Annotated in this window: 56 protein-coding genes and 6 pseudogenes (2 of these 62 running past the window's edge); 17 read left to right on the forward strand and 45 right to left on the reverse strand. The window is 50.0% G+C overall.

Translation table 11 applies throughout. The annotated features are described in order from the left end of the window. Positions 1-304, forward strand: partial view of a DUF7000 family protein gene (locus tag EH206_RS19430; RefSeq protein WP_009114249.1) — the 3' portion only. 266 nt of this gene lie to the left of the window's left edge; 304 of the gene's 570 nt are visible here — the last part of the coding sequence; the start codon falls outside the window, past its left edge; its stop codon occupies positions 302-304. Between the two features lie 207 nt (positions 305-511). Here EH206_RS19430 and EH206_RS19435 read toward each other — a convergent pair whose 3' ends face one another. The 24 genes from EH206_RS19435 to EH206_RS19550 all read right to left on the reverse strand — a co-directional run bounded on the left by EH206_RS19435 (position 512) and on the right by EH206_RS19550 (position 22,687). Further along, positions 512-1,270 carry a TIGR03747 family integrating conjugative element membrane protein gene (locus EH206_RS19435; protein WP_009114250.1) on the reverse strand — a complete coding sequence of 253 codons (759 nt, stop codon included), beginning with the start codon at positions 1,268-1,270 and terminating at the stop codon, positions 512-514. Further along, entirely contained in the window at positions 1,254-3,359 is a 2,106-nt protein-coding gene (gene traD / locus EH206_RS19440; RefSeq protein WP_009114251.1) for a type IV conjugative transfer system coupling protein TraD, read from the reverse strand. Before traD ends, EH206_RS19435 begins: the two co-directional genes overlap by 17 nt. Before the next feature lie 42 nt (positions 3,360-3,401). Continuing rightward, positions 3,402-4,028, reverse strand: a complete 627-nt coding sequence (locus EH206_RS19445) for a restriction endonuclease (RefSeq protein WP_009114252.1) — start codon at positions 4,026-4,028, stop codon at positions 3,402-3,404. Further along, positions 4,025-4,549, reverse strand: coding sequence for an integrating conjugative element protein (locus EH206_RS19450; protein ID WP_009114253.1), 525 nt, complete (start codon positions 4,547-4,549; stop codon positions 4,025-4,027). Before EH206_RS19450 ends, EH206_RS19445 begins: the two co-directional genes overlap by 4 nt. A 2-nt stretch (positions 4,550-4,551) precedes the next feature. Further along, entirely contained in the window at positions 4,552-5,220 is a 669-nt protein-coding gene (locus EH206_RS19455; protein ID WP_009114254.1) for a transglycosylase SLT domain-containing protein, read from the reverse strand. Continuing rightward, complete coding sequence (locus EH206_RS19460) at positions 5,199-5,921, reverse strand: TIGR03759 family integrating conjugative element protein (protein WP_009114255.1); 723 nt, start codon at positions 5,919-5,921, stop codon at positions 5,199-5,201. The genes EH206_RS19455 and EH206_RS19460 overlap by 22 nt, the downstream gene beginning before the upstream one ends. Positions 5,922-5,931: 10 nt before the next feature. Next, positions 5,932-6,717, reverse strand: a complete 786-nt coding sequence (locus EH206_RS19465) for a hypothetical protein (protein WP_232216529.1) — start codon at positions 6,715-6,717, stop codon at positions 5,932-5,934. Further along, positions 6,702-7,325 carry a PFGI-1 class ICE element type IV pilus protein PilL2 gene (gene pilL2, locus EH206_RS19470; protein WP_009114257.1) on the reverse strand — a complete coding sequence of 208 codons (624 nt, stop codon included), beginning with the start codon at positions 7,323-7,325 and terminating at the stop codon, positions 6,702-6,704. Before pilL2 ends, EH206_RS19465 begins: the two co-directional genes overlap by 16 nt. 151 nt (positions 7,326-7,476) lie before the next feature. Then, the gene (locus tag EH206_RS19475; protein WP_009114258.1) at positions 7,477-7,749 is read right to left on the reverse strand and encodes a DUF2442 domain-containing protein; all 273 of its coding nucleotides are present in this window, start codon (positions 7,747-7,749) and stop codon (positions 7,477-7,479) included. Next, a complete protein-coding gene (locus tag EH206_RS19480) occupies positions 7,730-7,966 on the reverse strand; it encodes a DUF4160 domain-containing protein (protein ID WP_009114259.1) in 237 nt (78 codons plus the stop codon). Before EH206_RS19480 ends, EH206_RS19475 begins: the two co-directional genes overlap by 20 nt. 16 nt (positions 7,967-7,982) lie before the next feature. Continuing rightward, positions 7,983-8,525, reverse strand: coding sequence for a single-stranded DNA-binding protein (locus EH206_RS19485; RefSeq protein WP_009114260.1), 543 nt, complete (start codon positions 8,523-8,525; stop codon positions 7,983-7,985). A 69-nt stretch (positions 8,526-8,594) separates the two neighbouring features. Next, on the reverse strand, positions 8,595-9,059 hold the full coding sequence (locus EH206_RS19490; protein ID WP_009114261.1) for an STY4534 family ICE replication protein: 465 nt from the start codon (positions 9,057-9,059) through the stop codon (positions 8,595-8,597). Between the two features lie 671 nt (positions 9,060-9,730). Continuing rightward, entirely contained in the window at positions 9,731-11,764 is a 2,034-nt protein-coding gene (locus EH206_RS19495; protein ID WP_009114262.1) for a DNA topoisomerase III, read from the reverse strand. Between the two features lie 14 nt (positions 11,765-11,778). Then, a complete protein-coding gene (locus tag EH206_RS19500) occupies positions 11,779-12,345 on the reverse strand; it encodes a hypothetical protein (protein WP_009114263.1) in 567 nt (188 codons plus the stop codon). Next, a complete protein-coding gene (locus EH206_RS19505; protein WP_009114264.1) occupies positions 12,342-13,085 on the reverse strand; it encodes a PFL_4669 family integrating conjugative element protein in 744 nt (247 codons plus the stop codon). Before EH206_RS19505 ends, EH206_RS19500 begins: the two co-directional genes overlap by 4 nt. Before the next feature lie 641 nt (positions 13,086-13,726). Continuing rightward, positions 13,727-14,725 (reverse strand): Abi family protein, encoded by a 999-nt coding sequence (locus EH206_RS19510; RefSeq protein WP_009114265.1) that lies wholly within the window; start codon positions 14,723-14,725, stop codon positions 13,727-13,729. Positions 14,726-15,103: 378 nt separating this feature from the next. Beyond that, complete coding sequence (locus EH206_RS19515) at positions 15,104-16,384, reverse strand: STY4528 family pathogenicity island replication protein (RefSeq protein WP_009114266.1); 1,281 nt, start codon at positions 16,382-16,384, stop codon at positions 15,104-15,106. Between the two features lie 139 nt (positions 16,385-16,523). Beyond that, a complete protein-coding gene (locus EH206_RS19520; RefSeq protein ID WP_009114267.1) occupies positions 16,524-16,787 on the reverse strand; it encodes a ParE family toxin-like protein in 264 nt (87 codons plus the stop codon). Further along, positions 16,784-17,407, reverse strand: coding sequence for a DUF2857 domain-containing protein (locus tag EH206_RS19525; protein WP_009114268.1), 624 nt, complete (start codon positions 17,405-17,407; stop codon positions 16,784-16,786). The genes EH206_RS19520 and EH206_RS19525 overlap by 4 nt, the downstream gene beginning before the upstream one ends. 133 nt (positions 17,408-17,540) lie before the next feature. After that, entirely contained in the window at positions 17,541-18,260 is a 720-nt protein-coding gene (locus EH206_RS19530; protein WP_009114269.1) for a DUF2786 domain-containing protein, read from the reverse strand. Further along, positions 18,260-20,026 carry a ParB family protein gene (locus EH206_RS19535; protein WP_009114270.1) on the reverse strand — a complete coding sequence of 589 codons (1,767 nt, stop codon included), beginning with the start codon at positions 20,024-20,026 and terminating at the stop codon, positions 18,260-18,262. The genes EH206_RS19530 and EH206_RS19535 overlap by 1 nt, the downstream gene beginning before the upstream one ends. A 2-nt stretch (positions 20,027-20,028) precedes the next feature. Next, complete coding sequence (gene dnaB-PI, locus EH206_RS19540; protein ID WP_009114271.1) at positions 20,029-21,393, reverse strand: SPI-7-type island replicative DNA helicase; 1,365 nt, start codon at positions 21,391-21,393, stop codon at positions 20,029-20,031. Beyond that, complete coding sequence (locus tag EH206_RS19545) at positions 21,390-21,770, reverse strand: hypothetical protein (protein WP_009114272.1); 381 nt, start codon at positions 21,768-21,770, stop codon at positions 21,390-21,392. Before EH206_RS19545 ends, dnaB-PI begins: the two co-directional genes overlap by 4 nt. Further along, complete coding sequence (locus EH206_RS19550; protein ID WP_009114273.1) at positions 21,767-22,687, reverse strand: ParA family protein; 921 nt, start codon at positions 22,685-22,687, stop codon at positions 21,767-21,769. The genes EH206_RS19545 and EH206_RS19550 overlap by 4 nt, the downstream gene beginning before the upstream one ends. Before the next feature lie 293 nt (positions 22,688-22,980). On the opposite strand from EH206_RS19550, the gene EH206_RS19555 reads away from it, so the two are divergent. Then, the gene (locus EH206_RS19555; RefSeq protein ID WP_009114529.1) at positions 22,981-24,252 is read left to right on the forward strand and encodes a tyrosine-type recombinase/integrase; all 1,272 of its coding nucleotides are present in this window, start codon (positions 22,981-22,983) and stop codon (positions 24,250-24,252) included. Positions 24,253-24,707: 455 nt separating this feature from the next. Here the strand turns inward: EH206_RS19555 and EH206_RS19560 are convergent, their stop codons facing one another. From EH206_RS19560 to EH206_RS19585, 5 genes are all read right to left on the reverse strand, one after another. Next, a complete protein-coding gene (locus EH206_RS19560) occupies positions 24,708-25,577 on the reverse strand; it encodes an integrase domain-containing protein (RefSeq protein WP_009114530.1) in 870 nt (289 codons plus the stop codon). Positions 25,578-26,069: 492 nt separating this feature from the next. Next, positions 26,070-26,372 (reverse strand): helix-turn-helix domain-containing protein, encoded by a 303-nt coding sequence (locus EH206_RS19570; protein ID WP_009114531.1) that lies wholly within the window; start codon positions 26,370-26,372, stop codon positions 26,070-26,072. 4 nt (positions 26,373-26,376) lie between these two features. Next, the gene (locus EH206_RS19575) at positions 26,377-26,730 is read right to left on the reverse strand and encodes a type II toxin-antitoxin system RelE/ParE family toxin (protein ID WP_009114532.1); all 354 of its coding nucleotides are present in this window, start codon (positions 26,728-26,730) and stop codon (positions 26,377-26,379) included. Positions 26,731-27,178: 448 nt separating this feature from the next. Next, on the reverse strand, positions 27,179-27,385 hold the full coding sequence (locus tag EH206_RS19580) for a helix-turn-helix domain-containing protein (protein WP_009114533.1): 207 nt from the start codon (positions 27,383-27,385) through the stop codon (positions 27,179-27,181). Further along, the gene (locus EH206_RS19585; RefSeq protein ID WP_009114534.1) at positions 27,382-27,843 is read right to left on the reverse strand and encodes a hypothetical protein; all 462 of its coding nucleotides are present in this window, start codon (positions 27,841-27,843) and stop codon (positions 27,382-27,384) included. Before EH206_RS19585 ends, EH206_RS19580 begins: the two co-directional genes overlap by 4 nt. A 174-nt stretch (positions 27,844-28,017) precedes the next feature. On the opposite strand from EH206_RS19585, the gene EH206_RS19590 reads away from it, so the two are divergent. The 4 genes and pseudogenes from EH206_RS19590 to EH206_RS23675 all read left to right on the forward strand — a co-directional run. Further along, complete coding sequence (locus EH206_RS19590; protein ID WP_198008304.1) at positions 28,018-28,905, forward strand: XRE family transcriptional regulator; 888 nt, start codon at positions 28,018-28,020, stop codon at positions 28,903-28,905. Further along, positions 28,884-29,162 carry a hypothetical protein gene (locus EH206_RS23225; RefSeq protein ID WP_198008305.1) on the forward strand — a complete coding sequence of 93 codons (279 nt, stop codon included), beginning with the start codon at positions 28,884-28,886 and terminating at the stop codon, positions 29,160-29,162. Before EH206_RS19590 ends, EH206_RS23225 begins: the two co-directional genes overlap by 22 nt. A 53-nt stretch (positions 29,163-29,215) precedes the next feature. Next, positions 29,216-29,623: pseudogene (locus EH206_RS19595) on the forward strand (DUF4411 family protein). A gap of 772 nt (positions 29,624-30,395) precedes the next feature. Beyond that, positions 30,396-30,566 (forward strand): annotated as a pseudogene (locus EH206_RS23675) (hypothetical protein); the annotation flags it as partial. Positions 30,567-30,886: 320 nt separating this feature from the next. On the opposite strand, the gene EH206_RS19605 reads toward EH206_RS23675, so the two are convergent. The 5 genes from EH206_RS19605 to EH206_RS19620 are packed head-to-tail and all read right to left on the reverse strand — an operon-like array spanning position 30,887 to position 35,610. Then, positions 30,887-32,224, reverse strand: a complete 1,338-nt coding sequence (locus EH206_RS19605) for an efflux RND transporter periplasmic adaptor subunit (protein ID WP_009114536.1) — start codon at positions 32,222-32,224, stop codon at positions 30,887-30,889. After that, complete coding sequence (locus tag EH206_RS19610) at positions 32,217-33,668, reverse strand: TolC family protein (protein ID WP_232216614.1); 1,452 nt, start codon at positions 33,666-33,668, stop codon at positions 32,217-32,219. Before EH206_RS19610 ends, EH206_RS19605 begins: the two co-directional genes overlap by 8 nt. Positions 33,669-33,693: 25 nt before the next feature. Continuing rightward, on the reverse strand, positions 33,694-34,386 hold the full coding sequence (locus EH206_RS23680) for an ABC transporter permease (protein ID WP_369750600.1): 693 nt from the start codon (positions 34,384-34,386) through the stop codon (positions 33,694-33,696). Between the two features lie 35 nt (positions 34,387-34,421). After that, on the reverse strand, positions 34,422-34,916 hold the full coding sequence (locus EH206_RS23685) for an ABC transporter permease (protein ID WP_369750601.1): 495 nt from the start codon (positions 34,914-34,916) through the stop codon (positions 34,422-34,424). After that, positions 34,909-35,610: an ABC transporter ATP-binding protein gene (locus EH206_RS19620; RefSeq protein WP_040344124.1), complete on the reverse strand. Its 702-nt coding sequence runs from the start codon at positions 35,608-35,610 to the stop codon at positions 34,909-34,911. Before EH206_RS19620 ends, EH206_RS23685 begins: the two co-directional genes overlap by 8 nt. A gap of 475 nt (positions 35,611-36,085) precedes the next feature. On the opposite strand from EH206_RS19620, the gene EH206_RS19625 reads away from it, so the two are divergent. Then, the gene (locus tag EH206_RS19625) at positions 36,086-36,652 is read left to right on the forward strand and encodes a hypothetical protein (RefSeq protein WP_009114539.1); all 567 of its coding nucleotides are present in this window, start codon (positions 36,086-36,088) and stop codon (positions 36,650-36,652) included. A gap of 62 nt (positions 36,653-36,714) precedes the next feature. Here the strand turns inward: EH206_RS19625 and EH206_RS23690 are convergent, their stop codons facing one another. Further along, positions 36,715-36,978, reverse strand: coding sequence for a flagellar protein FlhE (locus EH206_RS23690; RefSeq protein ID WP_071778492.1), 264 nt, complete (start codon positions 36,976-36,978; stop codon positions 36,715-36,717). Continuing rightward, complete coding sequence (locus EH206_RS23130; RefSeq protein WP_009114540.1) at positions 36,884-37,147, reverse strand: hypothetical protein; 264 nt, start codon at positions 37,145-37,147, stop codon at positions 36,884-36,886. Before EH206_RS23130 ends, EH206_RS23690 begins: the two co-directional genes overlap by 95 nt. A gap of 176 nt (positions 37,148-37,323) precedes the next feature. Between EH206_RS23130 and EH206_RS19635 the strand changes: the two are divergent. Beyond that, a pseudogene (locus EH206_RS19635) lies at positions 37,324-37,440 on the forward strand (IS1 family transposase); the annotation flags it as partial. A 102-nt stretch (positions 37,441-37,542) separates the two neighbouring features. On the opposite strand, the gene EH206_RS19640 reads toward EH206_RS19635, so the two are convergent. From EH206_RS19640 to EH206_RS19655, 4 genes and pseudogenes are all read right to left on the reverse strand, one after another. After that, positions 37,543-40,527, reverse strand: a complete 2,985-nt coding sequence (locus tag EH206_RS19640; RefSeq protein WP_009114541.1) for a restriction endonuclease — start codon at positions 40,525-40,527, stop codon at positions 37,543-37,545. Continuing rightward, a pseudogene (locus EH206_RS23695) lies at positions 40,527-42,664 on the reverse strand (site-specific DNA-methyltransferase). Before EH206_RS23695 ends, EH206_RS19640 begins: the two are co-directional and overlap by 1 nt. 355 nt (positions 42,665-43,019) lie before the next feature. Beyond that, the gene (locus EH206_RS19650) at positions 43,020-44,147 is read right to left on the reverse strand and encodes a site-specific integrase (protein WP_009114542.1); all 1,128 of its coding nucleotides are present in this window, start codon (positions 44,145-44,147) and stop codon (positions 43,020-43,022) included. Between the two features lie 117 nt (positions 44,148-44,264). Further along, positions 44,265-44,489, reverse strand: coding sequence for a type II toxin-antitoxin system TacA family antitoxin (locus EH206_RS19655; protein WP_009114543.1), 225 nt, complete (start codon positions 44,487-44,489; stop codon positions 44,265-44,267). Between the two features lie 421 nt (positions 44,490-44,910). Between EH206_RS19655 and EH206_RS19660 the strand changes: the two are divergent. Continuing rightward, positions 44,911-46,168, forward strand: a pseudogene (locus EH206_RS19660) (tyrosine-type recombinase/integrase). A 79-nt stretch (positions 46,169-46,247) separates the two neighbouring features. Here the strand turns inward: EH206_RS19660 and EH206_RS19665 are convergent. Beyond that, complete coding sequence (locus tag EH206_RS19665) at positions 46,248-46,436, reverse strand: hypothetical protein (protein WP_009114544.1); 189 nt, start codon at positions 46,434-46,436, stop codon at positions 46,248-46,250. A gap of 870 nt (positions 46,437-47,306) precedes the next feature. Beyond that, positions 47,307-47,529, reverse strand: a pseudogene (locus EH206_RS19680) (helix-turn-helix domain-containing protein). Positions 47,530-47,646: 117 nt separating this feature from the next. On the opposite strand from EH206_RS19680, the gene EH206_RS19685 reads away from it, so the two are divergent. After that, positions 47,647-47,907, forward strand: coding sequence for a helix-turn-helix domain-containing protein (locus EH206_RS19685; RefSeq protein WP_009114545.1), 261 nt, complete (start codon positions 47,647-47,649; stop codon positions 47,905-47,907). A 317-nt stretch (positions 47,908-48,224) separates the two neighbouring features. Here the strand turns inward: EH206_RS19685 and EH206_RS19695 are convergent. The 3 genes from EH206_RS19695 to EH206_RS23535 all read right to left on the reverse strand — a co-directional run bounded on the left by EH206_RS19695 (position 48,225) and on the right by EH206_RS23535 (position 50,938). Next, a protein-coding gene (locus tag EH206_RS19695; protein ID WP_136163929.1) for an IS3 family transposase occupies positions 48,225-49,428 on the reverse strand; the annotation gives its coding sequence in 2 pieces (ribosomal slippage) (positions 48,225-49,107 and positions 49,106-49,428; 1,206 coding nt in all). A 294-nt stretch (positions 49,429-49,722) separates the two neighbouring features. Next, positions 49,723-50,700: a LysR family transcriptional regulator gene (locus tag EH206_RS19700; RefSeq protein WP_009114549.1), complete on the reverse strand. Its 978-nt coding sequence runs from the start codon at positions 50,698-50,700 to the stop codon at positions 49,723-49,725. 106 nt (positions 50,701-50,806) lie between these two features. Beyond that, positions 50,807-50,938, reverse strand: a complete 132-nt coding sequence (locus EH206_RS23535; RefSeq protein WP_255342502.1) for a hypothetical protein — start codon at positions 50,936-50,938, stop codon at positions 50,807-50,809. 388 nt (positions 50,939-51,326) lie between these two features. On the opposite strand from EH206_RS23535, the gene EH206_RS19705 reads away from it, so the two are divergent. The 7 genes in view from EH206_RS19705 to EH206_RS19735 are tightly spaced (at most 54 nt apart) and all read left to right on the forward strand, a layout consistent with a single transcriptional unit that may run on beyond the window. Continuing rightward, complete coding sequence (locus EH206_RS19705; protein WP_009114550.1) at positions 51,327-52,910, forward strand: class I adenylate-forming enzyme family protein; 1,584 nt, start codon at positions 51,327-51,329, stop codon at positions 52,908-52,910. A 54-nt stretch (positions 52,911-52,964) separates the two neighbouring features. Then, complete coding sequence (locus EH206_RS19710; RefSeq protein WP_009114551.1) at positions 52,965-53,240, forward strand: acyl carrier protein; 276 nt, start codon at positions 52,965-52,967, stop codon at positions 53,238-53,240. Then, the gene (locus EH206_RS19715; protein WP_009114552.1) at positions 53,237-53,734 is read left to right on the forward strand and encodes a 3-hydroxyacyl-ACP dehydratase FabZ family protein; all 498 of its coding nucleotides are present in this window, start codon (positions 53,237-53,239) and stop codon (positions 53,732-53,734) included. The genes EH206_RS19710 and EH206_RS19715 overlap by 4 nt, the downstream gene beginning before the upstream one ends. A 29-nt stretch (positions 53,735-53,763) precedes the next feature. Further along, complete coding sequence (locus EH206_RS19720; RefSeq protein WP_232216546.1) at positions 53,764-54,873, forward strand: beta-ketoacyl-[acyl-carrier-protein] synthase family protein; 1,110 nt, start codon at positions 53,764-53,766, stop codon at positions 54,871-54,873. After that, positions 54,870-55,403, forward strand: coding sequence for a hypothetical protein (locus tag EH206_RS19725; protein WP_009114554.1), 534 nt, complete (start codon positions 54,870-54,872; stop codon positions 55,401-55,403). Before EH206_RS19720 ends, EH206_RS19725 begins: the two co-directional genes overlap by 4 nt. Then, positions 55,400-56,842, forward strand: coding sequence for a class I adenylate-forming enzyme family protein (locus EH206_RS19730; protein WP_009114555.1), 1,443 nt, complete (start codon positions 55,400-55,402; stop codon positions 56,840-56,842). Before EH206_RS19725 ends, EH206_RS19730 begins: the two co-directional genes overlap by 4 nt. Positions 56,843-56,854: 12 nt before the next feature. Further along, positions 56,855-57,671: the beginning of a type I polyketide synthase gene (locus tag EH206_RS19735; RefSeq protein ID WP_009114556.1), read on the forward strand. The gene runs 7,319 nt beyond the window's last position; the window shows 817 of its 8,136 coding nt (coding positions 1-817); the start codon lies at positions 56,855-56,857; its stop codon lies beyond the right edge, outside the window.

The following is a 57,671-nucleotide window of genomic DNA, read 5'->3' on the forward strand; positions in this document are numbered from 1 at the left end:
GCGAGAACGGAAGCTACGCTTTGGCATTGTCCTGAACCATAAGGCCCTACGCTTCGAGTTGTGGTTGATGGGGCAAAATGCAACTGTCCAAAAAGCGTATTGGAGCAAGCTAAAGAACAGTCAGTGGAATGCCGAACGTACCGAAATGCCTCAATACAGTGTTTTGGAGACGATACTTGTCGAATCACCAGATTTTACAGATGCTGATCTACTCACAGAAATGATAAAAAAAGAAGCGTTGCGTGTCTCAGAGACTGTGCTTGACAGCCTCAAAGTTTTTGACACGGAGAACAAATCATATTGATTAGCTATACACGAGTCTCGCTTTGGGATCAAAATCTGGAAGTTGCTCTACGCTTTATTTTCCGATTACTGAGGGCTGGTCGACACCTATTATGGAGTAATGCGATTACACAACCACTGACGCGCCGCTTTTCGCGCTTGTCTGCTGACGGCGGCGCACAAAAACAAGTTTTGCACGTCGCCGTCCAGCCCGAATAACAGCCTGAGATCAGAGGTATTTTTTGAAAGATGCGGTGGTCACAGTCACCGCGATCCCCAACAGAATCGCTGCCGGCAACAACAGCAGGTTGGGATACACCGCCGCTGGCCAGGACAGATACAGCATGCAGGGGATGTAAACAGCGGGTTTCACCATCCGTTTCGCATGGTGATACACAAAGCTCGATTCATACCCGGCGCCGTAACGCCGAATATCACGCCGCCCCATCCCTTCGGTCAATGCAACCAGCACCACCAACACAAACAGCGGAATAGAGAGCACCAGTATCGTGACCCGGACCAGGGCGATCACCGTGACATACATGCCCGCCAGCAGGAAATCCTGCAAAGAATTAGCCAGTTGACCACTCCAGTTGTTCAGTTCTCTGGCTATCGCGTTCTGGCTGTGCGCTTGTGTCTCATAAGCGCGATGGATCCACGCCAGAAAGCCGCTGTCGACAAATGCCCACTGATAGGCCGCGCTGATCCAGCGAACCAGGGTGATCGACGGTTCCGACAACAGCAGGCTGCGGGTAAATTCCGATGACAAATACCCTATTTCCGTATGCATCACCGCCTCACTGTGCGACGCACCCAGCTCTGACCAGAAGAACACCATGCCGACATATTCGATCACCAGACTCACAAAGAGCGAAGCCAGGAACATCCCAATCAATGTCCAGGGCCAGCCCCACAACACGTTGTAAATCAATCCGTGTTTTCGCGGCGGCACAGGTTGCTGTGGCTGAGTATTATCCGTTTGCGACATGCGTTCTCCCTACCGTATCCGGCATGATCTGACTTGCCGACCACCAGGACTCACTGGTCCGGTAGTTACGCCTCATCTCCTCGGCAATTTTCTGCAGGTTAGCGGGCATCAGCACATCATCACCGTCGCCGCTGGGCAAAGGCATGCGGATTTTCCATAACTGCCCGCCTTCCAGCAGAGCAAACGCCTGGCCTTTGGGCAGATTAATCACATCAGCCGGCGCCAGTAACGGCGTCTTCACTGTGCTGACACGATCCTGGGTGCTGGAAGTAAAATCCTGCCCTTTCTCAACATCAGCGGTGTCTGCATGACCGGATACCAGGGTTTTGGTATACACCTCCACCTCCGGCAATTGTGATGTCAGTAACTGAGCCGTCCGCTGCTCACGCACGCGCAACATAATCAAAGTATTGAAGTTACCGGTGACCTGGGCCGCTTTGGCCGCACTGCCGATACGAGCCTCGATGTCTGACTCGGTTTGCGTATAGGCTGTCACCTGAATACCGGCGCCGCCGCCCTTATTGATTAGCGGGATAAACTCTTCCCCCATCAATTCATTGAACTCGTCACAATGCAGGTTTATCGGCAGCTTGCCGTCGGCTCGGGTTGGCAGTCCGCCATGCATACCGTGTTTATAGATATGGCCGGCCACGGATACCAGATCAGCGAACATGCTGTTACCGACAGCGGAGGCCACCACGCCATCGGACAACGCATCCAATCCGACATAAACAATGCCGCGCTTGCGGATGACCTGCTCCCAGTCAAAAATAGGTCGCGGATCGGCCATGTTCGTATAATCGGGCGCCAACAATTCAGCGGTTTTGCCGGTCGTCAACTTCTCCAGCAACGGCAGCAATGAAGCGACGATTTTGTCAAAGTATGTGCGGTCATAACGTACGGCCGAGCGCAAACCATCCAGGATGGGATCATACAATTGCTTGCCAATGTCAGAGCTCAACGCCATTTCCACCGCCATGATTTTTATCGCGTTCGGCTGGCCCTGCATGTTGCGCGGCACATCATCTTCCGTCAGCACCTGCAGGCTGTTATCAATCTGCTGCAGTAGCGCCGGCATCCGTTCCTCGATAACCTTATGCGCATAGGTCTCGTAAAGTTCATTAATGTTATTCACATAACGGGTGATCAGGGTGTAGTCAGGGCGTTGGCCCAGAGCGACCAGGGCGCGGGCAACGATATTGACGAACCGCCAGGCAAACTCGCGGAACGCGGCGCTGTTCCCCTCCCCACTTAACTGCCCGGAAATTCGGCCCGCCACTTCCGAAACACGCTCAAACCTGCCGACCGCGTTATAACGTGCAGAGATATCCGGCCACCCAAGATGAAATATATACAACTCATCCCCTCGACCGGCGCGGTGGGCCTCAGCCCAAACTCGGCGTAACAGGTCCGCATCGCCTTTTGGGTCGAACACGATGGTGATATCGCCGCGGCGGATGTCCTGGGAGATCAGCAGTTCAGCCAGGCGGGTTTTACCGACTCGCGTCGTGCCCAGTACCAGGGAGTGGCCGACACGTTCACCAAGCGGCATCGAGACGTCGAGCTCATCCGGCTCAATGCCATGGATTGCCGGATTGCCCCCCACCGGCGGTAAAGGCCGGACCGGATTCAGCGGCGAATCGGTTCGTAGCAACCGGGACAACCACGGCATGTTGTATTCGGTTTGCAGTTCCAGACGCCGCGCCATCTGATAAAGTTTTGGCGGCAGGACATACTTCTCTACTTCCGGTCGGCGCGTATCCATCAAGCGCTGGGTATGTTTCTGTTGCCAGCGAAAACCTTTGCCAAGGAAAAGCCGTTGCCGGCTGACGGGGATCTGCGCGCTGGTCATGACATAACGGGGCAAGCGGCGCAGATTACGGCGGTAACGGATCACTTTCATGCCCTGACGAGCCCGAATAACCGACAGAACTGCGAAGCCACTGGCGGTGACATAACTGACCGACGGCGCCAATGCCACCGACCAGGGCGCCACAAAACAAATCCCGGCAGCGGCGCCGGCGACAATTGCCGTATTGAGTTCCACCGCAGGACGCAGCAGCGCTTCCATCACATGGCGATTACTCATCGTTTTTTTCTCCATCCATACCGGCACTGCACCGGCAACAGATTAAAGGGAAGACGCATCGGATTGACTCCGTTGGGATTTAAAAGGGGTGAAGGAAACCTCATCCCAGGACGCTTTACCATTCAGCAGATCCAGCAGGCGCTGCCCGCTTATCAGCTGAACTTGAGGATGGGCGCGCAATAATGACCGACTGAGTTCGCCGGTGCGTCCGGTATGGATAAAGAAGCCGCCGCAGCATTCTCGCAGCAACAACGCCCCGAACTGCTGAATATGGGCCGGGGTGATCGTTTTACCGTAACGTTTGGCCTGGATGAGGTAACGCTGACCGGCGATAAACACCTGCCCGTCGAGCCCGCCGTCGCCACTGTATGAAGCATTGCGAACGATCGGATATCCCTGGCGCTCAAAAGCGAGCAATAACAACTCTTCAAACACATAGGGGTTGATTTTACGCAGGTAAGCCAGGCGTTGCGCATCGCCAGATAATTGCGGCAAACGCTGAATCACCCGCTCAGCCTTTGCCCTGTAACGACGGTGACGCCTTGCGCTGACCTTTTGGCAACCGCGCAGATTCAGCGTCACCATAACCCCGATAAACAACCCGACCAACAGCGTCGTCAGCAATGGATTGGCCATCAATTCAGCGGTCAGGTGTGGCGCCGGCATCATGGGGTCACCTGCTGCGACAACCCGGAGTCCGTGATAAGCACCGGATAATGGCTAAACTGCAAACGGCGCGCCAGCTCACCGCCTGACGCCGGCGCCATAGGCACTCCGGGGGCCATTTCACGCAGTGACTGAAGCCCCGGAAAGTGGCTGACGTTCACCACCAATCCGGCGGCACGGCGGGACTTCAGGCTTTTCGCATTTGCCTGCAGCCAGGCACGGGAGGCGGCGTCATCCCCCACAATAAACAAGGCGCCGATGCCCGGTAGATTCAGCGGTCGTGAGGCGACGTTCCCCGGAGTCAGCTCCGGCGTGATCACTGGCAACATCGCCGTTTCCGTTTCAGGCGCAGACAACGGGAGCGGCGGTTCCACAGGGGGAGAAGGCCGCACGTCCTGGCGATTGATCCCCTCAAAATAGGGTGCGGCATCATCACCCCCTACATCGGCAATGACGTTCAAATTGGCTAACGCTGTGGCCGTCACCAGGTTCAATCCGAACAACAGAAAATTCACTTTACGCATAATTATTGGCTCCGTGGCTCTATCCAGGTCAACGCCGCGGTCTGCACCGGCATTGTCGTCGTACGGGTCACGATGGCGGGAGCCGTCGTTCCGGCGTTAATCCGTGCCAGCTTGGTCTTCACGATGGATTTGTAACGGGCGGCAGGGGCGCCGCCGGCGGGATGGTGATAGCAGCCAGCAGCCGCCAGCCAACTCCCCGGATTACGGTCATAGCACTCTCGCAGAATGCTCGCGGCAGCGTTGAGGTTGGTATAAGGGTCAAATGCCTCCCAGGTCGACGTAAAATGGTGACCATTCCAGCCCAGGTTTACCTGGGCAATGCCGACATCAATGCGTTTACGCGGATGCGTTTTCAGGAAACTCTGCAGGGCTTCCCAGGCCTGCAGACGGCTGGCATATCGGTAACCTTTCCCGGCGACATTGATGGTCCATGGCCAGGGACGTTCGACCGAAGGAGGCTGGCCGGCTCCCCGGGTAACAGAGGAAATGCTTTTGGGCGCCATCGAGGTTTCAGCCAGCGCCACCGAATAGAGCGATTCCGCCGGCACTCCGTGGCGCATAGCCACTTCGCGGTAACCGGCCGGGATATCTTGTGCGATAGCGGCCTGTCCGCAAACCGGTAACCCACACCCCACTGACAGCGCCAGGGTCAGAACGCGGCAATAGTCCATCCGTTTTCCCCCTGTTGCAACACAACCGGCATCAGGCCGTTGCCGAATTTCATCCAGCGGCCACCGTCATGATTGAGCGTAATTTGGCGCGCGCGCACCTTATCAACGGGAATGTGATGCTCCCTGGCCCAGTCACGCAGCAAACTGTCGTTGCCATGGCTGTCGACCAGGTAAATATCGACAGGTCGGTTGTCCGCCAGAACCGCCGCCAGACGCGCATCGCACGGGACGCAATCCTTAGCCTTAACAAACAGGGCCAGACGGCCGCCGGTATCATGCGCAATCCCCGCCGCATTCCCCATGTTTACCGACAATACCCCCAGGCGTTGCCAGGCGGCATCCACCTCCCGCTGAAACTTCAGTTCCTTCTCGGTACGGGCAAATTCTTGCCTGACCCATTGTTCGGCATATTTTTTTCGTTCAGTGTCAGTTCGTGCCTCAATGCCCAACGCCGTTAATGGATCGAGCCCGGGTGACTGCATACCGCGGGGGCCATCCATTAATTGTTGGTATCGCTGGTAATCCTCGGCATTCAGCCCCCACTGGCTGGCCTGTTTCTGGATATCCTGAGAAGTGCTTTGCGCGGTTTCCTGCCTGGAAACATCCTGTCCCTGACTGTTTACAGTCTGGATCCTGGCGTGAGCCGAACCACAGGTCAGAATCAGTACCGACAGGATAAAAACCGTGTTTTTTGGTCTCATCTAACATTCCTCACTGCACGTTGAGTGTCTGCAGACGGCCATTCACGCGGAATGTAGCCTGCCCAATCCCGGAGCTGACCAACTGCCAACCCGATACTGACTCCCCCTCGCCAATTAAACGCACCTGGGATAAATCACTGAACTCCAGCGGTGCCACAGCGGCGAATGCGGCAGTACCTCGCCGCTCAATCCCCGTCAGCACAAAAGGCGCTTTTCGCGCCACGCGTACTGCTGCTCGTGCAGGCGATTTAATCGGCGTAGCCGGATGCTTTGGGATGATTTTGGCCGTCGCAGACGGCGCGGCGGGGACGGATGTTGAGGGTTTTGTCGATGCGCCAGTTGAGCTTGCCGGGGTATCAGTCGTTGGTGTCGGGGCTGATGACGCCGACTTTTTGTATGCGGCGAGGTCATCTTTCAAAGCGTTCAAATCCGCTTGCTGAGCCTCCAGTTGCGCCTGCAACTGCTGCGGCAGTGCTGCGTTACTGATGATTGCCGCAAGTTTCCTCTCGAATTGCGCCTGGCGGCTTTCCAACATGGCGACTTGCTGCTGTTGCGCCCCCAGCGTGTTGCGTAAAGACGTTACATCGTCTTGTGGCGACAGGTTTCTCTGAGCCTGCTCCAGTTGTGCAACGCGTTGATTAACGCCCTTAAGCGCATGACTGCCTGCCATGCCCATCATGAGGACAATCAATGCGCCTCCGGTGAGTCCCCAGAATGTTTTGCTGCGAAGGAGACCTTTTTGAGGCGCGGTCATCCGGGGCATGTGTTCCTTTTGTTCTGTCATTTTTTCAGCCATCCTGCCGTTGCCGGTACGGGTTTTACTGGCGGCGGCGCAATAGACGTCGCTGGTGCGCTGATCGGGGAAGAGACAACCGTCGCCGGCGGCAGCTGCGTGGCCGGCAATTGGTACCCGTCGCGCAGGCTGTGGCAAACGACACGCTGTACATCGTCCACGTCAAGCTGCCACGCGGGCCCCGCCAGTACCTGCAACGCGGTACGTAAACGCATTGGCCCTAATTGGTACTGAACAGCCGGCAGAGCCTGTCGGTACAGCACACCGTTTGCCGGCCCCGTGGCGCACAGCGAGTATCCCGACTGGCGCAGGGCATAACGCAAGGCATCCGCCACCGTCGGTTTAACCGACGCCGGGATGCGAATATCGATAATCTGGGAGAGCGGATCGCGCTGGACGGAAGCAGGATCGGTGCTAACCAGTAAATAGCGGTCATAACGAACCACTTCCGGCGCCCGGGCATAAACATCCGGGCTAACCGGTTGCACATTACGGGTAACGGTGACAGGCGGCGTGACTGATGAAACATCACGTTGTTGCAAAGGTTGCCGGGGGGCGCACCCTGTCAGCATGATGGCCGCCAGGGAAGTGATGACGAGTGTTTTTTTCATCCGGATGGTTTCCTGTTCAGTGACAATTGACAGGTGTCACTGTGCGGTTACCGCCCACCGCCCTCAATTAACAACTCTTTTTGCAAAACAAAAAAAAACGCCAACCCGAAGGTCAGCGTTTTGTTAGGTGAAGAGGATTAAAATAAAGGGACTACGTTAAAGAGGGGGAACGATTAACGCCTCTCGCTCCTAACAGCAGTCCTTCCGTACTTAAATCCTCATCCAGATCTGGCCAGTGTATGCCTAAACCCGCACCACATAGCTCCCAGTTTTCACGTTGAGCCTGAGTGCCGGCCGCGAGACGAGGATACCAGGCCAGAGGGACTGAAATGGAACGGCCATCCATCAAATCGACCGTCAGACGATCATCATCGATATGGACGTTCATTACACGCAGATCGTTCTCATTGCGCAAAGTAAGCATTCCAGGCCTCCTGTAAAAGTGTCTGGTGTTCAGCGACCAAACGTTGTAGCACGCGCAGTTCATGTGAAGCAAACCCCACACTACGCGCAACACTGCCATCATGTAACCATATTTTAGCCGTTGCATTACCCTTATCAATATGGACATGCGCAGGCTCATTCGGTTCATGGCTGTAAAAGTAAAAGCGAAAACCGTCCACTCTGAGAATTGTCGGCATAGTGATCTCCTGACAATCAAAGAGCATGAATAGCTGATTTCGCTATTCCGTAACCAAACCCAAGGAACGGAATATCATCTTCAAAATCAATCGGAGGCTCATTTCCTCCTGATTGGGATTGAGGCTGTTGAGGCGCGGAACCGCTGTGCGTTGGCTGCTGGGGCTGTCCCCATCCTCCCTGAGCACGTTGACCAGAGTTTGCTGACTGGGAACGACCGCCCAACATCTGCATCGTTCCCCCCATACTGACCACGACTTCGGTTGAATAGCGGTCCTGACCACTCTGATCCTGCCATTTACGGGTCTGGAGCTGGCCTTCGATATAGACCTGTGACCCTTTACGCAGGTACTCACCGGCAATTTCAGCCAGTTTGCCGAACAGCACAACACGGTGCCATTCCGTTTTTTCCTTCTGCTCACCAGATTGTTTATCACGCCAGGTTTCGGAAGTGGCCAGTGACAATGTTGCTACTGCACTACCGGCTGGCAGGTAACGGATTTCAGGATCCTGACCAAGAAAACCGACAAGAATGACTTTATTTACGCCGCGAGACGCCATAATCGAATCCTCATAGGGAATAAGAAAGGGAAAAACGCCCCGAGAACATGCGGGGCGTAGAGGGCGTTATCAGAAGGAGTTTTCTGCGTATTGTTGCTGAGCAGAACCTTGCTGAGGCGGCGTGGAGTCAGATTTCTCAGCCTGATAAACCTTCTCCTGGCCGATTTTGATCCAATCGACCTTGATCAGGCGGGCTTTCAGACTGACACGTTGTTCACCGGCATGTTCACCGCTGTTGAGCGTAAAAATGTCCGTTTTCAGGTTGCTGAGCACAAACCCAATCAGGACTTTTTTGTCTTCATCAACCGACTTTTGACAACGATTGATTAGGCTGCTGGCTTCTTTACCGGCGACCGTGACATCGAAACGCGTATAACTGGCGTTATCGGTCGGACCAGAAAGTCCGTTGATGACACAGCTGATAAAGGTGCCGTTAGAACCATTGACCTGGCGAACATTGCTGAGATACCCCATTCCTTTAATGGTCAGGTTGAAATATTCAGTTTTGTTGGACGTGTTTTGCGCTTGAGACATGATGTTTTCTCCATGGAGTGTAGATTCGGTGACGGAGAAAGACACCTTCCCCGACGGGAAAAGTGTTTCCCGTCGGGAGTCTGCAAAGTCGTACGTCAATGCAGACAGTCTGGATTGTGAAATGGACCTTCATCACTGTTGAGTGATCCCCGTTCTCAAAGGTTAAACGGAGTTACCACCACAAGGGCATCCTCTTTCAGGCTACAAGGATATTCGCGATCGCCCGAAGGCGTTTCTCACAGACCGCTGAAACATTGGTTGGCACTCACCCGAAGGCGCTTCTCACAGAGTGCGGAAGCATTGGCTGGTTGTCCGAAGACAACAAGTAAGCCTGTTCATTTTTAATGCAAGTTATGTGAGTGTCAACGTTAATAATAAGTTTTGCGGGCGATAAAAATAAAAACGGCGTTGATCCGAAAATCAACGCCCTGGGGTCGGTACCTTAACCTTTCATATAATCAAACAGACTCCGGGGAGGAACCTAGTGTCCCGGCGCGTTTTTCACGGAGTCGCATGCGCCTTGTCAACCAACCTGAGTGTGGAGGCCGCTGACCGGACTGAAGTAGAAAAAAACCATGGAAGAATTTTCCTACCACCGCAGTCACGGGGTACCCTGCATCAAAGCCAGTTCACCTTAGCAAAAGTTTCCACCATATACATCAGGCAATCTCTTACTCCGATGCGGTTGCTTTATTTTTAGCCGCTGTTTTCCCTTTATATCGTTTACCGTTACGGTTGGTTTTAGTCCCAATATTGACAATACCCTGGCAGGTTGGGTAATTGATACATCCCCAAAAAGCGCCACTGCCTTTCTTGCCCGCACGCCGGCGCATCGCTCCGCCACAGACAGGGCAAGGAGGAGATGGCGGCGCAGTGAACTTCACCGCCTGCGTTTTACCTTTCTCGACCAGATGCCCCGTCCACTGTGCCTGCCGCGACATAAACGTTTCCAGCGTCATCTGCCCCTGGGCAATCTCATCCAACGCCTGTTCCCATAGCGCCGTCATACCCGGATTTGTCAGCGCCGCCGGCAGGGCATCAATCAACTCGCCGGCAATCGGTGTGGAGAACAAGAATTTTCCTTTTTTCTCCAGGTATCCCCGCTTGAATAGCGTTTCCAGGATAGCGGCTCGCGTCGCTTCAGTTCCCAATCCGGCATTCTCTTTCAAAATTTTCTTAAGTTGAGGATCGCTGACGAATGCAGCTGCATTTTTCATCGCCGCAATCAACGTTCCATCAGTGAAGTGCGCCGGCGGCTTTGTTTGCAGGGTTTTAAGTTCAGCGCCGGCTACGGCACAGGACTGTCCTTTAACAAGTGTCGGGAGACGGGCCTCATCATCGTCATTCTCCTTCGATTCACTGCCTTCATGCTGAAACAACGCTTTCCAGCCTGCTACGATCTCAACCTTACCGCGGGTACGAAACAGTTGGCCGCCAATATTGAAGGTTGCTTCAGTTACATCGACTTCATGGAACGGCAGGAACTGTGCCAGGTAATGCTGGCGTATCAGTTGGTAGACCCTGAGCTCATCGGCAGACAACTTACTCAGGTCGAACGGCTGTTTTGTAGGAATAATACCGTGGTGAGCGGTGATTTTCTTATCGTTCCAGATCCGTGAAACGAAACCTGTATCGAGTTTAGCCACTGTCGCACTCAGTGTGGGATCCGTTCGCGTAATGGCATTGAAAACCTGTGGGATTTCTTCACGCATTGACGTCGGCAGATAACCGCAATCGGTGCGGGGATAGGTTGTCGCTTTGTGGGTTTCATACAACGATTGAGCAATGCTCAATACCTGGTTTGCGCTCATTCCCCATTGGCGAGAGCAGACCTGCTGCAGTGTACCCAGATCAAAGGCCAGAGGGGCAGACTCTTTCTTGCGTTCCGTCCCCAGATCAAGAATCAGGGCGCTACCCGTTTGCTGGCAAAGTTGCAGCACGGCCTGCGCCACATTTTGCTGAATACAGCGTTTCTCCTCGTCACAGTAGTTGGCGGCGGGCACCCAGTTGGCAGGGAAATTGATCCCCTCCTTCTGCAACATAGCCTGTACCTGCCAGTGCGGTTTTGACACAAAACTGGCAATTTCACGGTCACGGTTCACGACCAGCGCCAACGCGGGCGTCTGCACCCGGCCGATCGACAAGACCTCGCCATACCCTTGTTCCCGGGCTTTCAGGGTATAAAGCCGGGTCAGGTTCATTCCCGTCATCCAGTCAGCCCGCGCTCGCGCCATGCCGGCATGGTAAAGCGCCGCCGTCTTTTCACCAGGCAGCTTATTCGCCAGTGCCTGGCGAATACTCGCCTCATCCAGCGCGGATAACCAGAGCCGCTGTACGGCCCCCGTAAAGTGACAATACTCCAGCAGCTCGCGGGCGATGACCTCGCCTTCCCGATCGGCATCAGTGGCGATGACCACGGAGTCCACTTGCTTCAGAAGTGACCTGACAACGGCAAACTGATCCGCCGTATCTTTTTTAACGGTCATTTTCCACTGCGTCGGCACGATGGGCAGTACGGACTCGCGCCATGGGTTGCCGTACTGTTCACCGTAGGTCTCAGGTTGAGCCTGCTCTAATAGATGCCCTACAGCCCAGGTAACAATGACTCCGGGGCCGGCAAGATAACCCTGCTTACGTTGGGTCGCCCCAAGGATGGCGCCGATATCCTTACCCTGGGACGGTTTCTCACAGAGATAGAGTTGCATCTGATCGCCTCCAGTCAGCTCACCTGACCGTTAGCAACCTGCTGCAGCTGCTTCATTAAGCGCCCCAAATACGCATCGGTCAGATGCGAACTATCCGGGGAACTGTAAGTCACCTTCAAACGACTGCCGGCACCGGATTTCTCGACTTCCAGCACCAGGCGATCGCTTCCTTTCCATTCCTGCCCCATTTTATAGTAGCTGCCCTTTACCGCTGACCATACAGAGTGGGCTTCATCGACAGAGCCGGCACTCCAGTCACCGTACTGATCACGCTTACGCAAACTTTCCAGTTCATCTGACGAGATAAACTGATAATGGCTTTTGAGGCGGGCCGCGGCAGTATCAACATCCACGGGAAGGGTATAAACATGGAGCACATTTTGACGCGGGCCGGTGTTTCCGGCTTTGGTCATCCATGGCATGTCACTGTCATTAGCACTATTAGCACTGCCGCCGGCCAGCGAATGGGCGGCATCACTGATTTTTTGATTCCACGCAGCGAGGTCGCTACCGGCGCAACCGCTTAAAATCAGCGCCGTGCAAAATAGAGCAGGCATTAACGCTTTCTTGTAAGGGCTCATGCATTGCCTCCTTTATCAGAGGAAGAATCAGCGGAGACAGTGACAGGATTACGTAACGGCGGGGAGAACGTTGAACGTTTCACACCCGTTAAGATATCTGCATCCGGTTCACCTAACCGTTTGATAGCCTCAAGACCGGCTGGCGTTTGTAGACGAATATCATCGCGGGTCACGCTGACAGAATGATATTGTTGTACCACCCCGTATACCTGCCGAACCCAGTGCCCTCCCTTACTCAGCAAATCATCGCGTTTCTGACGTGAAATCAAACCGTAATGCCAGGCCTGGAAAGCTTTCATCGCAAGCTGATCGAAACCAACCAGTAGCCAGACACAACGGTAACCCAGGGGAGTTCGGCTGAATACACCGATATTTAAAGGCGAAACGGAGTAAACATCGGACATCGTGATCTGACCCGGCAAATCGGATAAGGTGTTTTCAAGCTCAGCAACGGCCTTTTGTAACCGTGCGGTTCCTCGCTCTATCGCCTGCTCCAATAACAACATCGCGTCGTCGGCGTACGGGTTGTCACTATCCGAATCGGCATTGATTTTACCTGCCCTGGCGATGACCTGGGGCATGCTAACTATTTGAGGTTTTTTTGACTCTTTCTGACGTTGACGGCCTTCCCATAAAAGGATGGCATATTGGGTATGCAGTTGAACTGTTAAAGTCGACTTCAGTGCCCCCGCCTTTCCCCGTGCGGAAGTGTCTGGAGAATTGTTTGCTGTATCTGCCATCTTGAGCATCCTTCTGTCTGCTGAGAGTATGTTTGGCTTGAAATAGTCTCGGCAGGGCCAGAAAGCAGCAATTCAAAACTCTTTTTGGTTTGTGAAGAGAAAGTGTAAAAGGCGGGGTGTTTATTTTTTAATCTTGCTGGCACTGCCAGCAAGCTCACTTTTTAACCACCGATGAATATACTGTGTGATATGAGATGTGTATTTGGTTCAGTATCCTGCAGTAGCAGGCCGGAAAACCTGCGACCTGCACGACTATCCAAAACGCTTTTTGGTGTGTGAAGAAAGAGTCCAGAAGGCAATGTGCTCATTTTTTAATCTTGTTGGCACTGCCAACAAGCTCACTTTTTAACCACCAATGAGTATCCTGAGTGATACAAGATACGTATTTAGTTCAGTATCCCGCAGTAGCAGGCCGGAAAAACCTGCGACCTGCACGACTATCCAAAACGCTTTTTGGTGCGCAAAGAAAGAGTCTAGAAGGCAATATGCTCATTTTTTAATCTTGCTGGCACTGCCAGCAAGGTCGTTTTTTAACCACCAATAAATATCCTGAGTGATACAAGATACTAGTTCTATTCAGTACATTGCAGATCACAGGCTCCGCAGGCTGGTGAAATAGCCACCAAAGGCAGAATCTGAGCTCACATACGGATAAAATCAGGACCAATAATGGCAATGATACGTGTACGATTTGTCAGTCTTACGATCTTTTGCTGGCTGAGCCCCCGTAACAATCTTCTGACTTCTTTACTCCGTCTGATATTCAGGCCGTTCGCCAGTTGTTTGCGACTAATGAAACTAAGCAGCCCCTCCTGAGTAGCCAGCGTTTCAAAACGAATATGGTGGCCTTCAGCCAGGAATGCGGAATGCCGTCCCGGGCTGAGCCAGTACAGTGCCTCCAGCATATCGTTCCAGGCTCTGCGTAGCAGTTGTAGTGAAGCATTCAGTCCGTACACCGGTCGGTTATAATCTGGCGCGCCGGTAAGTGGATTTTCTTCCTGAAATTTCCAGATGGCTTCATGGTGGGCAAGACGATTACGCAGATCACGGATACGAGTAAATTTTTTTTCCAGAATATAACGTCCCGTTCTGGCTGGTGCACCAGGGAAGACCTCCGGTAGCAACTGAGGCCACAGCAGCGAACGGTTTCGGGGCTCATTATAATTACTCGTCAGGAAATTGGTCCAGAAACCAAAATCCAGTCCAGAAATCACCCGTTCCGCAGTGGGTTGTTTACCTGCATCTCTGATCCGCTTTGATACCTTGCGAATGCAATCTTCTTCCCAGGCTGTTCTGTCATAAACAGGCTTTCCGTCACGATGAATAATCTGACCACGGGCATTTTTCTTAAATCGTTTTCCCTGACGGATCCAGACCTTATCACCAATATAACGGGGCAAATCAAAGATCCAGTTGGCATCCGTGCGCCAATGTCCCACAGCCCCGGGCATAGGATGATGGCGAATGCTGTGATCGATGGCATTGCGCAGCGTCACTTCAAGACACTGCATAAGTGGCTGCATTGCACTGGCAATTGCCTTGTTCCAGTTATATCCTCCCAGCTCTTCACCAGGCTTAAGTTTCAGCACATCGGCGTAAATTTTTAGCCGCTCGGCTGAGATATAATCTTCCAACTGCATTCTGCCCTCCCAGGCTCTTAGGTTGGAACAAAGTTGACGTGCCCACCGAATACTGATAGATTTTCCACATCAAGGCGCGGATTTCTTCGGACCCGTGCGTATAAGTTAGTATCGGAAAAGCCACCTTAGGGTGGCTTTTCTCGTTCTGAGAGAAAATAGATCCCCGGCTGTCTATTCCGGGAAGAATCGCCTTCAAACTCTCCGCCAACTGATCAACTGGCAATACGCCCGTTCTGGCATAGCATAAAACAGAACAAATTAAGCTCGCCAGTTCCAAAACGCAATGAACGGGAAGCTTTTCTGAGCACAGTGCTCATTTTTTAATCTTGCTGGCACTGCCAGCAAGGTCGTTTTTTATACAACCGTACCAAAACCCACTCATTTTCTAATTTTGGCTCGTGCCATTTCCTGACGTAATTTGGCCACAACACCACTGACATATTCTCGTGAAGCTGCTTGAGGACAAACGGGTTGCGTTGATGTTGACATGGGCACCGGGCGTAGAGTCGAACGTATTGCTTCAGGTTTAACCGGGTGGGAAGATTTTCCTGCTGTGAACAATTCCCCGTTCCGGGCGCGTTTTATCACCGTCAGCAGCCAGGCAGTCGGGTTATTCAGGTTTCCTCTGACCATCGTCTGAACAAGGCTATCCAACACTTGCCGGGCAGCCTCAGCAGGCAATGCGCAAAGCTGAGCGGTGATCTGCCGGCGATCATCCTCAGCCATGCTGCGTTGCAGTTCGGCTGGTAGTTCTGGTACGTACGTTTTTTTATTCACACTGTGTGTGAAATTACGTACGTTACAGTTCGGTTTGGTTGAATCCTTGTAAGTAACTGATTCCAGAATGAGTTCGGAAAACGAACTCTGTATTTCATTACCCGTTTCATGACTGAGTTCGGTATCCGAACTGCGCTTAAATTGACTGAGTTCGGCATCCGAACCGGGGGTATTATTACCGGGTTCGGTTATAGAACCATAGGAAATAGGCTCCCTGAGGGGCACTCGGTTCGCCATTTGCTGTGGCGTTTGCGGCGCACCCAATCGTTCAACAATCGCCGCCATCTGCGAATGCTGATGACGCATTGTCGGGTCATGTTGGATATCGGACAGCACTGACCAGGCCGTTTGATTCACTGTGCGGTTTTTATGCTCACAGGCCGCAGCCAGCGTATCAAGCCAGGTCGGATCTAATGTCTCAGCATCACGGGCGGATAATGGTTCATCGTGTTGCGCATAGATGTTTCCCCGGACTCGACCTTTGTCATCACGAACACGGCGACACAGGCTGAGCCAGCCGGTAAGGCGTAACATCAACAAAACGCGACTAACGGTCTCACGGGATGCTTTGCCGTTAAATGGAGAAGCAAGCTGCAACTGTAATTCATCATAAGTCGGAAATACGGCCCCCTGATTCTGTTGCGCATACAGACGGATCATTATCCACGCTGTTTTATCCAGTGGCGATAAACGCGTGTCCAACAATAATCGGCGGGGTATGGAATCATGCACATTGCCCATATAGAGCAGGCCACTACGCAGATTCGTAACATCGGCGCTACCCGTGTGTTTTTCCGCGTTTATTCGCTCCGCCATTCGGGCATTCATTTGCGCCAGTGTAAAGGAGATCAGGCTATCATCAGGTATTCGAGTTGTAGTCATGGATTTAGCGGATCCTTAATCACGCGCCCTGTGCCAACAAATATGGCGAAGGAGTCAAACTGCAATCGTGCAGGCAATGCTGCACATAGCTAAAGGCACTCAGTCCTGTACCCGGTACCCAGGCACAGGGTGAATGTCGTCACTTCCAAATTTCATTGTTATAGCGTTCGTGGGTGAGTAACTCCCAGTCTGCGCCACTGTTACGGCTTAACAGCCGCCAGGCGGCCCCGACATTAATCTTTATCCAGGCACGCCCGGGGGCGTGCTTACCTTTTACATGGATATTTTTGTAATTCCGCTCGCCGCGGCGAAACTGCTGAACCAGCGCTTTCGCTTTTTTCTGGCAAGATGGCGGCGCAGAACGAGGGGCCTGCAAACCGGGCATCAAGATCATGGGCTTCATGCCGGCCTCCTCACCGTTCCTCTCTCGGCACGATTACGAACCGCCTGAATGGCTTTTTTGGCCGTGTTGGTATGAGGCACATCGAAGCCGCGTACCGCGTGCCACACAGCCGTGAGTGACACATCCATTTGCTCGGCGGCCAGCATCATGACATCCAGACCATCCGCGCTTGAGGGATCGTCAATGCCTGACTTTTGCCACTGGCGCCACAGCGTCGCATTTTCTTCATCACTGAGTGCGGCGCAACGCCCCTGGCGGATACTGATACCGGTCATACGCCGACGCGCGGCGACTTCAACCGTCGTCAACCCAAAATAGTGCTGCATCATCTCAATAGAACCACCCAGCGCCAGGGCACGGTCAATACGTTGCATGCGTTGTTGCTCGCGACGCGCATGCTGCAGCATCAATGAGAAGTTTTCATGGTGGATTTGAAATGTCAGTACCGATACTGGGCTGTTCAGCAGATAATGCAGATCTTCAACAGTTAAACCATGCAGCAGTTGCATTTCCTCTGTGGTCAGTCCCAGAGACTCACAACGGCGTATATAGCCGGACTTCAACTCCATAACCAACTGCGTTAACAAGCTGTTGGTCGCCTGAGATAAGCTGTTACTCATCGTTGGTTCCCCCCCAGATATTCAGCCACCGGGCTCAAAGCAGTGAATGGCAAAAAAATAAAGCGGTAAGATAAGCAGGTCAGAAAAACAGGAGCCAGGGAAGGGTTACCCGTTGGCGATAATTGAATGCGCATCACTGAACCTCCCGGCGATGACCAAGCGCGGCAGGCCCGGTTCCCTGTACACCGTGATGCAAACGGGCATTCTGTCCGGCTTCATACCCCTGCCGTCGGGCAATATCGTCACCGCGACATGTCTTGAGTGCGCGTGTTTGTAACTCGCCCATTCTCTGATTTTCCATCCATGACACCATCAACTGGTGCTCCTGTTCAGAAACCCGAAACGTTGTAATGACCTGCCGAACGCCCAGAACCCATCCGGCCCGAAACTGCTCCGCTCGCGCACGGCGCGTAGTCAGTTTCAAACGCTTGTTCTGGATTTTCAAATAGGCTGAAGTGGCATCTTTCAACTGACGGCTAAGCACATCAAACGCATACGCGGCAATAGCCGGGCGTCCGCTAAAGCCATAGAACGTCACATTACGGCGATACCCGGACGGGGTTTCTCGCCAGGAGAAATACAGGCGGCACCCAAAGGCATGGCAAACGGCCCATGCCAGACTGGACATCCACTCGGGGAGCTTGCTCTTAGCCTCTGACGGCGCCCCCTGACTTGGGGCCAGCTGTATTGATGAAAGACTCGCATCCAGCTCGCTGATACCGTATTTTTCCATCAGTTTTTGCGCCCGGGCCAACGCCAGACCAGCCTCATGGGCATTGCTGTTGCTACGAGCCAGCTCAAGAAGTTTACGAACCAGTTTCACCAGGCGTTCTTGTCGTTGTGAAGAGCTCATCAGTCATTCTCCTCTGTTGCAGCCACGTCACGCTGCAGCTCGCGCAGACGACGCATAACCCGCATAAGGCGCATCAGCTTGACGGCGTGAATGTCGTCAAGCAGCGGTAAGTCAGCAGCTCTCTCCGATCCGATTAACACATCACCCAGTGAACAACCGTCATGGTCGGTGTTGTCGGCGCCGGCAAGAGAGAGCAGAAAAACAGTAAAAGGGGAAGGTTGTTCAATACGCCCGGCCGCCAGATGCCGAGCGGCCAGCGCATAGCCGGCCGCGTACAATCCGGATCTGTCAGCCTTAATTTCAGTTTCGCACCCCGCGACTTCGGCCAGTTCGAAAACCAGACGGAACGTCATTACCTGCAGATGTTCAATATCATCCTGCAGTGTTGGAATGGGCCAGATGGCTCCAACCGGTTCCAGACCTACATCAGCAAAAGCTACGTCAGAATTAACGGTATTTTCCTGTTGTGCTCCAGTTGTCATCTGACTAGCCGCATCGGGCTGAACCAACGTCTCCACTGATGATTCACCGTTAAAGCTTTCAGATGCAGAGGGATTTTCGATATCACCGGACAGTACCGATAATGCACCATATAAATCGGGCTGGGTTTCTACACGTGGATTATCGAAGGAGGGGGTGGATTTGCCCTCAGGTCCGTCTTCCGTAGTGTCAGTCGGCTCGTTGTCTGAATCAAATAGCGCGCTGGCCAGCGTGGCAGGAGCATTCAAGTCATCCTCTTGTTCTGGGGCAGATGGAAGTAACTCAATACCATCTTCCTGCAAGTATTCACTTGACGGCAAAAGACTATCATTTACTGTAGGTTGTACAGGGAGTTGCGTCGGCGCCCCCAGATGCATACGACGATTTTGTTCTTTGGGATCGAGTTCAAGTAGCCACCGGTCATAGTTGAGAGAGGGATGTGGCAATGCTTTCAGGAGAGTACCGATCAATTCATCACGGAACATATCCAGTGAATACACCTCTGGATCATCGAAATGACGGCAAACGTCACCAAACACTTCATCAAAGGTGCTTAATGCAGAAACATCATTGGCGAACAACTTCCAAGTTTTTTCTGAGTCTCGACGCAAGGAAAGTAACGACCTGATTTGTGGCGCCCCCAACCCAGACTTAAGCAGAACAGGCATAAAAGGATAAAGATATTTCACCGCATCCTCCATGCGACTTATGCTGGAGTTATGCACTGGATACCCTTCATCTGCCAGCAGGGATGAAAGCTCTCTTAGCGTGACAGGTCTTGATAATAGTTCCTCATATATTGCCCGTGCTGCTTTTATACCAAACGCTTTTTCGATAAAGCTCAAATCGCCACGTTTATCGTTTTCGGCTAGGTGTCCAATGAGGCATGACAGACGGCCCGGCCATGGTTTGAAAACACAGAGGATACGATAAAACCGCTCGTCCCCGGTTTCTTGCCACAGTTCAGATAGGATTTGGTAGCGGGTGTTGCCACCATCACTGAACATATACGTGGGTGAATCAGATTCTGGGTCTCGGGTAACTTTGGGCACAGTATCCAGCCCTCTGGCTAGGATAGAGGCTTTGATTTCCTTATATTTAGGGTTAGGGCCAGTCCGAGGGTTATCAGGGTTGGGCGTCAGTTCGTCTAAAGTCAGCACCATCGGTATTTCATTAACAGAGATCGGTGTGACAGCTGTTGTTTCAGGATGGGTACCCAACGCGGTTTTACCCTGTTGCAATAATGCGCTGCTCAGATCGAGTACCTTGTTTTTTGAACGCGCCATGCTCATGCCCTCCCTGCGCCAACATATTGCCCGTCAGGAAGATCGCTGAAAGCGGTATATTGCCCTTCAAACTTAACGCGGATGGTGCCTGTAGCTCCCTGGCGCTGTTTGCCAATGATGATTTCGGCAATACCCATATCCTGCGTATCGGCGTTATACACCTCGTCGCGGTAAACAAAAGCAATGACGTCAGCATCCTGCTCCAGCGCGCCAGAATCACGAAGGTCGCCGTTAAATGGACGTTTATCCGCTCGGCTCTCCAATTGACGGTTCAGTTGAGACAACGCTACCACCGGGCAGTCCAGCTCTTTGGCCAGCGCTTTAAGACTGCGTGAAATTTCAGAGATTTCCTGCGTACGGTTTTCCTGACCTGGGCAACGCATCAGTTGCAGATAGTCCACCATGATGAGGCCCGGCCTGCCATAAAGGCGGGTATAGCGTCGTGCGCGTGAACGCAGCAAGGCCGGCGTCTGGTAGCTTTCATCATCAATGATTAAGCGATCTTCCCAGGGCGTCATTTCCGCGACAGCCTGGCTGATCCGCGCCCAGTCTTCATCATCCAGTTGACCACTGCGCAGCCGCGCTAACGCTACCCGTCCCAGCATCGAAACAAGTCGTTGCAGCAACTGCGCTCTCGGCATCTCAAGGCTAAAACAAAATGCCGGCTTACTGGAGTCTCGAAGTGCGCCGGCGCAGAATGAGAGACCCAGAGAGGTTTTCCCCATGGAAGGACGTGCAGCGAGTAAAATGAGGTCGCCCCCCTGCAAGCCACAGGTAATCGCATCCAGTCTGGCGAAACCGGTCGGCGTTCCGGTAATGCCATTACCACCGTTAACCATTTCCAGATGACTGGCCAGCGATTCAAGACCGGCAATCAGACTCACATTTTGCTGTGTTTGTGTCTGTTCTGACAGTTGGAACAATTGCTGTTCCGCCCGTTCGGTCAGTACGGCCGCATCGGCACGGGAAACTACTGCTTCGGCGCTTAATTCACGCCCTAATTGGAGAAGTCCACGCAGCCTGCTGCGCTCAGCAACAATATTGGCATAGGCAACAATGTTGGCCGCACTCGGCGTGTTTTTCGCCATTTCAGCCAGATAGGCAAATCCACCAACCGATTCAAGAGCTGTGTTTTGCTCCAACGAATCGGATAAAGTAATCAGATCGATTGGCTGCTGGCTGGCCATAAGTTGCACCATCGCCTGAAAAATCCGGCGGTGTGCCGGCAGATAAAAATCGGTATCCCGGATCAGCGGCAGCACATCATCCCAGCGACCGTTATCCAGCATCAACCCGCCGATCACAGCTTGCTCGGCATCAGCGGAATAAGGTACGTTTACGGTTTGTTCTAACACGGTTCTGCTCATGCCAGCACCTCCCGCAACGCACTTTCCAGCACTTCACGCAGGCGTGGTGATGCGACCAGAATCAGAGGCTTCGTATCATAAATTGCCCTCCTTCCCCCCCAGCCACTCTCAAGCAACGGCATACCTGGAGGTACTTGCGTCCCCAGGGCCATATCGCGTAATTCTTTCTCATCACAGAGATTATGAAATTCGATGCGCGCCGGCTTATCATCCCACTGACTCGCTTTGCTAATTTTCCACTCCTCGGACAGCCGCTCGTAAATCCTCTCTTTCGCTGTTTCCCTATCCGGCGCATCGACGAAAACATAAACTTCTTCCTGGAATTTACAGGTGTTAATTGAATAAGCGACAGCCCGCCAAATTAGATTCCGAGTCATACGCGAACCTCCCTGGAGAGAACGTCGTCAAATTGTTCTTTCCACTGCGGAAACAACTCGCAGGCCAAACTATGCATAGTGACGGCGGCAGCCTGAGTGGATGTGCGAGTCGTCGTTCTTTCAAGACGGTGAACCGGCTGACCACAGGCATGGCCCATTTTGTAGATTTCTAATTTGGGAATAAGTGTATCGAGGAGAGATACGTTGAATTGATCTGCACGAGTGTATAGGCCGTTGGCGATAATGTTGTTCAGGCTTTCCAGCGTTTGCTGGTCAAGGTTCGTGAACTCCATGCAGTTTGTCAGAATACGAATGTGTGGCAACAAAATACCGTAGCAAGTCAACGGTAATAGCCCTTCCATCAATCCCAACGTACCACGCAGGAACTCACGAGTGTCCGGCAGTATAGGTTTAATCACTCCGACGGCAAATTCAGTGCTGGCCAGCAATATGAGTTCTAACATCACTGAAGCCGCACCTTTAGAATCGATGATAATGACGTCATAGCCCTGAAACAGAGGATGCTGCAGCACATTGCGCAGACGCATGCGACCATCAGGCGCGTGAAGCATGGCAGAAGACAGGCGGTCATGCGGATCGTTAGAGACAATAATGTCCAGATTTGGGATAACAGACCGTGAAACGATATACTCAGGCTGATTGAGATCGACTGACTTCATCAACAATTCGTACAGGCCGCTGGGCGCCTCGTATTCCAGGGCGAATATACTACTTGCTGTAGGTTGAGAGTGATCACCATCAATGAGGAGAGTCTTTTTGCCCGCATCCGCCAGAAAACCGGCGAGGTTGGCACTTTGTGTCGATTTTCCTTCGCCGCCTTTGGTTGAGACCATAGGGACGATTTGCGGCCGGGTACTGACGGAAGCTTCAGTGGCTTTAGTAACGATATTTTCCATGTGTACACTCGAATAAATTATTCGATGCGTACAGGGTCTACGGTACTCTACACACTGCGATATATTAACTTGCTTACAAAGAGAGGATTGAAAATCCTCGTGTCCTTGGTTCGATTCCGAGTCCGGGCACCACCTTTCCTTTTTTATGCCTCCTTACAAATCCCTATGTGCATGTAATTCAATAAGTTGGCGTAAAAATCTTTCCCGATGCGTTTTGATTTATCCCTTCGTATCCGGAAAATTTGGGGTCAGATTGCGGGTCTTTCAGTTCGATGAAACGGAGAGACCCATCTATGGCCCTGAATGACAGTAAAATCCGCGCAGCCAAACCTCTCGCAAAATCCTACAAACTTACCGATTCGCAAGGTCTGTACCTGACGGTATCCACCAGCGGCGCTAAACTATGGTATTTCCGCTATCGCTTCGGCGGTAAGGAAAACCGTCTGGCCTTTGGCCCCTACCCGCAAACTACACTGGCGGAAGCCCGTGAAAAGCGCGACGCGGCGCGTAAGCTGCTGGCGTCCGGCATCAGCCCTTCCCTGGTGCGCAAAACGGATAACACCGCCGTTGATGAATCCCGCACCTTTCAGTACATCGCCACCGCATGGCACACCAGTTGCCTTAAGCTCTGGTCGGACGCTCACGCCGATAAAATTCTTACCTGCCTGAAACGCTACGTTTTCCCTACTATCGGCGCGATGGATATCGCTCTGATTGAGACCCGACATCTGGCACAGTTGGTTAAAACCATCGACGATAAAGGCGTGCATGACGTCGCCGGGCGGGTGCGCCAGCATCTGACCAAAATCATGCGCCACGCCGTACAACAGGGCGTAATCAAATATAATCCGGCTTACGATTTGGATGGTGTCGTGACCCCGGTGGTGACCCAACATCACCCCGCCCTGCCGCTGAAACGCCTGCCTGAACTACTGGAGAAGATGGATAGCTACAAAGGCCGGATGCTGACCCGTTTGGCGCTGGAACTGAATCTGCATGTTTTTCTGCGATCCAGCGAATTGCGGCTCGCTCGTTGGGATGAGTTCAATCTGAAAGCCCATATCTGGAGCGTGCCCGCCCAGCGCGAGGCCGTAAACGGCGTGCGGTTCTCAGAGCGTGGAGCAAAAATGAAGGATGAACATCTGGTGCCGCTGTCGCGGCAGGCGGTCGCCCTGCTGAAACAGATTCAGGCGCTTTCCGGCGAATCGGTCTTTGTTTTTCCGGGCGCACATACCCTGAACAAACCAATGAGTGAAAACACCATCAACAAGGCGCTGCGCGTGATTGGCTATGACACCAAAACCGAGGTGTGCGGCCACGGCTTCAGGACAATGGCCTGTAGCGCCCTGAACGAGTCCGGCCGCTGGTCAAAAGACGCCATTGAGCGGCAGATGAGCCACAAAGAGCGCAACGGCGTGCGGGCGGCTTATGTGCATAAAGCAGAGCATCTGGAAGCCAGAATCGAAATGATGCAATGGTGGTCGGATTATCTGGACGTCAGCCGCGAAGGATATGTCGCGCCATATATTTATGCGCGACAGCATAAGGCCGCGGGTACAGCCTGACGGTTAATTCTCTGACAGGAGCAGATCCCGATGCGAGGGATCTGCCTCTTTGTTTCTGAAAGGTTTTACCTTCGTATTTTTAACGAACAATCGGGAAACGCCTAAAATTATTCCGGCAGAATATTTTTAGGTCGTTACCTATCAATACGGGAAATTTTTAAAGGAAAACTTATCGTCATAGCTATTATAAAAAATCTGCACCACAGGCTGATTTTCTGCCGACACGATACTGCGCCAGAACCCGTATTCCGGCCAACTGAACCAGATTCCTGTTGCCAGAAAGTCGCAGCTCTGCACCAAAGCATTGTCGAACGAACATCGAACTGCGCCAATCACGACCTTTTCAGCCCTTTGGCCCTTTCCGGTTTGGCGCTGTTACCCTTAGCTTTCCTTTACCCTTTATCCTTGCGCCCTTTTCCTTTTGACTGCACCAGAGACAAGAATGCCCCATCGTTTCAACGCCCATAAACCTGCGCCACATAACGCCCACGCCCGTCGCCGTGGCCTAAATCCATCGCGACCAATGCCAGAGCCTCTTTTTCACTGAATCTCTGCGCCAGGTAATGGCGAATGGCATCCTGCGCCCAGGCGTAGCGCAATGAATGCGGGGAATATGCGCCGGTCAAGCCGATACGCGACGCCTGACCGTGCCAGTATTTCATCGCGCTTTTCAGATCGGGCTTATCAATCAGCCTGCCGTTGCGTTGTTCCGCCACAGCTAACGCATTTTCCAGCGCTTTTCTGACTGCGCCAGCATCCAGAATTACCGTTTCGCGAGGCCGTCCGCCTTTGGTGCCAAAAACCACGGCGAGCCGGATTGCACCACGTTCCAGCACCTGTTTCCACGTCCTGAGCGATTGCGCGCACTGCACTGCTTCCTGAGAGCGCAATCCCATCAACCTTGATAGTTCCAGTGCCGCCGCCATCCCGGCGTCTCTTCCGCGAGCGGTTTCCAGCGCCTGCCGGTAATGCTCCGTAGTAATGGCCTGCCGGATGCCGTTACGGGATGCGCCGGATAAGCCGAGCGATTTATTGGACAGCCGTTCACTGGCTGCTAACCGATCACGCCCGGCCTGCTCCAGCAAACAGCGGATCGCCGCCAACTCGTTTTGCAAGCTACGTTTCGTTATGCCCTGTTCCAACCGCTCCCGGATATAGCCTTCGATATGCCGCGCTTTCAGTTGCTCCACCCGCCGGATCTGTACATTCTGCCCCAGCAAACGGATACAGAATCGCTGCGCCAGCGCCATACGGTCGTGAACGGTTTTATGACTGCCGCCCGCCCGCCGCGCCAGCGTTTTCATTTCCTGCTCCAGAATGCCCATATTCTCTTTCCCCTTTTCATGATTGCCGCAAAATCCAAAACAGATACGACCTTCCCCGGCGCATAGGCCGATAGCCCTGAATGGTGGTCGGGCTGCGAACGATACCTGAGCGCCGGGGCGGCAGCCGTTGAGGTGTTGTGGGGCTTCGGTTGTGCTCTCTGAGCAGCCGCCAGCGTTAGCTGGTTATCCCCCGGATCGTCCTGATCCCCCTCCGGTATCGGTTCAAGTTCTCCTGTGAGTGAAAGTGGGTTGAATCACGGTGTCAGAATTCCGGCGCGTGTTGGCGCAGTTGAATTGTCTGGTGCAGTCAAAAGGCACTGGTGCGTCACTTTCCCGCTCTACGCGGTTAAAGTGACGCACTGGACTGGCGCAGTGGTTGAAAATTAAAATGCTGGTGCAAGATAGCGGTCACGCGGCAGCAAAGCCTTACGGCAATGCGGGCCGCTGCCCGTTATAACGGGGTTGACGCTCCGTTTCATGGAGCGTCAGTGTTTACAGTACAAATCCGTAGTGAGAACCATCCGGCAGTTCAACATCAAGGCGCAGTTTGCCGCCGGTCGCCTCAACGTAACGTTTAAGCGTGGACAGTTTCAGATCGCGCCCCGGTTTTTCCATACCGGCAACGGTAGGCTGCCTGATGCCCAGAGCCTGTGCTATTTCCACCTGCGTTTTTTGCACTATCTCACGCAGTTCGGCAAGGTGGATGTTGAGCAGGATGTCCGCCGCCATCGCCTGAGCGTCGGCCACGACTTCCGGTTTTTCATCCGCAAGAAGCTGTTCGAGCGTTCTGCCCATCGCGTTACTCCTTATCATCTAATGTCTTCAGATAATTCGTGAATTCCCGGTCAGCAACCGGGATCATCTGGTCATAAAAACGTTTTTCATTGCCGACCTTGTTACCGCCGCAAAGCAGAATGCCGGTTCGGTAAGGATCGAAGGCGAAAAACACCCGTATCGGATCGCCCCGGCTCTGAACGCGTAGTTCTTTCATGTTGCTGTAGCGAGAGCCTTTAATCGTATCGGCATAAGGTCTGGGCAAACCCGGCCCTTTTTGCCGCAGAACGATAAGCGATGCCAGCACGTTGGTTCGATCGATGGTACTGAGTGAACTGAACCAGCCGTCAAATATGTCCGTTGTTTTAATCGTCCACACGGGACCTCCTTATTAATATAGTGTAAAGCCTATATAGGTGCAAAGCGATAATGAAGAGTCTGAAGTCGCACCAGGCGAAATGCATTCCTCTTTACCGGGAAACTAAAGGCGTATTCCGGCCATTCATTAAATGCCGTGCAAATGTGTTGTCGCTTTGCGGCGTAGGCCTCAGAAACAGTGGGAAGGTGAAGCAGAGTAGAAGATGACCTTAACCGCAATGCGGTCCGGCATTTTCAAAGGTTGATGCCGGTAAAGGCGACCATCCTGAGATATCAGGCGCTTCTTGCAGATCATGAAGCATTTTGTGCCGGAGGGATATTACTGCTCAGCAAAGGTGCAGATAAGAGAAAACTGTTTTTCCCTTTTAAAGGATTATTGGTTGATTTTTTGGCAATCAGATAAACAGGAAACGGCGCAGAACCTGTATTTGATCTGCGCCGGTGGAACATCAATGGTAGCGAGAAGGCCAGATTTGCTCAGGCTCGACGCCCAGCGCTTCAGCAATCAGCCTTTCCCCTTTGGGCCAGTGTTTTGTCAGCGCATTCGCCAGCGTGGAAGAGGCTAGCCCTGCATTACGCGAAACCGCTGCCATCGACGTTCCGCGCTTTTTCAGCGCCGCAATAATATCAGCGGGATGCCAGTCCTGTTGGTTCATGCGGTCACCTCATCAATGCATTTCACGCCGTCAGCGGTGCGTATCCAGCGCGGAGCTTTCAATTCAGCGGCAAAGTAATCAACCAGTTCCGCCAGGAGCCAGCACAATTGTTCTTCCGCTTGTGGCGGAAACATCCGGCAAAGCAAAAGCTGAGTCAGGGTAAAACAGTAATCGCAAAGCGTATCCGCATCTGGGGCAAAACGGGGTGAGTTTTTGGGCAGCGTATCAACGGTCAGGCTGTCGATAAGATGGGACGGAATGGGATCGCGCAGGCCCGGTTTTAACAGCGAAAGCGCGGCGGCGAGCCTTCCGCACAGTGCCATTTTTAGCGCCGGATCGTAGCTTTCTGCCTGAGTCTCTGCGAGTTTCTCGCAACAGTCTGCCAGTACGGTGAAATCCGTGGCGGCACTAAAAGGAACTGTAAGTAATGGGTGAGTCTGGTTGAGGGTTGCAGTCATAAGGCAGCCTCCAGTATGTGATGTTTAAACCACCACCTAAGAGACCAACCTTACGGGTGGTGGACTGAACGGAGTTGGTCTTACCGGCCATACTGGAACCGGCGCACCTTGCGGTGCCCCCGCCCAGCCCACCATAATTCGGTAATGACAGACAAAATCACCGGGAATCGTGTTATGGCCACTGCAAACATCAACACAGAAATGCTGATCTGGGCGCGTGAGCGTTCCGGTTGTTCTGTGTCTGAATTTGCCCATAAGCTTACGATCGATGAAGAACGTCTGTTGAAGTGGGAGTCCGGCAAGCAAGCGCTGACATTTAATCAGGCCATGCAGTTCGCGGATAAAGCCCATGTCCCTTTTGGTTATCTGTTTTTATTAAAGCCTCCCGTTGAAACGCTTCCGATCCCCGATTTAAGAACGCTTGAGGGTAAACCGGTTAGCCAGCCCAGTGCGGAACTGCTGGATTTGGTTAAGCTCATGCTTCAGCGTCAGGAATGGTACAGGGAGTATCTGAAACAACAACTGGCAGAGCCTAATCCCTTTGTCGGGCGTTTTTCTGCCCGTACTGATGTCAACATCCTCGTTGAGGATATCAGAGGGGCACTCGGGATTGGTCTGTATCCCGAACGCGGCAACAGTGATGATCACTACCGGGATCTGATTAATCGCATTGAATCCCTCGGTATTTTAGTCATGCGGCAGGCAAACTTAGGCCACTTCACTCGTCCTCTTTTGGTTGAGGAATTCCGCGGCTTTGCCATTACTGATGAGTATGCGCCAGTTATTTTCATCAATCATGCTGACGCCCCCGGCGCTCGCTTATTTACCCTAATCCATGAGCTGTGCCATATATGGATTGGGCAGTCCGGTATCTCTGATTGTGATAGCCGCACGTCCCGCAGAGAAGAAGTTTTATGTAACGCAGTCGCGGCTGAGTTATTAGTTCCTGCTGAAGAATTCAGCCACCTCTGGCAACGCGATCTTGAGTTGTGGCAGGAAACCTCCCTCATTTGGAACGGCATTTCCGGGTCAGTCACTGGGTGCTGGCCCGCCGTGCGTTAACTCTGGGATTTATTCAGTATGACGACTACGACCACTTTATTGCTGAGTTAAAAGCTGCATGGTTGGAGCGAGAGAAAAGTGGTAAAGGCGGCCCGACTTATTACAAAACGAAAAGGGCGCAGATCAGCCAGCCATTTTCCCGTGCGGTGGTAGCACAGGCATTGAGCGGTCAGCTTTTACTAAGGGATGGCAGTGTGCTTCTTGATGGTATTAAACCAGCTAAAATTTCTGACTTCGCTAAGGAGCTTGGTATATGAGATATCTGCTGGATGCAAATACTTATATTCAGGCCAAAAATCAGTATTACGAAATGGATATATGCCCTGCTTACTGAGACTGGCTCGATCTTCAATTTCAGCAGTGTACAATTGCCAGTGTAGATATGATTGGCCGGGAACTGAAAGACGGCAATGACGAATTGTCGGAATGGGCAAAAGCACGCCCAGCTCATTTCATCAGCAATGATGATGCCAACATTCAGCAGATTTTCACTGAGGTTGTTCAGGCCGTCATGACGGGCGATTATAACGCTAGTAATCGTGATAACTTTTTAGCAAAAGCCGATCCGTGGATCATCGTCAAAGCAAAATCCATCGGAGTCGTTGTTGTTACACATGAGTCGTTTGCCGCACTCAATACTAAAAAAGTTAAAGTTCCGAATATTTTCCAGCAGTTTGGCGTGCCTTGTATGAATACTTTCCAGTTTTGCGTGAGTTAAACGCGCGTTTTGTACTTAGTTCTTAGAATTAAGTAATTATTCACCCAGCCTTCCATTTCTTTTTTAAAAAGAGTAAGAGTATTACAGTCGACACTTCAAACAATATCGAATTAATACATTTATTATAAACACATTTTAAGCTCACAATATAATAATAAACATTATTATTCACGGGGGGAGCACTTAAGATCAAAAGACGCCAAGGTTCGAAACCAGATGGTCGCAATTCTACAAATGAACAAGGCGGCGCAACAATCACATCAAAAACGTTACCCTATGGATTGTAAAACTGGCCCCTGACCAAAGTTGGGCACCAGTTCAATATATAACCCCCACAGCCCCATAACAACGAAAAATAATGGACGCTTATCCCAACGTTTACCTGAGAAGCGGTTCCACTCGGCTCTGTCAAGGCCAAATGGCGTCGGATAATCTTTCGGATGCGTACAGCACTTTCGGTGAGCGCTGGCTCACTGGCTTATTTACCTGTGGATATGTGGCCAAACAACCAACTTTCTATTAAAGAATAGTCAAACAGGATACAAAAGCCGTATGGAAAGGGAGAAAAATAAATTAAGTTCGGATAATAATATTGAGTGGAGGGCATTTAACTTATCAGAATTATTTTATTTTGTAAAAGGTGATCAAAGTAACATGCCAAACATACAGCCTGGACTTATTCCATTAGTTTCCGAAAAAAAACGATAATGGGTATAACTATTTTGCATTACAATCAAAAAAACCGTATCGAGGAAATAGCTTAACGCTAAAAAACGATGGTGGTGGTGCAGGCATCTCATATTATCAGCCAGCTAATTATTTGTTAGACAGCCACGTTGCTGAATTAACTCCGAAAAACAACTTAAATAAATTTATATTACTTTATATTTCTCGCCACATCACTGTCCAAAAAAAATTTTGGACATGGTTATTCAATAAATAGAAAAAGATTAAAAGTATTTAAGTTAATGTTACCAATCACTAAAAAAGATCTCCCGATTATTCATATATAGAAGGTGATATAAAAGCGATAAAACATGGAAAGCTTACATTATATTTAGACTGCAAAAAATTGGTATCGCAACCAAAAAAAATTAAAGACCGATACCTGTTTATCTAGGTTGAAAATAAAGACTGGTCAATAATTCGTAAGGCAGTATCTCTTCTTCCAGTAAATGAGAAACCACAAAACAAATTACTTCACCGGGAATGGCTACCATGGATGAAGACGCCATCAGGCTGGAGCCTTCGCTTATTTGCCACTCAGTGAGATTCCAGATTGATGCTCATCGGTTCGATGGAAGTCAGATTATCTGGATGAGTGCGCGGCACCAATATTTCTCCTGCATCTATCCCTGACACTTCCACTCCTTGGGCTACGGCCTTGCCCGGCGTAACAGCAACCTTTTGCATTGGTTCGCCGGATGTGGGACGCCAGAGTATATATGCTTTTCCATCTTCTCCGTAGGATAGAGCTTCAACTGGAACAGCGAAGCCATTCTCGTTGCGATGCAAAATCACTTGCAGGTGAGCACTCATACCTAGGCGAATGTCCTGTCTGCTCTCCGGCAGAGACCTATCCATTTCAACCACTACATCGTAGTAAGCACCCTGACTTTCTGCGGCATTGCTTTGCATGCCAATGCTAGTGACATTTCCTCTTAGTATCAGCCCTGAAAAACCATCTCCAGTGATTTGTACTGGCATACCTACTTTAAGCTGGTACAAGTCGGTTTCTTCAACCTGTGTGAGCACTTGAAGACGATTCAGACCTGCTACCACAAACAGTGGGGTGCCTTGGCTGACTTGCTGTCCTGGCTGCACAACTATGGCTTTGCCACTATCCGGCGCAACGGGACGCATCACTACACCTGCAAAGGGGGCTCTTAACTCTTGTTCCTCGCGCTGCGCCGACACAGCTTGATAGTGAGCCTGAGCGTTGATCAGATTCATTTCAGCGATCCGGAGCTCTTCGCCTGTGCCTCGTGCTTCCACCGTTCGAAGCTCTTCCTTTGCAGCCAGTAAATCCTGCTGCTGGTTTTTTTCCTGCTGTGCAAGAGTTTCTACTTCTATGCGAGCGACGATACCTCGTTCAAAGAGTGCTCGCGTGTCACTAAGATTAGCCTGGGTATTGCTCAACGTAGCGTGGGCAGACTGCACTCCCCGTCGTGCCCGCAAAACGTCAATGCTACTATCCCAGTTTTGCAATTGTCTTGCTTCCCGCTTGGCCTTTAGCAGTTCGATCCGGGCTTGCCGTAATTGGATGTCGACCTGTGCTGTGTCCAGGCGTAGAAGCATCTGTCCGGATTCGACCTGCTGCCCTTCGTGGGTCAGCACTTCACTGATAAAGGAGTCAAAAGGGGCGGTCAGTATTTTCTGTTGCACGGCCTGAATGCGCCCGATAAGACCAAGCCGGTTTTCCAGCACTTGCGGCTGAACGGATATCCATTGTTCCCGTGCAGAAGAGGGCGTAGGCGAATCAGCCCAAGGGCACACCAGCAGTAGACCAACGGCTATAGCTACTGGTATCAGTAGTGGCAGTAATAGAAAGTGGCGGTGGGATAGAGCCATTGTTTTGTTCGTGATGCGATCTTTAGTCATTGAGCGAGATATTCCAGCTTTGCAGAGTAGTGCCCAACGTCAGATCGAGTTCGGACTGGGCGTTCAGGTAGCTGATGAGGGCATTGAGCCGGGCATTTTCAGCATTGAGCAGGTCATTCTCAAAACTCAGTACCTGGAAGTTGCTGGAGCGCCCTACGGTGAGTTTTTCCCGTTCGATCTCCAGCTTGCGGCGCGACAAGTCGCGGACGCGTTGAGCGATCTCAAACTGTCGCCATCGTGTACCGATGTCGCGTACAGCATTGGTAACATCGCGTTCCAATTGCTGATGGGCTTCGGTCAGTTGGATATCTTGATTGCGCACATTGACCAGTGCCTGTACCTCAGCTTGTCGTGTGCTCATATCACCAATGGGGATTTTCACCTGTACACCGACATAGTTATCCCAGGTGTGAGACGCTCCCCCCAAGGCCGTTCTGTCGCGTACCTGACTAGCGCCCCCCACAAGAGAAACGTCCCACAGCCTATCATTGCGTGCAACTGCTAGATTGATGGCAGCCTGCTCGCCAGCGATAAGCTGAATCAGATAGTTAGGCTGGGACGCTTGCGCTTGTTGTAACGCCCTAGCAACCTGAACTTCCACACGCTGTGCTTGCAACGCATCGGTCGCCACAATTGGTGAGTGCAGATCCAAGGCCAACAGTTGCAGCAATGCCAAGCGCGCCATATCCAGTTGGTTGCGGGCTTGTTCGTACGCGAGTTCCTGAGAAGCGACTTCAGCCTCTGTCTGCACAATCTCGAACTCAGCCATGCGGCCTGCAGCGATCATGGCCCGGTTAACCTCTACCAACTGGCGTGCGCGATCCAGAGCATCCCACGCGATTTTCAACTGTTCCTGCGCCTGTAGTAGTTCGCGGTACAACGCAATGATCTGCGTGATTGTCTGCGAAAGAGTGGATTTCAAGTTCAACCGATTGACTTGCTCGGTCAGCCGAGCAAGGCGTACCGGTGCAGTGGCAATCTCTTTTCCCACTCCACGCAACAAAGGCTGAATGACGGTGATATTTGCGCCGTCGTTGCGTGACAATCCCGCCTGATTGGCATCTGTATGTCGGTAGGTCCAGCTCAAGCTGAAGTGGGTACCATAAGGCGTCAGCATGGTTGATGTCGGGGTCAGATTGCCTTGCTTATAACGATCTGCCTGGTTGCGCGTTGACAGGTAACTGCCCGAAAACATTAGCTTAGGCGTGAAGCGGTCCTCGGCCACTCTCAGATCGAATTTTTGCGCTATACGGTCCAGATAGGCACTGCGGATGGCACGGTTGTTACGCAGTCCCAGATAGATGGTATCACTCAATGTCAGGTCAATGATTTCGGTATTAAGTGAAATTTTGGCATCGGTATGGCCGCTTGCATTGATCCGGGAGGCTTGAGATGGATTCAGGAGTGTCTCCGCATGTCCCTTCGCTACGCTAAGAATTGTCATCAGGAATAGAGCCAGAAAGGACAACCTACTCATCTCGCAGCGCCTCCACAGGCTCCAGACGTGCAGCCGTAATGGCAGGCGACAGCCCGAAGAACAACCCGATAACGATAGCGCTGCCTATGCCCAACGGAAGCGCAGATGCTGATAGCACAAAGCTTGACCAGTCGGAGAAATAGACAAACAGCCAAGCCATACCCAAGCCAATCGTAGCGCCAAACAATGCGCCAACTGCCGCAAGAACTATGGCCTCCAGAAGAAAGAGGATAGCGATATCCCTAGGACGTGCCCCCAGGGCCATGCGCACACCGATTTCTCGACGGCGCTCCGACACATTCATCACCATCACATTCATTACGCCGATCCCACCTACCAGCAGTGATATTCCCCCTAGTCCTGCAAGTAGCCATGAGAACATGCGCGATTGCTGGGCGATACCATCGAGCAATTGCAGGGGGATCTGCATGTTGATATCAACGCCCGGTATTCTGTCAATCAGCCAAACCCGCAACCTGGATGCGACATCGGTCAGGATGTCACTGTCACGGCAACTGGCCACGATTGTGGAAATCTGAGGAGAAGAAAGTACTCGGCGCATCCCGGTAATGGGCACCCAAATGGCGTCGTCTACCGATACCGGCAGTAACGGATTGTGACCCTGAGATTGCAGGATGCCGACGACCTCGAACAGATAACCACCAAGCTGGATATGGCTGCCCAAGTTTACAGGAACACCTTGCTCGCGCCATCTGGCCTCTACATTGGCTCCCAGAACGGATAAGTATTACGGGCATCGAAATCACTCAGAAAGCGGCCTTTTGCAAGCGTCATACTCATGACAGCCGGAAGTTCCGCTCCACTACCAATAACTATGGTATTGATGGTGCGTCCATGCACACGTGCGCTGGTACTGCTCGGGATTAACGCAGCAGCAGCTTGTATGCCAGGCAGTTCCTGACGCAAAGCGGCAATATCCAGCTCCGCAGGGAGCGATGGTCGTGCTTTATGACGGCCGATATGGGGTTGAACGCTGGCAACTAATAGATTGCTGCCCATACCACGAAACACGCTTATGGCCTCGTTCTGAGCATTGTATCCAATGTTCAGCAGGGCCACCACGGCTGCACACCCCATAGCAATACCCAGCAAGGCCAACAAGGTACGCCGCCCCAGCAAACGTAAGTTATTTAGTGGCTCATACAGCATCTGTAGCGGAGTCATGCCGTAATTGGGTGTTCTAGAATCATGCATGCGTCGCTTCCTGGATGCGACCATCGCATACCTGAATGCAGCGGGCCATGCGTTTGGCAATACTGTAGTCATGCGTGACCAGAACCAGCGTAGTTCCACGTTCGCGGTTCAACACAAGCAGCAACTCAAGGATGTCACTGGAGGTCTGGCTATCTAGGTTGCCGGTGGGTTCGTCGGCAAGTAGTAAGGCAGGATTACCCACCAATGCGCGGGCTATCGCCACGCGCTGACGTTGACCACCTGATAAATCAGCTGGCCGATGGTGGATCCGGTCAGAAAGGCCAACCAGCGCCAGTTTTGTAAGCGCCGCTTGGCGTGCAGCTTGGCGCGATACACCCCGATAGAGCAGTGGTAATGCCACGTTGTCCAACGCATTAAGCCGGGGAAGCAGGTTGAAATTCTGGAAGATAAAGCCGATACGTAGGTTACGCATCTCGGCACGGGCATTGACGGTGGACTGTGTCATATCTTGACCCGCGAGGAAAAGACGTCCCGAGATGGGCTGATCCAACAAACCTATAAGGTTGAGCAGGGTGCTTTTACCTGAACCGGATGCGCCCACAATAGAACAGCTTTGTCCCTCTGGAATACACAGCGAAATGTCACGCAGCACTGGCGTGATGGACGTGCCTGTATTGTATGCCTGTGTGATGTTTTGTAGGCAAACGAATCCTTCGTCTTGCTTCATGAGCATAACTTCCGCGCCAATGGTGTCTTCATCCGTTGTGCCAAAATTGGTACATGGCATTTTCTGTCATCATGACGTATTTTTTGTCAGTCTGGTCGTTGGAGCTTATGGTCGGGTGGTAACCTCGATTCCATGAATTGAAGCGAATTTCACATTCAAACTCGATGATTGATATAGCTATCTTCGAGTTAGTATAATTTATAGCGTAAAGTTTTCATTTACAATTTAATTTGTAAATCATAAGTAATTTGAAATAATTCTGGTTTGATGGGAATGTTTTATTTGCACTTTTATGCGTAGCGGTTACTGTTAATGAAGTCAGGGAATATGGTACATGGATTTTCCTGCGGCAATAATTATGTTGTTGGATTGCGTTGAAATATGTTCGTTGTAGCAGTTGCGGCACATAATTCTTACGGCGTAAAAATTCCTCTGTCGTTGGATTGATAGAAAATAATGGATTTTTTCTTAGGAGGTTACGATGAATATCTCGGGTATTAGTACCGAGGCTTGGGCTGGCATTGGCCGGTCGACGGCTTCAAAACAGAATGAAGATTCACCACAAGGAGTGTTTGCAGATTTGTTGCGCACTCAGACGGTGGCGAGTCAAACTGACAAAGTGACGATTTCAGATGCGGCAAAAAAAATGTCAAACGCGGAAGGCGCTTCCACTCAAGGGCGGACCTTGGCTCAAGAAGAGACTTTGCGTGTTGCAACCTTAGATTCGGCAAGTGCCGAGAAGTTGGCATATGACATGGCCTATGTTTCCAGCGCTATTCTTTTCGACATCAGTGATCAACTTGCGTCAGGCATTTCCGGCCCCGTGAATAAGCTCTCTTCCACAGGGCGTATTATTGATGAAGATTTTAAGGAAAATTTTTCCAGAGAGGCGTCGGCCATAGATGCACAACGCAGGGCAATCTACGAAACGGAAAAAGCCAAGGGTACGCCAGCGACAGAAATTCTTGCCAAAATGTTTGATTTTACAAATCAGCAATCGAAAAGCTATCTCGAAGCCACTGGATCGATCGAACAAGCAGTCAGTTGAAGTCAAAATAGTGCATTTTGGAGCGAGGGCAAAAAGCGACCCTCGATCCGTTTTATCAATACTTATAATTCACTACGAAATTGGCCTTGTTCTCCAATAAGAGGTGACATGGTTCCGGTTCCATCCACGCGAGCATAGAAACGGACTGGCGTGTTAGCGCTTACACTCTCACCATCAAAGTTAACCGTACCAGACCCCACAGTAGTCACATCGAAACATTTGGTACCACCATCATTGCACAGCAGAACTCTGAGGCCAGTTGGGCGTGGAAATTGATATCCCCATCGATACCGCACGGTGGTAATAGTGGCGTTGGCTAGGAGCACCTATCACTCGGGAGGGGACGTTATACCAGAAGTTCTTGGAATAAATCGTTGGCATTGCAACATCGCTGCTGTAAGAGGCTGTGCCTGCGACAGCGCCTTGCGATATTGCCGAGAGGGCCAGTGTGATTGCTGCTAGTGACGCAAATTTAATGCGTTTTTTAATCGTCATATAAATATCCTTTATTGTTTTGACGTATATGATGGAGCTATTGTTTAATGTTCATGCCTGTTTGACGCCAATATCCTTGACAGGCTGTATGATTATGCATCATTCAGAAGGTTGCGCATAGAGACAGTCTCTATCGTTAAACATAAATCTTTCGTTGTTGGTCGTTGTGAGAATGGCGACATAATCTTAATCTGCGAACACATATTAAACGACTGGAAAAGATAACGATTTGCTTCTTCCGCATTATTGAACTCGTTGAACTCCATGAAAAAGTGATACTGATACTCCCCTGAATTTCGTGAGCGTGCCGTCAGAATGTGCTGGAACATCGTGGAAAGTACCGCTCTGAACACGCCGCTTCCCTCACTCAAGGCCTATGCCGCTACAGCCGACAGTCAAATATTCCACTGTTCAGGTACTGAAACCGCATACTCGATGCCAATTTCTCTGAAGTGTGCCTCGGCAGACTTGATTTTGGCATTTTCGGATGGTCTCCTTTTTTGTTCATCCATGGTGCTCTTGGTTTCACGCACCATATAGATCCGATCCTCGCCGTCTTCGGATTTGATGATGGCCCAGTCCGGGTTATAAGGGCCAACCGGCGTGTCAATCTGGAATCTTGGCGGTAGTTTCATAAACAGCCTAATATCCTCGCGGTGATCGAGAAACTCTGCGAACTTTCGCTCTGGGCTGTCCGGCCCGCCATCAAACACGACGTAATCAAAATCGGTTTTCTCGGGGTGTTCGACGCGGTACAGATGCTCTTTGAAGAAATCCTTTTCGGCAAGGCCGTCGGCTTGCAACTCGCGGAGTTCATAGATGGAGCCGCCGATCTTTTCATACTGAACGCCTTCGACAATGACGCGCTGTAGTTCACCCTCTACGCAACGGAGTACCATCGCCATAAAGTCGTTCGGATTGGCAATGAACTCGTCCAGCCGGCCACTACCGGTGAGAATATCCACCAGCGTCTTGCGCGTAAGAGACGTACCTTGCTGCAACTCACCGATAATGTCCGGCAGGTCATAGCTGCCTTTGAGGTCGACAGTTCGTGCACTCAGTTCTTGCCCTTGCGTGCCGCCACGCAGCACCCTGACACCCGCACGTGTGACATCAATACGTAACGGCTGGATTTTGGGTTCAGCCTTGATCGCTTTTATGCACGCCTCAATCAGCATAGGGTGTTTAACTGTCACTCGATAAGTAGTTTTCTGGCTGATAGCACGCCAAAGCCTCTCAAAATCCGGCGAGGCGTAGAGCTCTTTGTTGAATTTACGCTTGGCCCGCATGCTTACAGGTTTCACATATTTCTCGATACCCGCATTAAGGATGCACCCGATAATATCTGATTCGTAGGATCTGAACTCGGCAGGCAAATGTAATGAGAATCCTGCTGCATCCGGCAGAAACATGGAAGTTGTCTTACCATCCTCAATGAACCCTGCGTTTTCCAGATGTTTGAATATGGCAGAAGATGTCTTGAACCCCAGCATGTCATCGGTCATCGCACCATGAGGATCCCTCTTCATCAACTTGGCAAATTCATTAGGTCGTACCTGTCCGATGGCTACGCCCGCCTCCCTGTATTCAGCTTGCAGGTTCTGAGCGAACGTCGCATAAGACTCATTAGCCACCACGGTGAGTTGTGCAACGCTGCGGTCGGTAACACGCTCATAGCCTTTTACTGTTTTCGCCACTGGCAAGCGCAGACCACGTCCCAACGTTTGCCGACGTTCCGTTTCCGCACCCATTTCACGCAGCGTACAAATCTGAAACACGTTAGGGTTGTCCCAGCCCTCGCGCAGTGCGGAATGGCTAAAGATGAAGCGTACGGGTTCTGCGTCGTCCAGCAGACGCTGCTTGTCTTGCATAATGAGTTTGTAGGCGTCGTCATCTTTGGCCGTTGTGCCTGACGAATCCACAAAGGTCGTGCCAACACGCGTTTTCAGTTGGGAAAAATACGCCCGCCGTAATTCGCAAGGATCCTGCGGCAGCAATGTTTGGTAGACGCCAGACTTGCTACGCTCTTCCCTGAACACCTCATCGAACCACTTCGTGAACTCGCCGTTTGCGTCTTCGTTGTTCACCCCGTCGCCGAGAAAACTCGCCACCTTGTCGACGAAAAACAGACTCAATACTTTAATCCCCTTCGGGCGCAACATCGCTTCCTTGCGCAAATGCTCGCGCACGGTTTCCCGAATCATCTCCTTGTAAATCGCGCCCGTTGCGCCCCCCAGGGATTCACCTTCGCATAACAGGTTTCCATTCGGCGTCAGTTCAATACTGGCAGGCGTACCGAAAGCGGCAATGCTCAAAGCATTAATACGCCAACCTGTATAAGCAGGATTTCCCGTGACGTCTGACAACTCCTGGTGCGGCTTGACCTTTTTGCTACGACGTGCGATAGAGCCATCCGCCTTGCGGCAAGCCAGTTCAAGTTTCGCGGCTTTCGTGTCTTTCACTTCCAGCAACTTGACGTAAGGCGCAACATCCGCACCGTGCTGTGCGACTTCAGCCACTACGATCTGCTTCACCAAACCGAGATCGTGCGCGTCAACCGGATCGAGCCGATAGACCAGATTTCTCCGCTGCTTATGCGTGGCCGAGTAGCGCAGCGTAAATACGGGATCGAGCTCGCCCACTGCGGACTGCGATAACAGTGATTCCATATTCTGTGGTTCATCCATGATAACCACGGGATGCGTGCCTTTCAGGTAATCCAGAGGACGCAAGCCATTGAGTTTGTCGCGCTGCTGGTGAATGATGCGCGTATTCTTGTTACCGCGTATCGCATCGATCGTCATCACCAGTATTTGCACGTTGGTCGCAGTAGCAAAGGCCTGTACTTCCTCAGCCTTGTCGCCGCTGTAGACATTCGCATCGAAAGGCTGCGCCGGATAGAGGCTGCGGAAGTGCTCGCGCATCAGACGAATACTGGTGTTCACCCCTTCACGGATGGCGACGCTGGGAACCAGGACGATAAACTTGGTGAAGCCATATTTCTTTGCCAGTTCGAAAATAGTGCGCAGATAAACGTAAGTTTTACCCGTACCAGTCTCCATTTCGATGTCGAAATCCAGTTTGTCATCAACCAGTTTTTCGCTTACCTCCAGCCCGTTGCGATCCTGTACTGTTTGTAAGTTAGCAAGGATAGTGCCTTCATCCAGTACCAGATTATTGCCGATAGCACCAATCTCCTGTTCAATGCCTAAATCCAGCTCACCTTCCCGACTGGCAACGCTGCCACGCAAGGCAATCGCGATCTTGTCGGCATCCTTTGGCTGACCATCGAACAAATCCACCACGGCATTGATGGCATCAAGCTGATATTGCTGATGCGAATCAAATTGGAAGCCTGTATTTTGAGAATGACTGTTCATCACGCCGTCCTCAGCTCAATACCTTTGCTTCTGGCATATTGAGCAATATTGGTTTTCAGTTCGTCGTCGCCGTGGAAGGCATCTTCCAGAACGATCAAGCGCGTAGGTTCGGCATTTACCAATTCCCGCAATTGTTCCAGTTTGGGTTTTGTTCGCTCGTTTAAGTAGGCCAGCAGACGCGGCTTGTCGGCATCACCAGCGATGGCATGGATGTCCAGCCCGGCGATAACTTGTGTACTGAGGTGTTCGCTCAACGAATAGCCGAGTTTCAGCAGCAGCTCGGTGAGCAGGTCGTCAGGACTGGCCTCATCAGTGCTGCTGTCGCGCAGGTCGAGCAAATGTTGGGTTAGCTTATCAGGCTCGATATCGCTGGTGACGCGCCATTTGGTGAAATTGGTGTCCGCCAGTTTGTAGGCGCGAAAGCCGGTATCCACTTGGCTTTCTGCAAAATCGGATTTTATTTTCTCGCCCGCTAGTTCAATGCGCTTACGGGAGATATCAGCGATAGTGGCAAAATCTGCCTTACGAGCTTCTGAAGCTTCAGGAGTAGGTTCGGGCAGTTGCACCATGATGAAACGACGCTTGCCGTTGTCCTCGGCGTTGAGCTGCATTACAGCGTGGGCGGTGGTAGCACTGCCGGCGAAGAAATCAAGGATGATGTCGTCCTTCGATGTTGTATAAGCAATCAAACGACGCAAGTCCCCTATCGGCTTTGGATTCTCGAATACCCGTTTGCTGTCAAAAAGCGCATTGAACTCATTCGCTGCTGTTTGTGCATAGCTGTAATGAACGCTTGCCATTACTTGGTCGAAACTATCGAAGATATTCGTTCGTACACGGGGAACCGTTGTTTCATCTTTGCCAAAGACAATTTTTCCGTTTTCCACTTCTTCCCAGAAGCGGGCAGGTGTTGGGTAACGCCAACCACTGGTTGGCAATTTGCATGGACGATTTGTGGTCGGATGTAAAACTTCGTAGGTAGGGCCACCACCTCCCGGCCAATTAATGTTTCCGTCATCTCGATACGGGCCTTTTTCGTCAACCTTCGTGTATCGTTTCAGAGGAGCTCTTGCATCGTCATCGGGAATTGAGCGGTAAAATGCCAAAAGTTCTTGTCTGATAGAGGGCCAATCATCTTTGTAATTGGAGTGGAGTTTATCGAATAAAGAGCGTAATTCATCAACGCCATCTTTTTCACCACGAAAAATGATCTCGTATTCTTTTAATACAGAAATGCTTCTTGCATATACCAGCATGTATTCGTGACCAACAGAAAAATATTTCGCGTCGTTTTTTCTGTTTCTATCCCAAACAAGTGTTGCAAGAAAATTGCTTTCACCAAAAACTTCATTGCACAACTTCTTTAGGTTGTCTTGTTCATGATCATAATCGAAATAAAAATCACGCCATCATCGGTAAGCAAATTACGTGCTAACTTCAGGCGCGGGTACATCATGTTCAGCCAGTTGGAGTGATAACGCCCTTCGGTCTCGCTGTTGGTGGAAACTTTCTTACCTTCCTCATTCACCTGACGCGTCCACTCCAGATAACTGTCCAGCCCCTCCTTGTAGTTATCGGGATAAACAAAATCCTTGCCTGTGTTGTAAGGCGGGTCGATATAAATCAGCTTGACCTTGTTGTGATAGTGTCGTTGCAGGATCTTCAGTACTTCAAGGTTGTCTCCCTCGATAAACACGTTCTGCGTCGTGTCCCAGTCTTTTGAGTTGGCCAAGTCTGGTTTCAGTGTTGCAGTAGTCGGTGCTTGTGCGGCACGCAGCGCGCGCTTTTTCCCCGGCCAGAACAAGCCAAAACGCTCGTTACTATCAGCCACATCATCGGCTAGCAGCTCGCGGAGTTTTTCAATATCCAGCTTGCCATCAGCAACAGCTTCAGGAACCAATTCGGCAAGCTGACCAGCCAGTTCGATGCGGAAATTCGGGGTAGTGATCGGGATCTCAAAAAGGTCGTTGCTGATATCGGAAAGTGGTGAACAAAACTCATCCTGTTTGCGCTCGGCCAGAGCATCAATACTGTAACTCGATTCAGCATTTTCTTTCTGCTCAGAGCTATGCTCAGTAATACGTTCATTTGCCATACTGATAATCCGGTGTGTTTTAGTGATTGTTGTACATAACATATGGATGTTACGGGTGATTGATTCGATCGTAAAACTTAATTTAGCACTTCAGAAAGAGGATGCCTGCTGATTCTGCCTGATTCCGCACCGGATTATCAGTGTGATATGTAAAAAGTGGCGTCGAAAACAGCATGCTTCCGGCAGAGTTAGCGTACTGAGACACCGGCTTTAGCCAGCAGGTCAGCAGGTCAGCAGGTCAGCAGGTCAGCAGGTCAGCAGGTCAGCAGGTCAGCAGGTCAGCAGGTCAGCAGGTCAGCAGGTCAGCAGGTCAGCAGGTCAGCAGGTCAGCAGGTCAGCAAAGCCTGCAATCTGCGTCAAAAAACGGCGATATCGAATCAATATCGCCAGTTTAGATTTAAAGCGGGTTGATTAGAACGCGTTCAGTCATGTTTACCGAAATATGACCAGGTGGGGGAAGCCGCTCGCCATTCTTTGCAGCGATCGCCTGAAATCTAAGCAGTTCAACAGAGGCCACTTTAAGCGCATCATCATATGTAGAAGCTGTAACAGATAAATCATCAAAATCAGAGAATGTCATCGTCACCTGACCATTACTATTAGTCTCAATATCTGCTGGATAAGGGATAAATATCGAAGCCAGTTTCTGGGCTTGTTTTTTACTGGCATCAAGGTTACTCACAAGATGCGCCGCGCTAAGATGAGTATATCTTTTAAGCATATTCATCGACTTATGTCCTGATATCGCGGCTATCTCCATGACGTTTAAAGTCCCCAACTCGAATAACCGGCTAATCGCTTCATGCCTCAGGTCATGAAAATGAAGATCTTCTATCGCCATAACCTGTAATGCAGTACGCCAGGCACTTTTGAAGCCGCTTGAAGAGTAAGTAAATACCCTGCCCGTTCCATGACATCCTGAGACATAGATATCTTTCAGCACCTGCCTAGCCTTTGAAGATAAAGGCACATCACGTGCCGAGCCATTTTTCGTGAGTGGCAAATGTGCGATCCCAAGACGAAGATCAATATGCTCCCAGCGTAATGACAATATTTCACCCTGCCGCATTGCCGTCTCGATGGCCAACCGGAAAATAGCCAATACCTCTGGGTTTTTATCTTTAAAATAACGGGTAATACGTCGCTCCTCCTGAGATGTGAGCCTTCGAGTTCGGCCAGAAAAAACGGCGGGTTTTCTTACGTGTTCTACGGGATTACCCGTGCATGTCCCCCACTCAACTTTTGCTAGGTTGTACATCGCGGACAGTAGTGCCATTTCGAGACGGACCGTATTAGCACTGATAGGTTTTTTTGTACGTGGATTAACCTGAGAGAGCCTGCTATCTCGATATTCGGCGATATCAACTGATGATATTTCATCCATATTCCGCTCAACCAATAGTGAGCGCTTAATGACATTTATCCGGTAAAACTCCTGCAATTGTCCTCGCTTATGTCGAGATACCGTTGAAAAATACTTATCCAGCGCCTTACCTAACAGCATCTTTTTGATACGTTTTTTCACTATTATTGTCTTCCCTATTGGTCAAAGGGAAAGACAATACAACAAATTAGAGGGCGCATTCAGGCCCCTGTTCGCATGAGCCGACCAATCCGGCGTGAAGCGGTTCAGTGGCGGATATTATTTTTTCTGTTCCCACGGCGCAGGCGTTTGCATGATTTTGCGCAGCGCGGCATTTGGGGAGGGAGCCTGACCCAGACGGGCGAGGAATTCCTGATAGGCTTCAGGATTTGCCATGATGATGCGCTGATCAATCAACGCCTCCTCAGTAACGGCTTGTTCATCGGGATCGGTACGTAAATTTAATGCCACATGTTTAGCAGAAACGTCTTTTTCTACTGACATAATGTTATCCTCCGCCCGTCCCTATTATGGAGAGTAATTATACAGTTCGAGTAGAGCTTATCCCATTACGATTTACAGGTGACATTGGGAACCGAACCGAAGGAACGAACCGGACGTTTTTTCTCGTGTATGGAGCTATTAGATTGATCTAAAAGCCAAAATACGGGTCAATCTACGGGTCTTGACAACAGTCACGGTTAAATTTTATGCTGTATTTCAACTTAATAGAAAGCTGAATGATCCCGAGTCCGGGCACCAAAATTTAGTTTCAGGATGTCCTTATGCGTCCGGGAACGTTGAAAAATCAGTAAGTTGATAAGAATCTGGAGTACCAACAGGTACTACCAGATTTTTTGACATCCGTAGTTTTTGGGGGCTTAATTGGGGGCCTGCCGGTTCGATAAACTATGGAGCCCCCACCATGCCTCTGACAGATACCGCCATCCGCAACGCCAAGCCGTTCGATAAACCTTACAAACTCAGCGACGCGCAGGGTCTGTACCTGCTGATTAAACCCAACGGTTCTAAACTCTGGCATCTCAAATACCGCTTCGGCGGCAAAGAGAAAAAGCTGGCGTTTGGTGCTTACCCCACTACTTCGCTGGCAACGGCCCGTAAATTACGCGAAGAAGCCCGTTCGGTACTTCGCACCGGGGACGATCCCGGTGTGAAGAAACAGCAGAACAAACAGGCGAGAAAAAACGGCAATACCTTTGAGACCGTCTCCCGTCAGTGGGTGGCCGCGAACATTCGCTGGAGTGAGGCACACGCCGCCAAAGTTTTGCGTTCACTGGAGCTGCACGTTTTCCCGCTCATCGGTAATGCCCTTGTCACCGACCTGAAAACCGCCGACCTGCTGGTCCCGCTGCGGGTGGCAGAGAAAAAGGGTTGTCTGGAAACAGCGGCACGGATACAGCAACGCACGACTGTCATCATGCGTTACGCCGTACAGGAGGGGTTGATTGCCAGCAACCCGGCCAATGACCTCTGCGGCGCTATCACCCCACCACCGAAAAACCATTACCCTGCCCTGCCGCTGGAAAAATTGCCGGAACTACTGGAAAGAATCGAAGGCTATTCCGGCAGACTACTAACAAAGCCGGCAGTAACTTAATTTGCTGATCTTTATCCGCTCCAGTGAATTGCGTTTTGCCCGTTGGGCAGAGATCGATCTGGATAACGCCATGTGGACACTTCCCGCACAGCGGGAGCCCATTACGGGCATGCGTCACTCAGAGCGCGGCGCAAAAATGAAAACGCCGCATCTGGTGCCGCTGTCAAAACAGGCCGTAACGGTGCTGAAACAGCTAAAACAGTTGTCCGGGAACGGGGATTTGCTCTTTCCCGGCGATCACGATCCACGTAAGCCAATGAGCGAGAACACCATCAATAAGGCGCTGCGCTCGATGGGCTATGACACACAGATGGACATCTGCGGCCACGGTTTCCGCACAATGGCCTGTAGCGCGTTGATTGAATCAGGTCGCTGGTCAAAAGATGCCGTGGAGCGGCAGATGAGCCATCAGGAACGCAACCACGTTCGCGCTGCCTATATTCACAAAGCGGAGCACCTCGACGAACGCACACAGATGATGCAATGGTGGTCAGATTATCTCGATGCCTGCCAGCATCAATTCATCCCGGCTTATCGCTTTGAGAAGCCGATTAAGGTTGCCTGAGCCAGACTGATGCACCGATGGAAATAGAATAAGCCGCTGCAAAATATTACTCTGTAACGGCTTATATAATTTTTAAAAATTATTTTTTCTCTAACCCTTTAATTTTATGAATGATGTTTTTAACATCTCCGTGTTTTGTATTTGAAGGAAGATTATTTTTTAACAATGTTCTGTTTGCTGCTGTCTCGCGATAGCCATGCTTGCTTAAAAGATCATTTAATTCATAGTCTTGATCTTTGTTTACAAAGTCCCAGTCTGATTTAGACATTCTTTTCTCCTTTTAAAATATTAATAATGTCAGAGTAATCAATTAATGGGCCATTAACACAACAAATGACTCATAATGTATATAGATGAAGATCTGGATAATTCAAGTATTACAGAACGTTTCTTTCGACATGGCAGAAACCATACCAACGTACCGGACGTGTTTTTATGGCTTTTCAATTCCTGTGTCATTCAGGAATTGAAAAGTGGCGTGAGGCGAGTAAATTCCATTTCGTAGAAATGGCTAATTTGCGCCACCCGAACCCACCCGCGAGCGTTCGCCCCCAAGGGGAACCGAGCAGGCCGGGGGGAGCCGAATAAATTTTGCCGCCCCAGCGAGCAAAAAGACGCGCCCACGCGTCGGTTTATTTGGGGGGCTTGCCCCGCACACCGTCGCAGCTAAGTCTCCGGCCACAAGCCGGTAGCGAGGCGCGACCAACCCCTTTAAGACGCGCGTTTTAGCCTGTTATTTCTCTTTCTCGCAAGCTCGGTGCGAAATAACGGGAAACGCTGCTTTAAATGGGTTGGTCGCGCGTAGCGCGCGACGGTGTGCCGCCGTTGACGTTGGGGGTTTTGGCGTGGCGTCCAGCCACGACATTACCCCCATGTGCCAGGCAATAAGGGCGTCCAGCCCGCATGAACTGGCGCACGCCGCTTTGTGCCGGGAAATGTATTTTCCGGCACAGGGCTGCATTGCTGCCACCGCATTCGCCTCACGTGCTCGGCACATATACTTGCCCCATACCATGGGGCGAAGTCATGGGGTGAGAGAATGGGGCGAACAACAAAAATAAACTGTCGCGCTTCGCTTGCCTTCTCCCGAACCGTTACCGACCTAGGTCGATAACGGTTCGGGAGATCCTGTTTTACTTTACCGATCTTCTGATTTGCGGTAACGGGAAGGCCAGATTTCGGCGGGTGAAACCCCCAGCGCTTCCGCAATCAGCTTTTCACCTTTCGGCCAGTGTTTTTGTTAACGCGTTTGCCAACGTGGAAGAAGCTAACCCCGCCTCTCGGGAAACGGCTGCCAGTGTTGTTCCCTTCTTTCTTAACCCGGCGATGATATCTGCCGGGTGCCAATCCTTATCAATCATCTCCATGATCCTTATTTTGTCGCCTCACATTAAACATCATTTGTTCAGATAGTCTAAACAACTACGATGTTAAGTAATGCTAAACATGCTATCAATATCCTTATTGATGGTGTCATCATGTTGCCCATTCGCCTTAAAACAGCTCGTTTACAAGCAAATCTCACTCAAGAAAAGCTAGGCGTACTGGCTGGCATTGAAGAAGCCACTGCACGATCACGCATATCCCAATATGAAAGCGGAATACACCGCCCAACATTTGAAATGATGTGCGCATTTGCTAAGGTGCTTAATGTGCCGGAATGTTATTTTTATACGGTTGATGATAATTTTGCGGAAGTTGTACTGAAAGTACATAATCAATGGTCAAATAATCTTTAATATATTTAAATTTAAAGTATCAGAATATGTAATTTCTTCCCAACCAGATCTCTGATTTAGCCTATCGGCAATATTTGGAAAAGATCAAATACATCCGAATAACCAGTTAGCACACAGCTAAGTAATTAAACCATACAAAAAATCAGGATAAAAATGGGCACAAATGAAATAATTAGCACACAAACACAAGGGCAACTCGTCTCAACCGATTTTAATCGGTTCGAGCAATTTTTGGAGTCACTTGGATTACCAAAAGAAAATGTTCTTGCTTCAACGATGGTGGATTTGACCCTATATATCCAGACGTTTTTGCTCTCTTACGGTTGCGATAACTTCCTGCGTATATATTCCCGTGGTGAGCGATATCCCAGTGCACTATGCGGATGATGTTCGTTGTAATGACTGAACGCCACCGCCAGATTCATCACCGCTGCCTGGCTGTACGGTTTCGGCATGATGCTGATGTAGTCCCGTTTTATCGTCTTCACGAAGTTTTCTGCTATGCCGTTGCTTTCCGGGCTTCGCACTGCTGTCGTGCAAGGCTCCAGTCCCAGCAACCGGGCGAACGCCCGCGTTTCATGAGCCCTGTAGGCTGAACCGTTATCCGTCAGCCACTCCAGCGACTCTGTTGGCAACTGCCTTCCGAAGCGTTTTTCCACCGCACCCAACATGACATCCTGCACCGTTTCTTTGTCATAGCCTCCGGTGCTCGCTGCCCAGTCAATGCTCTCCCTGTCGCAGCAGTCCTGCGCGAAGGTCACCCGCAGCTTTTCGCCATTATCACAGCGGAACTCAAAGCCATCTGAGCACCAGCGCCGGTTACTTTCAGCTACTGCTACGCGCCCCTTATGGGCCCGCTTACGGCAAGGATCAGCGGGTTTACGTTCAAGAAGCAGATTATGTGTTCTCATAATGCGATACACCCGCTTCGCATTAACCACAGGCAGGCCGTCCCGCTCTGACTCCCGTCGCAGCAGCGCCCACACACGGCGATAACCATACGTCGGCAGGTCAGCCACCGCCATGTTTATCCGGGACAATACGGTGGTATCGTCAGAACGGGGCTGCCGTCTGTGATCCTGCCAGTCAGATGGCCGGTGAACCCTGATGCTCAGTTGCGCACGCGACACACCAATACTCCGGCAGACGTCGGTTAGTCGTCGTCCCCGGGCAACAAGGGCGCATGCGCAATCCATTTTTTGCCCGACCGAACTCCACGGCCTCTTTAAGGATCTCGGCTTCCATCGTCTTTTTGCCCAGAAGGCGCTGGAGCTCGCGGATTTGCTTATTGGCGGCAGCGAGCTCGGAGGCCGGCACCACTTCCTCGCCTGATGCAACAGCCGTCAGCGAACCGTCTTCATATTGCTTGCGCCATTTGAATATCTGGTTTGCATTGATGCCATGCAGGCGCGCGACATGAGACACGGTCATACCGGGTTCCATAGTCTGCTGAATAATGGCAATTTTTTCCTGCGGTGTACGACGCCGACGCCGCTCAGGTCCTGATAACACTTCAACCATCTTATTATTCTGACTGGCGTTAAACATAGTTCCAAGACTACCTCTTATTTTAAGAGAGGCGAAGTGTCTGGTGATCTATGGGGCTAATCTACTTTGTTGCCATTAAAAACCAATTATTCACTCTGTAAATTTTTAGAACCAAAAATTTAATGCCGACCATACTAAAAACATATAATGAACAACAAGAGGTTATCCTTTAACTTGAATCAAATAACCCCTTGTAGATAGAAAATAGTCTATTAAAAAAATTAATGTTCAGCATACTGAAAAACCACCTAACAACGGCTAAAAAAATCATTTAATCATATTACCAACAATACTTCCTGCCGTTACCATTCTACAATTATAATTATTCATAGTGCATTTATCATTAAAACAAAACCCTGCTCCCCTACCTGAAAGTTCAAGTCTCACACACTCTAACAACGAAGATATATCATTAGAATGATTATCACCCTTCAAAAAATAATATCCTTTACCAGAAGGAAACGCACATTTAAATGGACTTAACAGAGCCCCTTCCATTAATTCATCAAAAACCATGCCAATATCAATAACCGCTATCCCCAATCCTTTTAGCACAGCATTGATCGCTGAGTCTATTGATTCAAACTCATATTTATTCAGAATCTTAAACCGATTTTTCAAACAAGCCTCTTCGCACCAAAAAATCCAATCGACCTCTCTTGCTTTAACATAAATAAGATCAATTAGGATTCTATTTTTACTTTCAAAAAGATGTAACAATTTGGGAGACACCAAAGCAGTTAAACATTCCGATGAAAGCAAGGTACAATCCCATTCATTAGAAAACTTATCATCTCCATATTTAACTATTGCATCACACCCCTTTAAATTAACAAGTGAATGAAAAAAATCATCACTAACAGTTTCAATATTAACTATTGGTAATCCAGATTGCCCCTTATACTTATTCAAAACAGGAATGAACTGGCGTACAGAAAAAGTGTATGGACTATTTATATTTAACACTACTCCCTCGCGATGGATACTTTCGCAGGCTTTTCCTAGTGTTTCAAATGCACAGAGAAGTTCATTAGCAAAATATTCACCTTCTTTAGTTAAAAAAACCTTTGGACCTTTGCGATAGAAAAGTTTTTTCCCAAAAAAAACCTCGACAGTATTTATATGCTTGCTAATAGCACTTTGTGAAATAAATAACTCACTCGCAGCTAAAGTGAAAGATTGGTGCCTAGCTGCTGACTCAAAAGCCTTTAATGCGTAAAGAGGGGGAATATTAGCCCAGTCCATTTATTTATCTCCATTAAAAATCCTAGTTTCAACAGTGACTATTGACAATCCAGATTGTCCCTTATACTTGTTCAAAACATAAATTAACTGGCGCACAGAGTTAAGTTTATGGATTATTTATATTTAATATTATTCCACCGCAGTGGATACCTTCGCATGTTTTTCCTGGCTTTTCAAATACACGGAAAAATTTATTAACAAAAAATTTATATTTTTTAGTTAAAATTTTTTTTGACATTTACGATATTCCCCCCCCAAAAAAAACCTTAACGATATTAATACGCCTACTAACTAATAGTATCTTGTGAAGCAAATAGCTCACTCACAGCTAAAGTGAAAGATTGTTGCTTACTAATTGATTTCAAAAACTTTAATGCGTCAATAAGGAGGTCATTGACCCAGTCCATTTATTCATCTCCATTACCCTCCCAATTAATAGGCCCTAGCAATACCTTACCCCAAATCTTAACACTATGAGAATAATCCCAAAAAAGAACATGAGAAAAAGGAATAATAACAACAACTATTTTCCCATTTTTAAGCCACTAAACCTCATTTATAACTATGGAAAAGATATTCAATCACAAATTTCACAATCCTGCTATATGAAGCATATGGGAATCGTTATGAATACTTTTTCATCCTTTAGAAAACATGCACTTCTTCATTCAAATGAAACAGCCGTAAAATCAAAGAATCGTGATATATCATTTTATGATTTACTTATATTAATCCAGTGGATAGAGACAGAATTAAAGAGTGAGAAAATAAAACAGGGAGATCGAATTTCTATCCACATGGGTAACAGCATTGAACTTATAGCTGCATATTATGCTTGCCTGAAAGTTGGGGCCATCTTTGTTCCCCTCAGCCTAAAATTATCACCAAAAGAAGTAAAGAATTTAATTCAACATAGCTCATCACGTGCATATATTGGTGATATAACTAGATTTAATGAAGCAAAAAAAGAGATTGAATCATGTAAAAGCCTTGAAAAAAAATGGATTATTGACATAGATAAAAAAAATGAAACAAATCTTATTCATACCAAGGAAAACATGAGTCTTCTATCTTATGAAGACCCAGCAGAGAATATCACCACGGATACACTTGCCTCTATATTTTATACGTCAGGAACGACAGGAACGCCTAAAGGCATTGTTTATTCACAAAAAACACTAATTGAAGCAATAAACTTAACAAAAAAAACAATAAATCCCAAACCATCCAAAGCTGGTGAAGCCTGCCCCGTAATTCTTAGCTTAGTCGATCTCATCAGCCCATGGAGCATACTTATCACCCTAGCCGCTCTTCACAAGGGCTATTCAGTATTATTACTCTCAGAATCTGACATAAACAATATTATAGAAACTTTAAAAGAAACCAAACCAGCATGGATTGCAGGCACACCATCAAATTTCCAAAGTATTATTAATATAGTAGATCAAAAAAACACATCACTCGATCTCAGCGAAACGGTTTGTGTTGCGGGCGGAGATTCCTGCGCAACAGAATTAAGCAAGAAATTTTTTGAATACTTTGGATCTCGTCTTCAAAGCTCTTATGGACAGACAGAACTAGGGGGGCCTGTGGTATACCACCACGATCTTTGTGCTATCGACAATCCCTCTATCGGTTGGCCCCTTCCTGGCGTAGAAATTAAAATAAATGATACTCAATCAGATAATGGGGAACTTTTCATTCGCTCTCCGGCAAGAACCATAGGTATCTGGAATGGAAATGATATTGATCGTTTTCCTAATGATCGATGGCTCGCTACAGGCGATATTGTTCGGAAAAGTAATGACGGAAGCTTTTTTTTTCTTGGGAGAGAAAAAGACCAAATAAAAATAGAAGGCTACCCGGTATACCCGATAGAAATTGAACAGACACTCATTCAACATGACGGCATTGCCGATGCAGTCGTCTTTAGTATCCCTGATTCCTTCGCTGGTGAACGTATTATTGCATTAATTCAAATGAAAAAGGATTGCTCACCCGACGCAGAAAATATAATAGCCTACTTATCAGACCATCTCTCCCATTACAAACACCCTTCAGAGTATATTTTCATAAGAAAAACACCTATAGCAGTCACAGGAAAAATCAGCCGCAGGAGACTATCAAATGAATATAACTCATTGAAGAATCAGGCAGAAATATACTTTAACGTTAGAGATAACTCATATTCCGTCACACATCATAAATAGAAATTACAGATGGTAATCAACCTGTAAAAAGCACTTACCGAAGGAGATATTATTTTGAAAAATATAGAAAATACCATTATCGGGATTCTAATCGACGATCTCTTTATTAGCATTCCTCGTTCAGACATTAAAACAGAGATTAATATGCGTGATGGTTTGGGCTTAGACTCTCTGGGCTTCAGTGAATTACGGGCTCAATGTGAATATGCCTTCAACATCAAAATTGAAGATGAATACTTCACCCCTCAATATTTCGACTCAATTCAGACATTAACGAATTTGATTTCGGATTTAACCCAAAGTGCCAATCATCAGGGAGAAAAGCAATGAGTATTCAGTCCCAAGACGAAAATAAACGTCAGCCAAGTATGATGGGATTCACGGAACTTAAAGGGTGGCTAAGGCACCGACATCCTATGGTATACCTTGATCGTGTTCTTGATTACGAACCTGGAAATTATATTAAAACACTTATGGCTGTGTCAGGCCAGACAGATTCCATTGCAGGTCATTTTCCGGAGCGCGCTATTTTTCCGGCAAGTCATATGATTCAGGCCATATCACAATCAGCCATTATTTTATTTCAACTTTCAACCTCACCGCTGACGGATGATGAAATAACCCTAGTCGGTTCAATTAAATCTCGCTTTACGCGAGTGGTTGTACCCGGCGACCAAATCATTTTCCAACTCAATTGCGAAAGTTTGCGCGATAAATTCTTAACGTTTTCCTGCAAAGCAGAAGTCGCGGGTCAAACCGTCGGAATGCTAAAAGGCTCGCTGGTACGCGAGAATATATCCACGTTAGGGGAACAGTTATGGTAAATCACCACTCTCCTGTTTGGGTTACAGGTATGGCCTGGTCTACGGCATTAGGTGATGAAATACCCACTGTCTGGCAGCATCTGCTAGAGGGCCTTTCCGGTATAACCGAGCTGGATTCCACATTATCGCTACGCAGTAACCTTGCCTCTCCCATTCCAGACATCCCTTTGGAATGGGAGGGAGCAAAACGTCAACATGTATTAACAGTAAAAACCTTACGCAAAGCGCTTGAGGATGCTTCTATTCCTGCGAATTATCCAGATATTATCCCTGTTTTAGGGACCAGCTATGGCCATCATTTAGACTCACCCGATACCCTCTCGTTATCAGAATGGTCAACACAAGCGGTTAAAGCCGTCGGTTGCATTAAACCTCCAGTAACAGTAAGTACCGCTTGTTCAGCCGGATCCGATGCCATTTTAACAGGACTGAACTTTATTAAGGCCGGCCTGACCGAAATATGCGTATGCGGGGGAGCGGATATTCTCACGCAAGGGAAACGACTTAGCCATTCGCGTCTAGGCACAATGTCTACCGATGGCTTACATGCGTTCGATATCAGCCACAACGGCACCGTTCTCGGTGAAGGCGCTGCATTTCTGATACTGGAGTCTGAAGAGCACGCCAAGCGTCGTGGCGCCAAGCCTTATGGCGTTCTCGCTGGCGCCGGCTCGGCAAACGATGCCGCCAGCGCAGTCTCGCCCGATTTATCAGGGCAAAATGTGATGCTTACCGTAGAGCGAGCGCTCAATAGCGCAGGCTTAAAATCGGAAGATGTTTCCATTATTAACGCTCATGGTACAGGGACACAGGTTAACGACACCGTAGAGGCAAAAGCTTACTCTGCATTTTTTGCCTCTCTACCGAACCCACCGACGCTATTTGCAACAAAAGGAGCGTTTGGGCACACGCTTGGCGCAACGGGAGCGATTGAAGCTATCGTCGTGCTACAGGCATTAAGAACACAGCGTCTTCCCCCAATTCATGGCTTGCGCGAACCCATTAGCGATCTCAATTTACCTATCGCTCCTCAAAACAACATTCCTTGTTTAGCAACAGCCGGGCTAAGCATAACGCTTGGGTTTGGCGGATTTAACACTTGCCTGGTTTTCCAAAGTGCAGGGAGTGCAGCACGATGAAAAATGTCGAAACAGTAACCGAGCAACCCCTCAAGATCGTGGGTCAAGGGATGGCTAGCGCGGCTGATCTATCCACCTATAAACCTGCACAAAAAGCATCGCTTTATGCTGACCCTTTATCATGGCTTGTTCTTGAAGCTGTTGAGCAAGCTATCATTGAGCACCGCGATGTCATCACATCGGCATGCTCATCGGTGGGACACATCGCTATTAGCGACCATTGTACACTCAAGACGATACACGACATTTCCGCAACGCTCCCTTCAGGACATCTTTCACCACTGCGTTTTTCCGGAGCTTGTCCAGGGATGGTCATCGGCCTTCCGTCACAGTTTCTACGATTTAGCGGCCCGAGTATCGTCTGGAGCATGCCATCAGACAACATGCAAATCTATGCCACAGCATTAGCGCAGATCTGGCTGGATGAGGGTTCAGCGACTCACGTCATCATTACCGATCATCATGTCGACGAGTCAGGTCATCACATTCATAGTGTTGTCGTCACTCAGAGTGGAGGGGAACATAAATGATGCCCCAACCCACAATAACGCCCAATTCCGCTAAGCACTTTCTGGATCGTCTTATTCAGGTCGATGTCAATACGCATGATGCGCCATCATTGGTGTTCAACGATCTGGTAAAAAGTCTTCGTACAAATGGGATTGAACCCGGCACTCCTGTAATGCTGGCAATTCCAAATAGCGTGCAATTCGCCGTAATCATTTTCGCCCTGCTGGAAATTGGCGCGGTTCCCGTACTCTTACCGTCCTCTGCGCCAGCGTCTCGTATTTATCGTATTGCGCAGGTAGTTGGCGCCAGGAACTTGATCGCATTACACCTTCCTCCGGGGCTGGCACAAACCCACCCCGCGCAGGCTCTGGCACAGTCTGGTCAGTTGATTCGATTAGATATCCCCAGAGAACGTCGCTACCAACATGGCGAGGTCATCCTTCTCACGTCGGGAACGTCCGGCATTTTTAGCGGCTGCTTATTTCATATCGACGATCTATTTCGTAATGCGCGTAATCATGCACAAGCCGTTGAACAACGAGCGGAAGATCGGATATTGATCAATCTACCAATGTACTATTCGTATGCTTTCGTCGCGCAGCTACTCTCCTCTTTTGCACTGGGGAATACGGCCATTATTGCCGGACCGCCCTTTACGCCTGGCAACTATGAACGAACGATTGAAACCTACCAAATAACCCAATCATCCATTACGCCGACAATGGTTAATGCGTGGCTGCAATCCGGTTCAGGGACGCTCCCCGCGCCATTACGCCGATTAACCATCGGCGGAGACGCGCTCCCAGCCAGTTTAGTTGAAGCTGTGTTATCCCGTAACCCTGGGATTGAACTGTATCTCACCTATGGCCTGACTCAGGCGGGACCGCGTGTTGCAACACTGGCTGCACACCGCTCATCTCCCGATAAATATGCGTCCGTTGGCAAGCCTTTTCCTGAGGTTAACGTTTACCTGCACAAAGATAACCCCAGCGATAAGGATGGCGAGCTCATCGTCGAAACCTATACCGGAATGATTCGACGAATCCGGAATATAGATGAAGGTATTGATACACCATGCAAGGGAGAGCGCCGCATTATTCATACTGGCGATCGCTTCACCATTGATGAGGACGGCTATCTCTTCTTTAAACAGCGCAACCCAACCTATGTCATGAGCCGCGGCGAAAAAGTGTGTTTGAAATCGGTCTGTGAAATAGCAGAAACCATTGCAGGAGTGTCCCGTGCAGAAGCGTGGGTACACAACGACGCCCCTGAAGCAGGAGGCGTGGAATTCACACTAGATGTCTATTGCCACGATGCTTCACTGAGTGAAGGAGAGATTCGACGCCAACTCGGCAAAACTCTGCTTCGCAGTGAACAACCTAAGCTCATCGCACTGCACTCTGCTTCAGAAATGGGGTGGAGAAAAACCGCTCGCCAAAACGTCGCCACTAAATAAAGGAGTTCACATATGGATGCCTTAAACCTGCCACTTATTCTCTCTGGTGAATCCGAGTCTGCACTCACTAGCGTAGCCGAACATTGGCTACGCAAGCTTGAATCCTTACCCGACGATGAATTCACGACATTTTGCCTGCATCAATTCACCATTCCACATGCTGAAATGCGTAGTGCCATCTTCGCCACAGATAAAGCCGGATACCTCAAAGGGCTAATGTCACTCTCGCAGGGACGAGCAGCGCGCAATGTTTTAACAGGGAATGCCGGTGCAGGTATAAACCCGGTACTGGTTTTCTCCGGGCAAGGCCCATTGTGGCAAGGAATGACCTCAGAATTACTCAACGTACTCCCCGCTTATCGTCAAAGCGCGGATAAAAGCGGTGAGATATTTCAGGCCAACCTTGGCTGGAATCCAGCAGATGCGCTCGCTGCCAGTGAGCCTTTCTCACGTCTGAAACAAATCCAGCCAATACAGTTTACGATATCCTCCGCGCTCGCGGATGTATGGAGAGCTTTTGGCATCCGTGAAGCAGCCGTGGTCGGACATTCCGTCGGCGAAGCATCAGCCGCCTATTCCGCTGGCTATTTAAGCCAGGAAGACGCAACCAAACTCGTTACACTGTGGGGAAAAGAGCTTTCAAACATTGAGGGACAAGGTGCGATGATATCGGTAGCGGCCTCCGTTGACGATATCGCGCCATTACTCAAAGAGTGGGGAGATCGACTGGCCGTTGCCGCTATCAACAGCAATAAAAGCGTCACATTAAGCGGTGCTACAACAGATACTAACGCCCTGCTCGACAAACTAACTAAAGCAGGATTCTGGG

Origin of the sequence: Brenneria nigrifluens DSM 30175 = ATCC 13028 (assembly GCF_005484965.1) — a bacterium.
Taxonomy (GTDB): Bacteria; Pseudomonadota; Gammaproteobacteria; order Enterobacterales; family Enterobacteriaceae; genus Brenneria; species Brenneria nigrifluens.

Bases quoted from the DNA above. Each gene is read 5' to 3' on its own strand.
- EH206_RS19550 (WP_009114273.1), bottom strand. From the start codon at position 22,687: ATGGAAAATATCGTTACTAAAGCCACTGAAGCTTCCGTCAGTACCCGG.
- EH206_RS19455 (WP_009114254.1), bottom strand. From the start codon at position 5,220: ATGGACTATTGCCGCGTTCTGACCCTGGCGCTGTCAGTGGGGTGTGGG.
- traD (WP_009114251.1), bottom strand. From the start codon at position 3,359: ATGAGTAATCGCCATGTGATGGAAGCGCTGCTGCGTCCTGCGGTGGAA.
- EH206_RS19520 (WP_009114267.1), bottom strand. From the start codon at position 16,787: ATGAAGCCCATGATCTTGATGCCCGGTTTGCAGGCCCCTCGTTCTGCG.
- dnaB-PI (WP_009114271.1), bottom strand. From the start codon at position 21,393: ATGAGCAGAACCGTGTTAGAACAAACCGTAAACGTACCTTATTCCGCT.
- EH206_RS19585 (WP_009114534.1), bottom strand. From the start codon at position 27,843: ATGACTGCAACCCTCAACCAGACTCACCCATTACTTACAGTTCCTTTT.
- EH206_RS19590 (WP_198008304.1), top strand. From the start codon at position 28,018: ATGGCCACTGCAAACATCAACACAGAAATGCTGATCTGGGCGCGTGAG.
- EH206_RS19450 (WP_009114253.1), bottom strand. From the start codon at position 4,549: ATGCGTAAAGTGAATTTTCTGTTGTTCGGATTGAACCTGGTGACGGCC.
- EH206_RS19730 (WP_009114555.1), top strand. From the start codon at position 55,400: ATGATGCCCCAACCCACAATAACGCCCAATTCCGCTAAGCACTTTCTG.
- EH206_RS19555 (WP_009114529.1), top strand. From the start codon at position 22,981: ATGGCCCTGAATGACAGTAAAATCCGCGCAGCCAAACCTCTCGCAAAA.
- EH206_RS23130 (WP_009114540.1), bottom strand. From the start codon at position 37,147: ATGACGATTAAAAAACGCATTAAATTTGCGTCACTAGCAGCAATCACA.
- EH206_RS19525 (WP_009114268.1), bottom strand. From the start codon at position 17,407: ATGAGTAACAGCTTATCTCAGGCGACCAACAGCTTGTTAACGCAGTTG.
- EH206_RS19465 (WP_232216529.1), bottom strand. From the start codon at position 6,717: ATGGCTGAAAAAATGACAGAACAAAAGGAACACATGCCCCGGATGACC.
- EH206_RS19515 (WP_009114266.1), bottom strand. From the start codon at position 16,384: ATGACTACAACTCGAATACCTGATGATAGCCTGATCTCCTTTACACTG.
- EH206_RS19500 (WP_009114263.1), bottom strand. From the start codon at position 12,345: ATGAGCCCTTACAAGAAAGCGTTAATGCCTGCTCTATTTTGCACGGCG.
- EH206_RS23535 (WP_255342502.1), bottom strand. From the start codon at position 50,938: ATGTCAAAAAAAATTTTAACTAAAAAATATAAATTTTTTGTTAATAAA.
- EH206_RS19460 (WP_009114255.1), bottom strand. From the start codon at position 5,921: ATGAGACCAAAAAACACGGTTTTTATCCTGTCGGTACTGATTCTGACC.
- EH206_RS19610 (WP_232216614.1), bottom strand. From the start codon at position 33,668: ATGACAATTCTTAGCGTAGCGAAGGGACATGCGGAGACACTCCTGAAT.
- EH206_RS19685 (WP_009114545.1), top strand. From the start codon at position 47,647: ATGTTGCCCATTCGCCTTAAAACAGCTCGTTTACAAGCAAATCTCACT.
- EH206_RS19700 (WP_009114549.1), bottom strand. From the start codon at position 50,700: ATGGACTGGGCTAATATTCCCCCTCTTTACGCATTAAAGGCTTTTGAG.
- EH206_RS19655 (WP_009114543.1), bottom strand. From the start codon at position 44,489: ATGTCAGTAGAAAAAGACGTTTCTGCTAAACATGTGGCATTAAATTTA.
- EH206_RS19715 (WP_009114552.1), top strand. From the start codon at position 53,237: ATGAGTATTCAGTCCCAAGACGAAAATAAACGTCAGCCAAGTATGATG.
- EH206_RS19580 (WP_009114533.1), bottom strand. From the start codon at position 27,385: ATGAACCAACAGGACTGGCATCCCGCTGATATTATTGCGGCGCTGAAA.
- EH206_RS19505 (WP_009114264.1), bottom strand. From the start codon at position 13,085: ATGGCAGATACAGCAAACAATTCTCCAGACACTTCCGCACGGGGAAAG.
- EH206_RS19485 (WP_009114260.1), bottom strand. From the start codon at position 8,525: ATGGCGTCTCGCGGCGTAAATAAAGTCATTCTTGTCGGTTTTCTTGGT.
- EH206_RS23685 (WP_369750601.1), bottom strand. From the start codon at position 34,916: ATGCATGATTCTAGAACACCCAATTACGGCATGACTCCGCTACAGATG.
- EH206_RS19480 (WP_009114259.1), bottom strand. From the start codon at position 7,966: ATGCCGACAATTCTCAGAGTGGACGGTTTTCGCTTTTACTTTTACAGC.
- EH206_RS19435 (WP_009114250.1), bottom strand. From the start codon at position 1,270: ATGTCGCAAACGGATAATACTCAGCCACAGCAACCTGTGCCGCCGCGA.
- pilL2 (WP_009114257.1), bottom strand. From the start codon at position 7,325: ATGAAAAAAACACTCGTCATCACTTCCCTGGCGGCCATCATGCTGACA.
- EH206_RS19530 (WP_009114269.1), bottom strand. From the start codon at position 18,260: ATGAGCTCTTCACAACGACAAGAACGCCTGGTGAAACTGGTTCGTAAA.
- EH206_RS19605 (WP_009114536.1), bottom strand. From the start codon at position 32,224: ATGACTAAAGATCGCATCACGAACAAAACAATGGCTCTATCCCACCGC.
- EH206_RS19495 (WP_009114262.1), bottom strand. From the start codon at position 11,764: ATGCAACTCTATCTCTGTGAGAAACCGTCCCAGGGTAAGGATATCGGC.
- EH206_RS19620 (WP_040344124.1), bottom strand. From the start codon at position 35,610: ATGCTCATGAAGCAAGACGAAGGATTCGTTTGCCTACAAAACATCACA.
- EH206_RS19510 (WP_009114265.1), bottom strand. From the start codon at position 14,725: ATGCAGTTGGAAGATTATATCTCAGCCGAGCGGCTAAAAATTTACGCC.
- EH206_RS19705 (WP_009114550.1), top strand. From the start codon at position 51,327: ATGAATACTTTTTCATCCTTTAGAAAACATGCACTTCTTCATTCAAAT.
- EH206_RS19570 (WP_009114531.1), bottom strand. From the start codon at position 26,372: ATGGGCAGAACGCTCGAACAGCTTCTTGCGGATGAAAAACCGGAAGTC.
- EH206_RS19545 (WP_009114272.1), bottom strand. From the start codon at position 21,770: ATGACTCGGAATCTAATTTGGCGGGCTGTCGCTTATTCAATTAACACC.
- EH206_RS19535 (WP_009114270.1), bottom strand. From the start codon at position 20,026: ATGGCGCGTTCAAAAAACAAGGTACTCGATCTGAGCAGCGCATTATTG.
- EH206_RS19475 (WP_009114258.1), bottom strand. From the start codon at position 7,749: ATGCTTACTTTGCGCAATGAGAACGATCTGCGTGTAATGAACGTCCAT.
- EH206_RS19720 (WP_232216546.1), top strand. From the start codon at position 53,764: ATGGCCTGGTCTACGGCATTAGGTGATGAAATACCCACTGTCTGGCAG.
- EH206_RS19625 (WP_009114539.1), top strand. From the start codon at position 36,086: ATGAATATCTCGGGTATTAGTACCGAGGCTTGGGCTGGCATTGGCCGG.
- EH206_RS19640 (WP_009114541.1), bottom strand. From the start codon at position 40,527: ATGAACAGTCATTCTCAAAATACAGGCTTCCAATTTGATTCGCATCAG.
- EH206_RS19490 (WP_009114261.1), bottom strand. From the start codon at position 9,059: ATGTCTCAAGCGCAAAACACGTCCAACAAAACTGAATATTTCAACCTG.
- EH206_RS19665 (WP_009114544.1), bottom strand. From the start codon at position 46,436: ATGTCTAAATCAGACTGGGACTTTGTAAACAAAGATCAAGACTATGAA.
- EH206_RS19445 (WP_009114252.1), bottom strand. From the start codon at position 4,028: ATGATGCCGGCGCCACACCTGACCGCTGAATTGATGGCCAATCCATTG.
- EH206_RS19560 (WP_009114530.1), bottom strand. From the start codon at position 25,577: ATGGGCATTCTGGAGCAGGAAATGAAAACGCTGGCGCGGCGGGCGGGC.
- EH206_RS19725 (WP_009114554.1), top strand. From the start codon at position 54,870: ATGAAAAATGTCGAAACAGTAACCGAGCAACCCCTCAAGATCGTGGGT.